Source organism: Megasphaera sp. MJR8396C (assembly GCF_001546855.1).
Classification (GTDB): Bacteria; Bacillota; Negativicutes; order Veillonellales; family Megasphaeraceae; genus Megasphaera.
Genome location: NZ_KQ958151.1, coordinates 1 through 57,671 on the forward strand (window position 1 = coordinate 1; position 57,671 = coordinate 57,671).

Genomic DNA, 57,671 nt, shown 5'->3' on the forward strand with positions numbered 1-57,671 from the left:
ACCACCAGTTAAACTGGTGGTTTTGATTTGAAGATGGTCGATGGTCATTCCTGTTTTATGACCATCAGAGAGCGTCGTATTTTTTGGAATAAAACTGTATTTTTGTTGATATATTTAACCCTATGAAATATGGATTATACATCATTTTTTTGACGTATAATCCAATTTTTTTTCTACTTATGATTTAAAAGACAGAATATGTCCTTATCCGTTGCTATAATGAGAGTAAAAGAATCGAAAGAGCTGTCAGTGAATCGCAGATGACCCTTTTATATCGTTTGTTTTTGACATAAAATAAATATTTTTATGATTATTAGCTTAAACTTATGTCATATATGGAACGGAAGCCGGCGCATGCTTTCATATGACGGACATAGGTTCAAAGGAGGAGAGCATAATGGCTAAATACTGTTATAAGTGCGGGGCTGAGATCAAGGATACGGCAAAATTTTGTCCTGCCTGTGGAGCAAACGTAGCGCAGGCGGCGGCTGCAGCGCCAATTCCAAAAGGCGCTTCAACGTCTTCTGCATATACGGAGGATCGAACCCTGGAAGAAATGTTTTTAAAGAAGGACGGACGCTTAAACCGCTTGCGGTACTTAAAGCGTATGCTGGCTGTTTTTGGGGCAAGACTTGCTACTATTGTGATCTTATGGATTATCTTATCCGATTCATGGGGGAATGTATCTGCCGGTGTAGAAGGCTTGATTACGATTGCATCGTTAGCTTATGTATATCCTGAATATTGCCTGACCTTGAGGCGGCTGAAAGACTTAAATATAAAAGATCTGAAAATGGCGCTATGGTTTGTTGGGATTGAAGCCATGTCTATTATTGCGGGAACGATGACCGTGTCGCGAAGATCTGAACGAAAAATGATGTTTTTAGGGATTGCCGCCATCATTATGTTTATTTATATGGTAGTCAAACAGGGGACGAAGGGAACCAATCAATACGGACCGGATCCCTTGGGACTGTCATAATAAAGCTTACCTATAAAGTATAAGGAGATGAACCATATGGGAAAATTTTGTGCAAAATGCGGAACCCCTATTTCAGAAAACGGCAGATTTTGTCCGAATTGTGGGGCCCCGGTTGAACAAGTTCAGGAAACTGCCGTTCAAAAGCCTGCTGCAGTGCCGGTGCAAAGTACACCTGAGCCGGTAAAAAAAGGCAGTATCCGGGAAGATTATTTTTCGATTAAAGGACGGCTCAGCCGCAAAACGTATGCTAAGCGGTTCCTCATTTTAATGGTGATTGGTTTTTGTTTTGCGATGTTAAATGTATTAGAAATAACGGCGCTCATGATCTTAACGGGGTGTGCCGCCATTGTTATTTCGGTGTCTAATCTGATGATGGCTGCGCGGCGGTTCCATGATATTGGTAAATCCGGATTTTATTGTCTTTTATTTCTCCTGCCCGTTGCCAATGTGATTGCTATCTATTACGTGTTTGGCAAAGAGGGGACGCCAGGGCCGAATCAATATGGATCTGTTTCGGTATAAAGTATCGCAGAAGGGAGTGACACCTTATGTATTGTCAGGGATGTGGAAAGGAAATTTCTGATACCGTTAAGTTTTGCCCTTATTGCGGCTTTGCTGCGACATCAGAGTCGGCTGCAGCAGCAGAACCGGCCGCGGCTGCTCCGCAGCCCGCCGCGACGGTAAAGAAAAGTAAATCGAAGAAGATTCGCAATGTCTTGGCGGTTATCGGTGCTTTCATCTTGCTGTTCGTCGGGTACAGCGTCGCCACCTATGATTCCGATGTTGCCATTGTAAAAACCGGTCATTTTACATTCAATCAAACGGTGACCGTTGGCGATGCGTTTGAAAACTTCTTCGCGGATACGGAATGGGAATCGTCGCAGCAGAATGGAGAGCATTTAGTTATTTTTAAAGGAAAATCGAGAAATACAGAAGATGGTGGGACGAATAATTTCCGAGCCGTATTTACCGTAAATCCAGACACGAAAACCTTTCAAGCTAAAAGTGTTTTCATTGATGGGAGAAAGGTCGACGGCATCGACTATTCGATTATGAAACAAATTTGTGATGGGCAGAAAGTCATCCATTATCGAGAAATTTAACATGAGTGAAAAGGGCCGTGATGAAGCCGTACGGCGCTTTTTATTACCGGAGTACCTGTCAGGAGGCGTTCTATATGAGGTTTTGTACAAATTGTGGATCCAAATTGGCTGAAGGGGATGTGTTCTGCACCCATTGCGGCAGTAAAGTTGAGGCATCGATGGGGGCGGCTAAACCGAAATCTCGTCCCACGCCGCCTGCACAGAAAGTGAGGCACTCAAGACCGGTATCAGCTCCGCAGACGGGGGCGGCGGTAACGGCGAAGGGGCCGGAACATACACCGCAGGAAGTCTCGGGCACGGCATCATCGGCTCAGGCTGAATTGCAGAAGGCACGAGACATTTTATTTCCTTCGGGCGCGATTCCCGATTATACGGCGGCGTTGGTGCACTTAATAGAGGCCAAAAAGATGGGGGCTGCGTCACCGGAATTGGATCAACTTATGTTGGCCAATCAATTGTATCGTACCTTGGACATGCTTCAAAAAACGCAGGTCCTGTCTCATCCCGAGTTACTGCAGTTTCCGGAGATGGCGAATATGGCCTCTCCCGATAGTCGTGGAGGCGCTCAACGAGCACAGTCAGATTATTCGCGGAATGCTAAAGACGGTTCAAGTAATCAAGCTGCAAACTATATGAAGGCTGCCGCTGTCGGTGCAGTAACGGGAGCCGTGGCTCAAGCGGCGACGCGGGCGATCATGGGGAATACGGCAGCGGCGTCATCTGGTGCACCGGCACATTATGTACCAGTTACTGATGCGGATATGCTCACCTTGATGAGTGATGGCGGGCTGGGAAGGGGAACTGCAGGTCCTATTACCGATGATTATTCTCCCATTCCAACGGTAGAAGCAGCGGACAATATGACCGATATGCCGTACACGGGTACCGATGCTACGTCGTATGTGACCAGGAACGATGACGATGATTCCGAATCCTATGATGATAGTGACTACGATGACGCTGACAGCAGTGACTATGATTCCGAAGGCGATTACGAAGACAGTGATGATGGCGACAGCAGTGACTATGATTCTGAAGGTGATTACGAAGATAGTGATGATTATGACGACAGCAGTGACGATATCTTCGATGATGATGACGAAAAGTCTTCTATCAGCTTTTTTGACGACGATGATGACGGTGGCAGCTTTTTTGACGATTTGTTCTAAGGATAAGGCGGTCGAACTTTATGGATAAGCTACAGCAACGGCGATTCTCGCGATTTCTGATTTATATTTGTCTGTCTTTGATGATGGTGGTTACGGCAATGGCCCTCGGAGGCTGTGCAGACTCATATGATAAACAGGTCCAAATGGTGCGGAATGGGACCATGGATTTAAATCCGAAGGTGCCCGTAGGGCCGGCTTTCGATCAATTTTTTACGAATGGCAAATGGGAATCCTTTGAGGCTGAGGATAAGTCCCAAGTCGTTGAATTTAATGGAAAGTGCACTTGGGAGGATGAACCGGCGAAGGCTAAAATTCAATTTATTTTACATAACAATAAGTCTTTTGAATTAGGTCACGTTGGAATCAACGGGGTTTCATTGAACCGTTTTGCCAGTTTAGCCGTTGTCGGAAAAGTATTAGACAGTTATCAGCCAAAAAAATGATACACGGAAAGTGTTATCATTTTGGCTTGATGTACTGGAAGGGACTCCCTAAGGTCAGATTTGAAAAAATCTGGCTTTAGGAAGCCTTTTTTATGGAGAAAAAGTCATTCATGGAAAATATAAATAGTCATTTATATACTTAACGTTTTTAAATATATGTGATAAAATTGTATTTAATAGAAGATAATCGTGTAATCATTCTCCAGGCTATGTAGTCTGGAAGAACGGCTGATTCTGGCGCGCCCTCACTTACTTGATATCTATTTTCAATCGGCGGCTCTTTCTCATCGCTGCCGGCGTTCGGATTCGGAGTAAAGGTCGGTTTATTCATGGTGAACTCTCGCTGTGCCGTCGTAGGTGCAGCTTATCTATACATATAGTAATACATTTATTAAAACGAGAGGAGGATCGTATTCGAAACAGGGCGAGTTGTCAACCTAAATGCAGTCATTTTGAAGGGCAGATGGTGTATATTCGTTTACATTGTTCTCGACCAGTCTGAATTCATCGTGTGTTTGGGAAATTCCGCTCCTTTTGAAACGTATGGGCAGGGCGCCTGTACAAAGCGTGATAAAGGGATGGTTTCTTGGTCAATTCGTCGTCTATTTATGCAAAACGCAGGATAACTTTTAATTCAGTTCATACCATTATGATGATATTCCGAACGGGACGGTCCAGCTCAGGATCGTTAGAAGCGAATTTCGGAGTTGTTATCGGCAGGTTGAAACGCTGGAAGCGACAGAAGAACTGATTTTCGACGCCATGCTTTTTGCTTTCTTTCTACAAGTGGGAAGATTTTCGACGATATATCGTCAACCTGATTTGAGCTAACGGTGTCCGTATTGCGAGGATCAATGGCAGGCTGCACGTAAACCTTCCCGTTTACATATAAAAAAATTTGTATAAGGAGCGTTTCAATACTTCGATGAAAAACGACCATGAAATAGCGGACAATATCGTTAAAACCTCCATGCATATCCATGGCTTAGATGGACTGCGGACCTTAGCTATTACGGGGGTCACCTTGTTCCATTTGATGCCGCAGCAGTTCGTCGGCGGATATCTTGGGGTTTCCCTGTTTTTTATACTGACCGGTTATTTGTCAGCCTATACGTGCCAGCGCAACCTGGACCAGAATCGATTCCATATAGCTGCATACTATTGGAAACGAATTAAGCGCCTGTACCCCTTGCTGCTGCTGGTGATCCTTGTCACCATTGGCACCTATTCTTTCTTTGCGCCCAAGGTCATTTCAGCCATTCGTACGGAAATTGTGTCCATCCTGTTGGGCTACAATAATTGGTGGCAAATTGCACAGAATGCAGACTATTTTACCCGCCTGACCAATCAATCGCCCTTTACCCACCTATGGTTTTTGGCCATTGAGCTGCAGTACTATTTGGTATGGCCCGTGTATTTTATTTTTTTTGTCGGGATTTCCCAGGTGTACGGAAAACGAGTCGGCATCGTTGTCACGGCCTTTTTGGGATTTGCGTCGGCCCTTCTCATGCCATTGATGTATCAGCCGGGAATGGATGTTACCCGTCTTTACTATGGAACCGATACCCGTATCTATGCCTTGCTGTTAGGCGCCGCCATGGGGCTGTACCACGATCATTTTAACTTTAACTTTCTCCGACAACCATGGGGAAAGGCCGTTAAATACGGCGTATTTTTCCTGTTGTTGGGCATCACCGTTGCCGGATATTTCCTGATGGATGGCCAATATCCCTTTACCTATCAGGGCGGCATGCTGTTGATGACACTGGTATTTTGCGTGATGCTGGCCTTAACTGTTGATCGGGATTTACAGATTGGGCGAGTCTTTGATAATCCTGTCTTCCGCTGGATTGGAAAGAAAAGCTACGGTATTTTCTTGTGGCAGTACCCGGTTATTTTTTTATTCCAATACATGAAGTGGAATACAGACACGACCTTTTGGGGCATGGAAATCCCTTATGCTGTCCCCATCGTTGAAGTCGCCGTCATTATCTTCCTGGCGGTATGGTCCGATAGTTTGGTGAGCTGCATCTCGACCTTGCCCAAACTGTCCCTGGTACCCCGACGGACGGTCATTTATGTGTTTTCCGTCTTTCTGCTGTCCCTGCCGGGATTCACTATGATGGGTTATGGCTGTAAGGGTATTTATGAATCGGCCGCCTATAAGGCGGCCGATTCCGGCGAATTGAAGGCCGTTTTAGAGAAGAATGCCGAGGCTTTGAATGAACAGCAGACCAGCCAAACGGTCCCTGTTGTTTCGGAGAAAGACATTGACTTACACGGCATTGCCTGCATTGGCGATTTGGTCATGTTGGGCTCGGCTATGGAACTGAAGAAAACCTTGCCGGACTGCTATATTGATGCCAAGGTATCGCGGTATGTCGGTGCCGGGGTCGAGATTGCTGAATCCATGGAGGCTGAAAATCGCCTGGGGAATGTCGTTTTAATCGCCTTAGGGACTAACGGCCCCCTTGACGGTCAGTATGAAGAGCAGACGGAAGCCTTGCTGGAGTACCTTGGCCCTAAACGCCATATTTTCTGGGTCAATGTATATTGTCCCAGCACGGGCTGGCAGGAGAGCAACAATGCTTATTTAAAGAAGATTCAGGCGAAGCACGCTAATGTCACCATTATTGATTGGTACAATTTGATTCAAAAGCATCCTGAGTGGCTGACCGATGATGAGATTCATCCGAATACGGAAGGCACAAAGGAATATGCAAAACTCATTCATCGTACGATAACGGAAACCTTGCAGGCTTCTGTTTGAAACCCGATGACGCAAACGAGGTGTCCCGTGAACCGGCATTCACGAGGCACCTCGTTTTTTATCGACGCCTGCCTTGGATGTGTCTCGTCGATGCTTTTTTGGACACCTTTGGATAGGCTACGCAAGGCGCTTGTTTTTTGGTACAATAAAGATGACAAATTATTACGAGGTGTATTGGAATGGATATAACCTATTACGATATTGGGCTTAATTTATTTACCCGGTCTTTTCCCAATCCGGAAAAGATCATTTCTGATGCCGAAGCCGACGGTATCTGCTGTATCCTGACCGGCTCCGAAGGCAGGGAAAACCGGCTGGTCGATGACTTTGTCCGGCAGCATGAGGTCTTTGGTACGGCCGGCATTCATCCCCACGTGGCCGATGCCGCGACGGACGATGATGTAGCCGAAATCCGGCGTATCGTCACGACCAACCCGAGAATCGTCGCCGTCGGTGAAACCGGGCTTGACTATGACCGCATGTATTCTAAAAAAGAAAACCAGATCTACTTTTTTAAGAAACTGATTGCCCTGGCGGAAGAGTTGGATAAACCGATGTTTCTTCATGAACGCGATGCCGGAGACGATTTTTTAGCCTGTTTTAAAGGCCATGAAGGGGTCTGTCCGAAGTCGGTCGTTCACTGCTATACCGGCGATAAGGAAACGCTGGCCCGCATGCTCGATATGGGCTTTTATATCGGTATTACCGGCTGGATCTGCGATGAACGGCGAGCCGAACCGCTGCGCGAGGCCGTGTCGATATTACCCCTGGATCGGGTTCTCCTTGAGACCGATGCTCCGTATTTGACGCCGCGGGGGTTTCACTTGCCGCGGACGAATGTCCCCAATAATATTACTTATGTTGTCAGTACACTGGCTCAGTATATGGATGTTTCCGTCGAAGCCTTGACGGCGCAGGCCAAGGCTAACACAGAAAAACTGTTTCGCCTGTAAGGCTTGGCCGTTATTTCTCCCTTGTAAGGAGGTATTTTTATGAATATTGTGCAATATACGAAGGCGGCGACCCTTGAAGAAGCGTGGGAACTCAATCAAGTCCGGGGCGCCGTCGTCCTCGGTGGCTGCTGCTGGCTTCGCCTGTCGCCCCAGCGACGCATTGCCCAGGCCATCGACTTGTCGGGTCTTGGTCTCGATACGATAGAAGAAGGGGATGACGCTTTTATCATCGGCGCTATGGTGACCCTTGGTGCCTTTGGCCGTCATGAGGGGCTCGTGACCTATACCCAGGGAGCGGTAAAAGAAGCGACGCGCCACATTGTAGGGACTCAGTTCCGCAACTTGGCGACCATTGGCGGCAGCGTCAGCGGCCGTTTCGGCTTTTCCGATATTTGGACCTTACTTTTAGCCCTCGATGCCGATGTTGAACTGTATAAGGGCGGCCGCATCAGCCTGTTTGATTTTGGCAAGAAGGGGCCGGGAAAAGACATCGTAAGTCATATTATCGTCCCTAAAAAGCGTGGAAACACGGCCTATGCATCCCTTCGCCTCAATGAAACGGATTTTCCCATCATCGCCGTAGCTGTCCACGCCGATGGAAAAGATGTGCGCTGTGCCATCGGTTCCCGTCCGGGAAGGGCGGAAGTCATGAGTATCCCCGTCGATGCGGTCAGGACCCTTGGCTATGAAAAGGCCGGTCAGGAACTTGCCGAAAAGGTAAAGTATGAAACGAATCTGCGCGGTTCTGCTGAATATCGCCATGACATGGCCGTCGTCTTATGCCGGCGCCTGTTGGCTCAAACGATGGGAGATGATGTCTAATGCTGATTACCTATTGGCTTAATGGAAAAAAAGCTTCGGCCGATATCGAACCGGGGATGATGCTGTATGATTTTCTCCGCAGCCAAGGCTGTTATAGTGTAAAATGCGGCTGTGAAACGACGAACTGCGGGCTCTGTACCGTTTGGGTCGATGATCTGCCGGTCTTGTCCTGCGCCGTATTGGCCGTCCGTATCGACGGCTGTCGGGTTACGACCCTCGAAGGCCTCCAAGAGGAAGCCAAAGAATTTGCCTTCTACATGGGCCAGCAAGGCGCCGATCAGTGCGGCTTCTGCAATCCGGGCTTCGTCATGAACGTCTTGTCCATGGTGCGCCGCTTCGACTCACCGACCGAAGACGAGATCAAGGAATTTTTATCGGGCAATCTCTGCCGCTGTACGGGATATATGAGCCATATGAGGGCCATCAAGAAATTTTTTAAAGCCAAGGGGAAGGAGGTCCGGTCCTGATGGAATTTAAATCGATCAATAAGGTCGTGGCCAAAAAGGATTCTCAGGCCTTGGTTACCGGGCAGCCAGTCTATACGGAAGACATCATGCCGAAAGACTGCCTCATCGTCAAAGTCCTGAGGAGTCCCCATGCCAGAGCTATCGTTAAAAAGGTCAATAAGAGTGCCGCTGAGAAGATTCCGGGCATCGTCTGTATCGCAACGGCCGATGACGTCCCCAAGTCTCGGTTTACCATTGCCGGCCAGACCTATCCCGAACCCAGTCCCTATGACCGGCTCATTTTGGATAAACAGATTCGCTTTGTCGGCGATGCCGTTGCCCTCGTAGCCGGAACGAATCAAGAGGCCGTAGATAAGGCCCTGCGGGCCATTCGCGTCGACTATGAGGTCCAGGAACCGCTCCTCGACTTTACGAAAGCCCTGGACAATGACATCGTCGTCCATCCTGAAGACGATTGGAAGCCTTTGGTCGACGTTGGCGGTGACCATAAGCGCAATCTCGTCGCCAAGGCCTGCGACCGCCACGGCGATATCGATGCCGTCCTGGCCTCGTCAGACGTCGTCATCGACCGGACCTATCACACGCGGCAGAACCAGCAGGCGGCCATGGAAACGTTCCGGGCCTATGCCTATAAAGATGCTTTCGGACGGCTGACCATCGTCAGCTCGACCCAGGTTCCCTTCCATGTACGCCGCGTCGTTTCCCATGCTCTTGAAATCCCGAAATCGAAGGTCCGGGTCATCAAACCTCGCATCGGCGGCGGCTTCGGTTCGAAACAGACCGTCGTCATGGAAGTCTATCCGGCTTTCATTGCCTGGCTGACCGGGAAGCCGGCCTATATGGTCTACAGTCGGGAAGAGTCATTGACGGTGTCGACGCCGCGTCATGAATCACAGATCCGGGTCATCCTCGGGGCCACGAAGGACGGCCACATTCGCGGTGTTTACCTCGATTCGCTGTGGAATGCCGGCGCTTATGGCGAACATACGCCGACGACGGTTACCTTGTCGGGCCATAAGTCGATCCCCTTGTATAATGCCGCTGAAGCCTTCCAATTCAGCTATACCTGTGTCTATACCAATACCATTGCTGCCGGCGCTTATCGCGGCTATGGGGCGACGCAGGGCCTCTTTGCTTTGGAGACGGCGGTCAACGAACTCGCTGAGGCCCTCCATATGAGCCCCGTTGCCCTGCGGTTTAAGAATATGGTCCGTCAAAATCAGGTTCTTCCGGCCTATTTTAATGAAACGGCTCTCAGTTGTACCCTCGATAAGTGTTTGGAACGGGTCGTATCCATGTCTGGCTGGGACGATGCGTCGCCGCGAAAAGTCCTGCCCAACGGCCATATTCAATCCGTCGGCATTGCCATTGCCATGCAAGGCTCCAGTGTTTCCAACGTCGACGTCGCCTCGGTTACGATCAAAGTCAATGATGACGGCTTTTATACGCTCCACATCGGGGCCACAGATATGGGGACCGGCTGCGATACGATCTTGGCGCAGATCGCGGCTGAATGCCTCATGTGTTCTGTCGATGACATCGTTACCGACGGCGTCGATACCGATACGTCGCCTTATGACAGCGGGTCCTATGCGTCGTCGACGACGTATTTGACGGGCAATGCCGTCGTCAAGACCTGTGAAAGCCTGATCCGACGGATGAAAGAACTGGCGGCTGTAAAACTGGGACTTTCTGATGCCAATCTGGATGATTTGGAATTTGACGGCAAGGCCATTACCAGCCTTGCGACCGGAAAATCGATTACCGTCCGCGACCTCGGCAACGGGGCCATGTTCATGAATGGCATTGCCCTTGAAGCTACGGAATCCTGTTATTCGCCGACCAGTCCGCCGCCGTATATGGCCGGCGCTGCGACGATTGATGTCGATCCGGAAACGGGGCACATTACCCTTTTGAAATACGACGCCGTCATCGACTGCGGTACGGTCATCAACCCCAGCCTGGCTCGCGTCCAGGCCGAAGGCGGCATCGTCCAGGCCATCGGCATGGCCCTTACAGAAAACGTTCAGTATACGCCGACGGGACGGCTGCAGAATAATTCTTTCATGCAGTACCGCCTGCCGACGCGTCTCGATGTGGGGCCGATCAACGTCGAATTCGAACCGAGCTATGAACCCAACGGTCCTTTCGGTGCCAAGTCCATCGGTGAACTGGTCATCGATTCGCCGTCACCGGCCATTGCCCACGCCGTCTACAATGCAACCGGCGTATGGGTCCGCGACCTTCCCATTACGGCAGAAAAACTCTATCAGGCCATGAAGCAGAAGATGGTCTAATCTTGAATATCCTGAAAGACAAAAAAGAGCGCCCTTCCATGAAGGTATCATGGAAAGGCGCTCTTTGTGATGCTGTAATGTTATTTTTCAAGGGAACTGTTGATGCGGACACCGCTCATGAACGGCATGACCGGTTTGGTGTCTTCCTGAACCGTTTCCCGAATGCCTTCAAAGGTCGTGGTCAACATTAATTTCAGACGGTTCGTCTGGTTGACCGAGCTGGCACTGGGGTCGTAGTCGATGGCGACGATATTCGTTTCCGGGAAGGCCGCTTTCAAGGTCTTGATCATGCCCTTGCCCGTAACGTGGTTGGGCAGGCAGGCCCAAGGCTGGAGGCAGACGATGTTCTTGGCGCCGCGGTGGATGAGGTCGATCATATCCCCCGTGAGGAACCAACCTTCGCCAGCTTCATGACCGAGGGACAAGAACTTCTTGGCTTCGTCGGCAATGTCGTAAATCGACGTGATGGGATCGAAGTGACGGCTCTTGGCCACAGCCTGTTCATAGGGCTTGCGGTACCATTCGAGGAGGCGGACGCCGGTCTTGCTGAACAAGGCGTCTTTCCAGCTTCCGGAGAGGTACTTATGGCGGAACTGGTCGTCGAGGAGGCCGTAGAGGAAGAAGTCGGCCAGGCCGGAGACGATGATTTCACCGCCTTCTTCTTCGATCATGCGGACGATGTGGTTGTTGGCAATGGGGTGGAACTTGACGTAGATTTCACCGACCAGGCCGATGCGCGGTTTCTTTTCTTCACTCATTTCGATGTTGTCGAATTCATGAATGAGGTCGCGAAGGTTGCGCTTAAAGGATGTAAAGTCGGCCTTATGGAGCTGTTCCGTGCATTTTTTCTGCCACTTGTTGAACAAGGCTTCGGCCGTACCTTTGACCTTTTCGTAAGGCCGCGTGCGGTATAAGACCTGTTGCAGGGCGTCGCCGTAAATCATGCCCATGATGAGGCGGTGCCAGAAGCCGAGTCCAGGCTGGAACCCGGGCTGCTTATTCATGCCCTTCATGTTGAGGGACAAGATGGCGACCTGGGACATATTGGCGTCGTTCAAGGCCTTGCGGATCATGCCGATATAGTTCGTGGCCCGGCAGCAGCCGCCGGTCTGGGAAATCATGACCGTCGTATGGTTTAAATCGTATTTGCCTGACTTGAGGGCCGTGAGAATCTGGCCCAGGCTCATGATGGCCGGATAGCAGGCATCGTTGTGGATGTAGGCCAGGCCGGTGTCGATGGCTTCCTGATTCTGATGGGGCAGGAGCTCGACGTGATAGCCTTCGTGTTCGAAGGCCGACATGAGCATGGGGAAGTGGATCGGCGTCATGGAAGGCGCCAGGATGACGTTCTTTTTGGCGTCTTCTTTGGTGAAGATCGTCTTTTCGTAGGAATACGGTTCGAGGGTGTAATCTTCTTTCGGCCGATGATTCATGACGAAGAGGAGCGAGCGCAGGCGGATGCGGATAGCACCGAGGTTCGAGCCTTCGTCGATCTTGAGCAGGGTGTGGATCTTGTGGCCGTGGGCCAGGATATCCTGTACCTGATCGGCGACGATGGCGTCGAGGCCGCAGCCGAAGGAATTGAGTTCTACCAGTTCTAGATTCGGATGCTGGGTGACGTACTGGGCAGCCCGGTAGAGGCGGGAGTGGTACGACCACTGATCGACGACGCGGAGGTTGCCGTCAAAGGTCGACAAGGAGGCAACGCCGTCTTCGGTAAGGACGGCCAGGCCCAGGCTGTTGATCAGTTCCGGGATGCCGTGATTGATTTCCGGGTCGACGTGGTACGGACGGCCGCAGAGGACAATGGCCCGCTGGTCGTTCTTTTTGAGGTCGTCTAAAATCTTTTGGGTCAGGCTGCTGATCTTCTGTTTGTACGCTTCTTCTTCGTCCCAAGCGGCCATGGCTGCCTTTTTGATGTCCCGGTCAGGGAGATTCCAAGCCTTTAATTCTTCGATGAGCCGTTTAGCGATGCGTTTCTTGTCATGGAGAGGCAGGAAGGGGCAGAGGTACGGCGTATTCGTTTCGGCCAGTCGTTCGCCCATGTTGTTGCGGATGACTTCCGGATAACTCATGACCATGGGGCAGTTGAAGGTGTTGTCCTTACTGCCTTCCTGAGGCCCGTTTTGGATGCAGGGATAGAAGATGCGGTCGACGCCCTTTTGAAGGAGGTTTTCGATGTGGCCGTGGACGAGTTTGGCCGGATAGCAGGCCGAATCGGACGGAATCGTGTCCATGGCTTTTTCAAAGAGTCCTTTCGAGGACGGATCGGACAGGACGACGGAGTAGCCGAGTTTGGTAAAGAAGGTAAACCAGAAGGGATAGTCTTCATACATATTGAGGACTCGGGGGATGCCGACGGTGCCGCGCGGTGCATCGACCAGGGGTTTATAGCCGAAGAGGAGATTGTATTTTATCTTATACATATTCGGCAACGGCTTCTTGCGGGCTGTCGTCGAACCGGCAGCGCCTCGTTCGCAGCGGTTGCCCGTAATGAAGGAACGGCCGTCGTTGAAGGTGTTGACCGTGAGCAGGCAGTTGTTGGTGCAGAGGCCGCAGTGGCGGATCGACGTCGTGATATTCAGTTCCTGCAGGGCTTTTTCGTCGACGATGGTCGATACGGTATGGTCCTGATGGTAAGCCGTACGGCAGATGATACCCATGCCAAAGGCGCCCATGAGTCCTGAAATTGAAGGACGGATGACCTGGCGGCCCAGGAGCTTTTCAAAAGCCCGGAGAACGGCGTCGTTGTAAAAAGTACCGCCTTGGACGACGATGTGCTTGCCAAGTTTTGCAGGGTCTTTAACTTTGATAACTTTATAAAGGGCATTTTTAATGACCGAGTAAGACAGGCCGGCAGAGATATCGGCTAAGGTAGCGCCTTCTTTTTGTGCTTGTTTGACTTTGGAATTCATGAACACCGTGCAGCGGGAGCCGAGGTCGATGGGGCTCTTGGCCAGAAGCGCTGCTTCAGAAAACTCCTGAATGGACATCTTCAGCGATTTGGCAAAGGTGTCGAGGAAGGAGCCGCAGCCCGATGAGCAGGCTTCATTGAGCAGGATGTCTTCGATGTGGCCGTCTTTGATGCGGCTGCACTTCATATCCTGACCGCCGATGTCGAGGAGAAAATCGACGTCCGGGCAAAAATGGGAAGCAGCCTGATAGTGGGCGATCGTTTCGACTTCACCGAGGTCGAGGTGCAGCGCTTCTTTGAGCAGGGCTTCGCCGTACCCGGTAATGCCGGCTTTGGCGATGAAGGCGCCCTTCGGAAGGCGGGCATAGACGTCGGCGACGATCTTTTTCGCAGCTGTCAAAGGACTTCCTTCGTTATTCTGATAGTGCGAATAGAGAATCTTCATGTCTTCGCTCAAGACGACGGCCTTGATCGTCGTCGAACCGGCATCGATGCCGAGATAGCAAGGGCCGCTGTAGCTGTTCATATCGCCGTGGGGAACCGTATGCTGACGGTGGCGGTCCTGGAATTCGTCCAGTTCTTCCTGGCTGTCAAAGAGGGGCGCTACCCGGTCCGACTTGGCCAGTGTCGATTCGTCGACGTTCTTCAGCTGGCCCATGAGGTTCATGAAGGATACAGGCTTGGTATCCATGCTTCCCAGGGCCGCGCCAATAGCGACGTAGACTTGGGCATTTTCCGGAGCAATGACCTTGTCCGGCGTCAAGTGAAGGGTCTTGGCGAACTGTTCGCGAAGCTGGGACAAGTAGGTCAAAGGACCGCCGAGGAAGCAAACCGTGCCCTTGATGGGGCGGCCGCAGGCCAGGCCGGTGATGGTCTGGAATACAATCGATTGGAACACCGAGGCGGCGACATTTTCTTTGCTGGCCCCTTCATTTAAGAGTGCCTGGATATCCGTTTTCGCAAAGACGCCGCAGCGGGCTGCAATAGGATAGATCGTATCGGACTTTTTGGCCAGTTCATTCAAGCCGCTGGCTTCGGTGTCGAGGAGGGTTGCCATCTGATCGATGAAGGCCCCCGTTCCGCCGGCGCAGTTGCCGTTCATGCGGTGCTCATTGCCACCGGTGAGGTAGGTGATTTTGGCATCTTCACCGCCCAGTTCGATGATGACATCGGACTGTGGGTAGTATGTTCGAACGGCTTTGGTGCCGGCGATGACTTCCTGCAGGAATGGGATGTGCAGATAGTCGGCCAGGGCAATACCGCCGGATCCGGTGATAGCCATGGTGATCTGACGGTCGCCAAAGATTTCGTAGGCGTTTTGGAGTAAATCCCAAACTTTTTGGCGTATATCCGTATAGTGGCGGACATAGCATGCGTGCAGGCATTGTTTGGCATGGTTGAGGACGGCTATTTTTACTGTCGTCGAACCGATGTCAATGCCGATGTGTAAGAGATTCTTCATGTTTTGTCACCCTATCGGTTTATAAACCGACTCTTTCTTTAAAAAATTTTATCTATAATGAAGACTATATATAAAAAGTCTACTTTATATTGTACCATAATCCCTTTATTCTGTAAGGGGGTGATATAAAGGATTTTTTATACTAAGAAGAAATAGATATCTTTTGGGAAGTGCAAAATGAACTGCGACAAATAATGTTAAATATGCTAAAATGAAGTCATTATCAGAATATAATAAGAACAGGCGATTATCAAGGAGTATACTATGAAAAAATTTATAACAGAACACCAGTCTTCGCACCTGGATCTGACGACGGAAGTCTCGGATATCCTGTATCGAGGCCATTCCGATTTTCAGGATATCGTCGTTGCCGATTCTAAGGAATTTGGCCGCATGCTGGTCTTGGATGGCGTCTTCCAGACGTCTATTAAAGATGAATTCATGTACCATGAAAGCATCGTCCATATCCCTATGTTCCTTCATCCCAATCCCAAACGGGTCCTCATCATCGGCGGCGGTGACGGCGGATCGGCCCGGGAAGCCGTCCGTCATCCTGAAGTCGAATCAGTGGCCATGGTCGATATCGATGGCAAAGTCATCGAATTATCGAAGCAATATTTCCCTGAAATTTCCAAGGCCATGCTGGAAGACAATCCGAAATTGACCGTCACTGTCGGCGACGGCATCGCCTTCATGCGGCAAGCCGAAAATTACTACGACGTCATCATCGTCGACTGCTCCGACCCGGTCGGTCCTGGAGAAGGCCTTTTCACCTACGACTTTTATAAAGACACCTTTAAGGCCTTGAAAGACGACGGGATTTTTGTCCAGCAGACGGAATCGCCCTTTATGCATGGCAAGTTGGTAAAAGACGTCTTCGACTGCGTGTCGGATATTTTCCCCATTGCCCGTCTGTATACGGCTTTCATTCCCCTCTATCCGTCGGGGATGCACTGCTTTACGATGGGGTCTAAAAAATACGATCCCCTGCAGTGGACGCCGAATCGCAAGCGTACCTTCCCGACGCGCTACTATAATGAAGGTATTCAGCAGAGCGCCTTTGTCCTGCCGAACTTCGTAAAGGATCTGCTGTACGGCAAGGCTGACCGCTAATCGGCTTTGTTCTCAGGCTATGCATTTCCGGTCTGCCATCTTTTGTGATTAAATGTAAAAAATACTTGACTTTGTCTTTGACTCATGGTAAGATTATCTACGTTGACGACGCTGATTCGGCGCCGTTACGGCAGATAATCTTATATGGCGGGTATGGTGAAGTGGTTAACACGGCGGATTGTGGCTCCGTTATGCTAGGGTTCGAATCCCTATACTCGCCCCATAGGGGTATAGCCAAGTGGTAAGGCACCGGACTTTGACTCCGCTATGCGCTGGTTCGAATCCAGCTACCCCTGCCAGCCATGATTCATTAGCTCAGCTGGTAGAGCACCTGACTTTTAATCAGGGTGTCCCGAGTTCGAATCTCGGATGGATCACCAAAAAAGGCGTCGCACATCGTGCGGCGCCTTTTGTTTGTCTGCGAGGCCGTTGACAGGATTCAAGAGATGCAAAAAGCAGGACTGCAGTAGCAGTCCTGCTTTTTTGTACTTCCGTTTCTTATAAGAAGAATACGAAGGTGTTGATGATGAATAACGGAATGAGGATGGCAATGGACCAGCCCATGTAGCCAAAGAAGCTCGGCATTTTAATCTTATTTTCTTCAGCAATGGATTTTACCATGAAGTTCGGGGCATTGCCGATGTAGGTATTGGCACCCATGAAAACGGCACCGGCCGAGATGGCTTCCAACATGATTTGAGAAACCGTGCCGACGGAGGTTACGATGCCTTCGGTAGCGCCGAGAGCGCCGGCTGTCTGCAGGAATACCAGGTACGTCGGCGTATTGTCCAGGAAGGACGACAGGGCGCCGGTAGCCCAGAACATCTGCCAGGGATCGTTCATTCCCAGTTCAGCCCCATGGGCTTTGAGCAGGATCAGGGCAGGAATCATGGTGACGAAGATACCGATAAAGAGTTTAGCGACTTCGATGATAGGAGCATACGTAAATTCGTTGAGGTCTCGCGTCGATTTTTTCGTCGTCTTAATGGAGAAGAAGGCAGCGGCTAAGATGATGATAATTTCAGCCAGGGTTGCGTAGGGGAATACGATTTCATCGTAAATATGGATGCCGGCACCGTTAGCAAAGAAGGGGTGCATTTCCGGAAGGAGACCGTTGGCCAGAACGCCGATGATGATCATGGCGATAAAGATCAGATTATGAGCCCCTTCGAGGCGGATCGGTTCTTTACTGCCGGCGGCCATCGCGTCATGAGGCGAGCGGCCTTCTTTTATTTCCTTATTATAAAAATGCTTGTCCATTACGGCGAAGATGGCGAACATGATGACCAGGTTCAGGAGCAGGATCGGCAGGAGATGGAAGGTCCACGTAAAGGGAACGCCGCGCTGGAAGCCCATGAACAGCGGAGGATCGCCCAGGGGTGTCAGGCAGCCGCCCATGTTGGCGACGAGGAAGATAAAGAAGACCATGAGGTGGACTTTATTCTTGCGCCAGGCGTTGGCACGGATCATGGGACGGATGAGCAGCATGGCAGCACCGGTCGTGCCGATCCAGCTGGCAAGGGCTGTACCGATGAATAACAGCAGACAGTTGACCTTCGTCGTTCCAGCCAGGGTGCCGCGGACGGCGATGCCGCCGGCGACGACGAACAGCCCCAGGAGGAGAACGATGAAGGGGATGTAGTCAAGGAGGACCGATTCCAAAAGGCGGAACCATGACTCACCGATGCCATAAGCAACTGCAAAGGGAATAAGGAATAATAAAGACCAGGCAAATGCCACGCCAAGCATGTGTTTTTCCCACCACTCCGGCCGGACGAGGGGGACGATGGCGATGGATAGGAGCATCCCGGCAAAAGGAATGATGCTCCATACGGGTAAGGTCGCGCTTACGAGTTCGTGTGTCATAAAAACCACCTTTCTTAATCGTTACAAAAAAGTAAATTTATGTATGCTATAATTAACATTATATCATAAGAAAATGAAAGTTTATACTCTATTTTTACATTTTACACTGTCATTTAGGCTGAATTATTACTGGACTTTTAAATGTAAAGCGTTTTTTTCTAAATAATTTTTTTGCCAGGCAGGAATCTGCCGAGGGAGTGACGAATATATACTTAACGACAAGGCATTATAAGGAGGGATTCATATGAAGCAATATAATAACATCATCGTTCCGACCGACGGTTCGGTCAACTCGAAACGAGCTTTGGAACATGCCGTCGTCATTGCATCATCTTTGGGCGCTATGATTACGCTGGTCTATGTTGCCAACATTGTCTCGGTCATCTCTAACTTTGACCAGATTCCTAACGCCAGCGGTTATGTAACCGAACAGGTAGCACTGGACATGGAAGAAGAAGGGAAGGGCATCCTCGATGAGTTTGCCAAGGCCATTCCTCAAAACATCGAAGTCAAGAGCGTCTTTGAAGTCGGCTCGCCGGGTCCTGCCGTTCTGTCCGTAGCTAAGAAGTACAATGCCGATTTGATCGTCATGGGCAGCCGCGGTCTCGGACCGCTGAAAGGCTTATTCATGGGTTCAGTTAGTAGTTATGTCGTCACTCATTCGGTCTGCCCCGTATTAATCGTAAAATAAACGGTGACGCAATGCCTTACTGGCCTTGTCTTGCCGCAGGCTGGCTAAAGGGCTTACTGGGATATTTTCTTATTCCGGGAGGCCCTTTTTTTCGTGTTTTCAGGCGGGTGACCGGCAGGCTGCCTGGAATTTCGGAGGGAATTTTATTCTTCTTGGAATATGTAAAAATTTGGTAGTTGCCATAGGGAAAAGAGTAAATTTGTGATATACTGAATAGACAGGTGTGCTTTTGGGCCTGCCTGGAATATCACATTACCAACGGTCCCGGAGTGCCTCGTTCCGGGATGGGCGCCTGGGAGGCAAGTATGAGACGAAATACCAATGAATGGCTGGACCACAAGGTCGCTGACTGGGTTTCTAAAGGATGGATCACGGAAGAAGCCCGTGAAAAAATACGAAAATCTTACGGCAGGGATGAACAAAGGACTTCTCTTTTGGCACCCCTGCCTTTATATGCGTTTTTATCGGCACTGGGATTTGCTGCCGTCGTCATGGCCGTCATCTGGGGACTTTCCCAATTATGGTACTATGTATCGGTTCCGGCACGCATGACCTTAGCCTGCGTGCTGCTGCTGGTGACTCAGGCCGGCGTAGGCCTGGCTATGTTCCAGAAAAGGCAGGGATCGGTGGCAGCCGAAGGGATTGCCCTCATCCATTGTCTGGGGATTTTTGTCGTCCTGGCTATGGCGGAACAGACGTTTTATATCGGCTGGGATGTGACGTCCTACGTCATTGCCTGTGCCATTCTTTGCCTGCCTGTCGTCTATTTTTTGTGCTCGGTGGCAGCCCTCGTCGTGTACGACTTGTCGCTCCTTTATTGGACGGCTTCCGGAGGTCCTTTGAATACCTTTGGGGGAACGGGCCTATTGTGGCTGCTCCTCCTTTTGGCCGTGCCTTTCTATAACACCTTGATTAACCTTCGGGATGAACGGCGGCTGGCTGTTTTTTCGTGGGTCATGACGGTCACCGTTTTCATTGCCTTCGGATTAGCCGCACGGACGACGGAATACATTCCCTTCCTGCTGCTCGGCAGCTTGGCCGTTACGATCATGATGGTCGGGTATTCCATTGACATCCACCAGTCTTGGGGCGTTCCCTTCCGCTGGTTCGGGAGATTTGCGGCAGTAGGCTCGCTCCTCATTTCCTGCCTGCCCTTTGCCTGGGATGGGATTGCCCAGGTCCAGAATTTCCATTGGACGACCGATTTGGTGACGGTCCTCCTCTTTATCCTTATGGCCGGCATGATGGCCAAAACGGTGAAGAAACGGTTGTGGGGCCCGGCCCTCTATCTGGTCATCCCCGTTATCCTGGCTTTTGAGACGATCCTCGTTCGATCGGCTCTTTATTCCTCGATTCCCTTGATTCTTTCGTCCCTGTATATCGTCGTCATCGGTGTCTATGAAACGGCACAGGGGTTTAAGCCTGATCACCAGGCTCATCTTAGATTTGGCATCGTCATTTTTATCAGCTTAGTCCTGGCCTTCGTGTTCGGCACGCATTTTTCGCCGCTGGCTCCGATTTTGGCCATTATCGTCTTGGCCTTGATCATCTTCCAGTTCCGGCGGATGCAGAAAGATAAAAAAACGGCAGCCCAGCGAGCTTCGCGACGGGCAAGACTTCATCATTCAACGGCCCGCGTCCGCAATGATGACGCCGTAGTCGCTGAAGAAAAGGCGCCTGAAGAAGAGCTGCCCGTTTGGTATTCACCGGAGGAAACGGAAAAGGACGAAATGGTGGAAGCTTGGATGAAAGACGTTCGTATTCCGTCGCTGGCTGAAATGGGGCTGGACGAATCGGGACTTTCGACGTCGTCTGAGGCTGATTCGGCTAAGTCCAGCTCCGTACCGACAGCAACCGCGGATTCACCGATGGTATTTACCCTGTCCGTCCCGGCTGATGATACGGGACATGACGCCGTGCCGCCGCGGCAGGTTGTCCGTGAAACGACGGAAGCCGTACCCCAACAGATGGCCCTTCCTCAGGAAAAGGCAAAAGAAAAGTCGCCGGCCGTCACGGAGTCGCCGTGGAGTCATATGAAACCGGAACCGAAACGCAAAAAACACTTTACCCAGTCACCATGGTCCCATCAAGGAGGCAAGTCGGAATGAAAATTTCACCGCCTTTGCAGGGCATACATCTTTCTTTTTCGCCGGAAGGCCGCCATCGCTGGATGGTCTTCGGGCTGGTCGTCTTGATTCAGTTTGCCGCCCTGGCCTATGTCGGCTGGCGCTGGCATAATATTTCTGTCGATGGGATTCCCTATCAGTGGCGTGCTGTGCCGCGGTTGGAAATTTCTACGTTTGGGACCGACTATGTTCGCGTCGTCTTCCCGGAAGATACGACGCAGTGGCTCGATGAAACGCCGCCTGAAGTCGGTCAACAGATTTATGTCGCCATCTCACGCGATGCATCGGGGCTCATGAAAGTGGAAGGGGCGTCGGCTTCTAAGCCCGATTCCGGCAGCGATTATATGCGGGCTGAGGTCGTCTCTTATGAAGATGGCCGCGTTCAGTTCCAGGTCGGATTTGACCGCTACCGCCTGTCGCCGGAAATGGCCGACGGCATCTACAGCCTTCGCACCGATGACAGTATTATCGCCAGCATCCGCATCAAGCGGGGAGAAGGCGTCATCGAAGGGATTTTTGTCAACGGCGTTCCCTTAGAACAGCTCAGCAATGCGGCTGTTATGGATAAAGCGCGGGCCGACAAGGCCGGACGCTCCCTGTTTGACAAGCCGCATCTCGTCGATTCCGGAATGGTACCGCCAAAAGAAGAATGACAGAAAGCGAGGAGTTTATGAGAGGGTATTCAAAGATTGCCAGACTAGCTATGAGCGTTATGCTGTTGGCTGCGTTCTTCCTTTTATCAGGGTTTCGGGCGCAGACCATCATTCATGACGATGGCAGTGAAACGCAGGACGTTTTGAAAGTATCGGCTACGGCAGAGGGGCAGCAGAGCCTGAAGGCCGATGCCGACGAGTTCCAAAAGCGCAATTATACCATTATGGATTATAGTAATGATAACGGCGAAGGCTTTCGGGCCATGAAGACCATTACCAATGATGGCGCTAGCCGCAGTTCCGTCGACCACATCGTCCATAAGACGCATGATGGTCTGTTTGCATCGACCTATTATATCAATTATAATTTCGATGCCAACAGCATTCAAAACCTTCGTCTGGGAGCGGCCATGCCGGAAAACGGCGTTGACCTAGAATACATGGTTTCTTTCCCGTCGGGAACGCAGGTCGTCAGCAACAGCACCAAGGCCGACGATCAGGCCAGTACCTATTTGTGGCAGCTGTCCGATTCGAATCCTTCGACGATAAGCCTGCAGGCGACGGTGTGGCATAAGCTCTTTATCTACATGGCCTTGTTCTTAATCGGACTGATCTTAATCATTGTCCTCATTATGGAACATCGCCGCAAAAGCGTCATCAGCTGGAAGCGGGCAGCCCAGATGCGCCGGTTTGAAATGATGCTCTTATGTGTCCCCATCGTCATCTTGGGATATATGGGCTATGAATATTATGTCGGTACCCACGTTACGACGGCGTCCCTCGATAAGGTGGCCGAACAGCAGCAGGAAGAACTGCTGGAAAATCGTGAAGAAGACCGCAAGATGCAGGAAGCCGACGCTCGGAAACAGCGCAGCGGGGAATTGGCAGCGGCCCGCATTCGCAGCAAGGCCAATGAGATCTCCAACGAACTTCGCAGCTTAAAACAGCAGTACCGCAACGGGGCTGTCAGCGGCAGTTCGGCTCGTTCGCAGGCCCAGAGCTTAGCTCAACAGGCGCGGGATATGCTCAGTGGCAATAACGATTTGTCCCAGGCTGAACGGGAAGTACTGGAACAACTTATCAATAGTGTCGTATCGGACGCCGAATCGATCGGTGACTCCGCACCGGCACCGAGTCGGAGTACGACGAGGGAACGGCAGCGCAGCGATGCGTCTGAATCGGAAACAAAGAGCCGCAGCGAATCCCAGCGCGATGAAAAAGAATCGGATAGTGATACTCGCTCCGATAGTTCGAAGAGCCGCACATCTTCTGGACGTGAATCGTCTTCTGACAGCGATGCTGCCCAGTCGTCGGATAGAACTAATAAAGAATAGATATCTTTTGGCAAGTTTTTTCATTTAAAGTGTTTCCTATTTATCGAAAAGATGGTATGATAGAAACGTGATAATTGACATTACAGCATAGCTGTGCTGCTACTATTTAAGGAGGTTATACATATATGCATTGTGTAGAAGAAATTAAAAACGGTATCTATTGGGTGGGATGCAACGATTTCCGGACGGAATTGTTTGAACGGATCTTCCCCCTTCCTCAGGGTGTTACTTATAATACCTATTTCTTCGATGATGAAAAGACGTGCCTCATCGATGCCATGGATAAATCGTGCCGTGACGAATTTCTTGAAGATGTAGAATACTTGCTCAAAGGCCGCAAACTGGACTACTTCGTTATCCAGCACATGGAACCGGATCATGCCAGCTCGGCCCTGGCCCTGCTTGAAAAATACCCGGAAGCCAAGATCGTCGGCCAGCCGTCTACCTTTAAGCTTTTTGAACAGTTCTTCCGCCATCCCATGCCGGATCGCTACATGACCGTTAATGAAGGCGATCAGCTGAAATTGGGCAAGCACACCCTGCAGTTCATCAAAGCCCCCATGGTTCACTGGCCGGAAGTCATCATGACCTATGATGTAACGGATCACGTCCTGTTCAGTGCCGATGCCTTTGGTCACTTCGGTACCGTCGGCAACGTCTTTGCCGATCAGGCTGATTTTGAAGAAAATTACCTTGATGAAGCTCGCCGCTACTATGTCAATATCGTCGGAAAATATGGCCCGCAGGTCATGAACGTCCTTAAAAAAGCGTCCAAGCTCCCCATCGATGTCATTTGCCCGCTCCACGGCTTTGTCTTCCGTACGCCGGAAACGATTAAATATATCGTCGACAAACACCTGCATTGGGCTCAGTATGTACCGGAAAAGAAAGGCGTCGTCATCGCATTTTCTTCCATTTACGGCAATACGGAACGAGCTGCCTGCGTCCTAGCTAATAAATTGAGCCGCCGCGGTGTCCGCGATATCCGCATGTACGACGTTGCCAAAGTCCATCCGTCGTTCGTTACGGCTAAGGCTTGGGAATACAGCCACTTGATCTTGGCTGCGCCGACGTACAACTTGAACCTCTTCCTGCCCATGGAAAACTTCCTCCACGACTTGAAGACCCTCATGTTCCAGAAGCGTACCATCGGAATCGTTGCCTGCCACAGCTGGGCTTCGGCTGCGTATAAGACCATGGCCGATTACGTAGAAAATGAATTTAAATGCTGCGAAATCCTCGAACCGACGATGGATCTGAAGTCGTCGCTTCGTGACGATCAGGAATGCCTGATGGATGAATTAGCCGATAAAATGGCAGAAAGCATCGAACAGTATCCCGATCCGAACACCTTGATCTAACGGTCGATACATGAACTGCCTTCATGAAACAACGCTTTTGAGTCGATGTTTGACTCAAGCAGCTGTCCTTTTCGTGGGGGCAGCTTTTTTTCTTTGTCGATGCGAACATTTTTTCGAAAAATGGCGTCATCCGCCTTTTAGGACGGCAGTCCGATGTGGTATAATGGAAAAAATACGATAGGAGGTGGTACGATGATCATTCGTGACGACAGTGCCAAGAGCGGCGACAAGCACGAACAGGACAAGGCCCGCAGCAATGGGGAAGAACTCAAGATTGATTTGGGCCGGGACTTAACCGAAGATGAACAGAAGATATTTGAAAAACTGCGAGAAGGTTTGAATTTATAAGGGACAAGGGACTGCTTGAGAAAGCCCAGGCTTTCGTCGGGCAGTCTCTTTTAAACCTATAAAGGCTTTGCGGCTGCATAGGGAGGCGATGGAATCGTGGATTGGGAACGAATCGAACAAAAATTACATATCTTGAGCGACGCGGCAAAATATGACGTGTCCTGTTCATCGAGCGGCAGCCGTCGGGCCAATACCACAGGCGGCATTGGAAATGCGGTGGCCTGCGGGATTTGTCATACCTGGTCAGCCGACGGACGGTGTGTATCCCTTTTAAAAATCCTCATGACCAATCACTGTATCTATAACTGTGCCTACTGCGTCAACGCCGTAAGCCGCGAAGTCAAACGAGCCATCTTGACGCCGGAAGAAATTGCCGACGTGACCATTGCTTTTTACCGGCGCAACTATATCGAAGGGCTGTTTCTAAGCTCCGGTGTCTATCGCTCGCCGGACTATACGACGGAACTTTTGATCCGGACGGCGCGGATTTTACGGGAAGAAAAGAAGTTTAACGGCTACATCCATATGAAGGGCATTCCCGGGACGAATGCCACCTTGATCCGCCAACTCGGCCGTTACGTCGACCGCCTGAGCGTCAATATCGAACTGCCGTCGTCGTCGAGCCTGAAACTCTTGGCACCGCAGAAGACCAAGGAGAACATCCTCGTGCCCATGGGCCATATCCGCGATGGCATCGATCAGTGGCATGATGAAAAGAAACGCTATAAGAAGGCACCTTCCTTTGTGCCGGCCGGACAGACGACACAGCTCATCGTCGGGGCGACGCCCGACAGTGACCGGACGATTTTGCGCCTTAGCCAGGCCCTTTATGACAAGGTCGATATGAAGCGCGTCTATTACTCGGCCTATGTGCCGGCCGTGACTGGATCGAACCTGCCGGCCATCGTAAAGCCGCCCCTCCTGCGAGAACACCGCCTGTATCAGGCCGACTGGCTGATGCGGTTTTACCAGTTTAACGTCGAAGAAATCCTGACTGATGACGTCCCGAATTTCGATTTGGACCTCGATCCCAAGGCCTGCTGGGCCCTGCGCCATCCTGAAGTTTTTCCCCTTGAAGTCAACCGGGCTTCGTATCACGACCTGCTGCGCGTCCCCGGCATCGGCGTCCTGTCAGCCCGCCGCATCTGCGCTGCCCGCCGTCAGGCCTTCCTGTCTTATGACAGCCTGAAAAGGCTCGGCGTCGTATTGAAAAGGGCCCGGTATTTCATTACCTGTAAGGGGAAATACTACGGCCTTTCGACGGATCCGGCCTATGTCCGGCGGATGCTCTTATCGGGGCAGAAGCAGCCTTCGGCCTATGAGCCTATGAGTTTATTTTAGAGGCAAAGCTATGATTTATACTTACGATGGAAGTTTTTTCGGATACCTGTCGGCCGTCTTTGACGCCTGGCATGATGGCCTCGGCCAGGTGGAAGATATCTGTTTAGAAAGGGATGCGGCATCGCTTTTTTCAGCGCCGCATTTCGTTGCGACCGACGACAGCAAGGCCCGGCGCATCCTCGATGCACTCCTCATGCAGTGTGGTCCGAAGGCCTGCCACTATTTTTACTACGCCTTTTTGTCGGAGCCGAAACGAGGCGGGCTTACCTTACTGGGGTATTTGAGAAAGGCCTTTTATTATAAGCTGGCCTTCCTCGACCACCGCAGCGAGGCCGATATTTGGACGGTATGCCAATGGGCGAGAAAGACCGGCAACGAGCGCCATAAATTGCTGGGCCTGGCCCGTTTTCAGGAACTGTCGGACGGCATGCTGTACTGCCGGCTGAAGCCGACGTGCTGCGTCGTGCCGGTCATGGTCCCGCACTTTGTCCGCCGCCTTCCCGGCGAACGCTGGGTCCTCCATGACATAAGGCGGGGCTTTGGCGTTTACTACGATCGGGAAAAACCGATCATGGTTACCATTCCCGACGTACAGGCTGGGCCGGAATTGTCGGCCGATGAGCTGGCTATTGAACGGGCCTGGCAGAATTATTACCGTACGATTGCCATCCCGTCGCGGAAAAATGAGGCCCTGCGCCGCAGTTTTATGCCTAAAAAATATTGGCCCACACTCATTGAAATGAAGTGAAAAAAAGTATTTCTTTTTCCCGGCACTTGTTATATAATAGTAACATTGGATTGGTGATAGGAAAGGTGGAATACATTGAAACCTGTCTTAGTAAGTGTACAGAGTATCCAACGCGACCCGGAAGGGCAAGAGCTGAAAATAGAGCTCGTTTCCGAAGGCAAGTATTACGTTAAAGACGGTACCCAGTATATCGTCTACGAAGAAAGCGAATTGACGGAAATGAAAGGCGTTACGACGGTCATTAAGGTCTTACCCGGAGGGTCCGTCTTATTGTTGTGTCTAGGGAAACTTCGCCAGCGTCAGGAATTTCATAAGGGAAAGGTAACCTATTCCCAGTATGAAACACCGGTTGGCACTTTTGACGTGAAGATGAAAACCTATGAGTGCCGTGCCGATCTTCAGGATGGAATCGGCACGATTTACTTGGGCTATGACGTCCATATTGAAGAAATCAGTTCCATGTATACTCAATTAACCATAACTGTGCAGGAGGATAAAGCGTAATGGAAATGAAGGATTTATTGAAGCAGGGGATTACGGAAGCCTTGAAGAAGGCTATGGATAAAGGGACGCTCCCGGCCGGTGACTATCCTGATGTCGCCTTAGAAGTGCCGCCGCAGAAAGAATTCGGCGATTTTGCCAGCAATATCGCCATGCAGTCGGCCCGCGTCGCCCATAAAGCCCCGAAACTCATTGCCCAGGCCATTGTCGATGAAATGGATTATCCCTGGCTGGAACGGGCTGAAATCGCCGGAGCCGGCTTCATAAACTTCTTTCTGAAGAACGACGTCATTTACGATACGCTGAAACAAATCCTGGCCGCCGGTGATGCCTATGGGAAGGCTCCGCTGCGCGAAGACGATTCGGTTCAGGTCGAGTATGTCAGTGCCAATCCGACGGGCCCGCTTCACGTCGGTCATGGCCGCGGCGCCGCCTACGGCAGCACCCTGGTCAATCTCCTGCGGGCCGCCGGCTATAACGTCCAGGCAGAATACTATATCAACGATGCCGGCAACCAGATGAATAATTTGGCGGCTTCGGTCAATGCTCGGTACTTGGAACTTTTGGGCCGGCCATCTGAAATTCCGGAAAACGGCTATCATGGCCACGACATCATCGAAACGGCTCAGGCCATCATCGATCAGGATGGCGATAAGTACCTTGACATGCCGGAAGAAGAACGGCTTACCCTGTTTAAAGATCGGGCCTATGTCGAAAAGCTGAAGGCCCTTAAACGGGATTTGGAACATTTTAATGTTTCTTATGACAACTGGTTCAGTGAACGGACTCTCCATCCGGACGCCATCAAGGCGGCCTGCGATGTCCTGCAGGGCCGGGGAAAGATCTATGAAAAAGACGGGGCCTTGTGGCTGAAATCGACGGATTACGGCGACGATAAGGACCGCGTCGTCATCCGCGATAACGGGGTTCCGACGTATTTGGCCGCCGATATTGCCTATCATAAGAATAAGTATGATCGGGGCTTTAAGACCATGATTAATATTTGGGGCGCCGATCATCACGGCTACGTAGCCCGCGTCAAGGCGGCTATGGCCGCCCTTGGCTATGACACGGCTCAGCTGGAAGTGTTGTTACTGCAGATGGTAAGCCTCTTCCGGGATGGACAGCAGGTCAAGATGAGCAAGCGTACCGGTCAGGCCATTACACTGAACGAACTCATCGAAGAAGTCGGCACCGATGCGGCCCGTTACTTCTTCATCATGCGGTCCCTCGATACGCAGCTCGATTTCGATTTGGATTTGGCTAAATCGCACAGCAACGAAAACCCTGTTTACTATATCCAGTATGCCCATGCCCGGATTTACAGCATCTATCGGCAGGCGAAAGAAGCCGGTGCCGATCTCGACAGTAACTGGTCCGACGTCAAATGGGATACCTTGACCAATGACTATGAATTGGAATTGATCAAGAAGATGGCTGCGTTCCCGGAAGAAATCCAGAATGCGGCTCGTGAACGGGCACCGCACCGCATCGCTCATTTCGTTCACGAACTGGCCAGCTTGTTCCATGCTTTCTATAATCATTGCCGTATCATTCAGGAAGACAAGGATTTGGAAAAAGCACGGCTGGCCCTGGTCACGGCTGTACGCATTACCATTGCCAACAGCCTGGCAATTTTAGGGGTTTCTGCTCCTGAAAAAATGTAATATAATTAAATGATAAGTTATGGAATAGATTTTGATTCGCAGTGGGCAGAAGCTCGATAGGGAGGAAATATGGCTAAATATATCTTTGTAACAGGCGGCGTCGTTTCTTCGTTAGGGAAAGGCATTACAGCGGCTTCCTTAGGCCGGTTGCTGAAGAACCGCGGCTACAAGGTTACAATCCAGAAGTTTGACCCTTATATCAACATTGACCCGGGCACGATGAGCCCTTATCAGCATGGTGAAGTTTTCGTCACCGACGACGGTACAGAAACGGACCTCGACCTCGGCCACTATGAACGCTTCATCGACATCAACCTCGGGAAGAACTCCAACGTTACGACCGGTAAAATTTACTGGTCGGTCCTTCAGAAAGAACGTCGCGGCGATTATCTGGGCCACACGGTACAGGTTATTCCGCACATTACGAATGAAATCAAGAATCGCGTCTATCGCGTCGGTGACGACGACAATGCCGATATCGTCATTACGGAAATCGGCGGTACCGTCGGCGACATTGAAAGCCTGCCTTTCTTGGAAGCTATCCGCCAGATCAAGAAAGAAGTCGGCCGCAACGACGTCTTGTACATTCACGTCACCCTCGTTCCGTATATCGGAGCTGCCGGTGAATTGAAGACCAAGCCGACCCAGCACAGCGTAAAAGAACTGCGCAGCATCGGTATCCAGCCGGATATCATCGTCTGCCGTACGGAACGGGCCCTGTCCGATGAAATGAAAGATAAGCTGGCCCTGTTCTGCGATATCGACAAAGATGCCGTCATCGAAAACAAGACCTTGAACAGCATCTATGAAGTTCCGCTGCTCTTGTCGGAAGAAGGCATGGACCGCATCGTTTTGGAAAAACTCGACCTCCCGAATCGTCCCTGCGACATGGAAGACTGGAAGAAGATGGTCGAATCGATTTACAACACCGAAAAGACCTTGGAAATTGCCTTGGTCGGTAAATACGTCGCCCTCCACGACGCTTACCTCAGCGTTGCCGAAGCCCTGAATCACGCCGGCATCGCCAATAAAGCCAAGGTCAATATCCACTGGATCGATTCGGAAACCTTGGAAGATCCCAACCTTACCATGGAAGAAGTTTTTAAGGGCATGGACGGTATCGTCGTTCCCGGCGGCTTCGGCAACCGCGGTATCGAAGGCAAGATCCGCGCTGTCCAGTATGCCCGTGAAAATAAGGTACCGTATCTCGGCTTATGCCTGGGGATGCAGTGCGCTGTCATGGAATTTGCCCGCAACGTCGTCGGCCTCGAAGGGGCAACGTCGTCGGAATTCCATGAAGACGCAAAATTCCCGGTCATCGACCTCATGCCGGACCAGGTTGATATCTCGGAAAAGGGCGGCACCATGCGCCTTGGCCTCTATCCCTGCAAGTTGGTCGACGGGACCAAGGCTCAGGCTGTCTACGATGCCAACCTCATCTATGAACGCCATCGCCATCGCTGGGAATTCAACAACAAGTATCGCACGGAAATGGTCAACGCCGGCCTGATCCTGTCCGGTACGTCGCCCGATGACCGCTTGGTCGAAATCATCGAAATCAAGGATCACCCCTGGTTCGTCGGCTGCCAGTTCCATCCGGAATTTAAATCCCGCCCGACCAAGGCCCATCCCTTGTTCAACGGCCTCATCAAAGCGGCCCTCGATTTGAAAAAATAATAAAGCGAAGCGCTTATCAATGTAAAAAAGGACGTCCCTTTTCGGGGCGTCCTTTTTACGTGCTGTATATTTTCGTGAATCTTGCAAATATCGTATAAATTCTGCGCGGCCATTCTAATTTCGGGATGCAAGGTATAAAGATACATTGGACATGGTGCATCATGTCATATCTGAATATAATATACATAATATATGTGCCTGGTGGAACATATATCAAAACGTTATTTTCTTTAAAAATGTGATAAATTCAGATATCTGAAAATGGGTTTGTAAACTATTTATTTGTTATTCCGTTTCCTTGAAAATCCCATAAAATGGCCATTTATACTATACAAAATAGGTGTCGTATGAAGAAATGTAAACCAAAATATCTTTTTAAATTCGGACGACGTTGGGCTTATTTTTCTTTCGCATTGCATATCATAAAAATAAGTTAAATGTGAAACTTTGCTCCGATTTTCACATTGAATAATACGCTACATAATGATATAATGTAAGCGATTGGAAGCATGATTCATGTTTTTATTATTTTTCATTATATAATAATGAGGTGATTTTTGATGTTGAATACCTTTAAACGAGGTGGGGTCCATCCTGACGATGGCAAGATCTATGCAAAAGACAAAGCCATAGAAACCCCGGCAGTACCGGCTCAAGTCGTCATTCCCATGAGCCAGCACTTTGGTGCCCCCTGTACACCGACCGTCAAAGTTGGCGATATGGTTAAAAAGGGACAGCTTATCGGGACCAGTGACGCATTCTTGCATGCCGACATTCATGCATCTACGTCCGGCAAAGTCATCAAAGTTGCGCCGATGCCGCACAACATGATGGTTCAGTGCATGGCTGTCGTCATCGAAGCAGATGGTAAGGATGAATGGGTTGAAGGACTTCCCGAAGCTCACGACTGGAAACAGCTCGACAGCAAAGAAATCCTGGAACTCATCAAAAAAGCTGGCGTCGTCGGCTGCGGCGGTGCTACCTTCCCGGCTCATGTCAAACTGGCTCCGAACAAACCGGTTGATACCTTCATCGTCAATGGCGCCGAATGCGAACCGTATCTGACCTGTGACTACCGTGCGATGGTAGAAAAGGAAACGACGGATAAACTCGTAACGGGCGTCCAGATCTGCATGAAAGTGCTCGGAATTAAAACTGCTTTCATCGGAATCGAAGACAACAAACCGGAAGCCATCCAGAACCTGACCGAAGCTTTCAAAGATATTCCCGAAGTTACGGTTGTTGCCTGCAAGACCAAGTATCCTCAGGGTGCTGAAAAAATGATGATCGAAGCCTGCACGGGCCGTCAGGTCGAACCGGGCGGACTCCCGATGAACGTCGGCTGCGTCGTCAGCAACGTCGGCACGGTCATCGCTATCACCGATGCTGTCTGTCAGGGTATTCCTTTCATCGAACGCCTCACGACCGTTACGGGTGACTGCATCAAAGAACCGAAAAACCTCCGTCTTCGCATTGGTACTACCTTCCAGGAAGTTATTGACTACTGTGGCGGCTTTACGGAAAAACCGGATCGCCTGATCGCCGGCGGCCCGATGATGGGGCTGGCCCAGTATCAGCTCGACGTACCTGTTACCAAAGGTGCTTCCGGTATCCTGGCTCTCTCTCCGGAAAAATGCCAGGCCGGCGAAGAATCTCCTTGCATCCGCTGCGGCCGCTGCGTAGAAGCATGTCCGATGGGCCTCGTTCCGAGTCAGCTCAGCATCTTCTCGTCCTGCCAGGCTTGGGATAAATGCATGGAATACGGCGTCATGAACTGTGTCGAATGCGGCAGCTGTGTCTATACCTGCCCGGCAAAACGCAATATTGTCCAGTATATCCGCAATGCAAAAGGTCAGTGCAAAGCTATTCAGCGCGAAGCGCAGGCGAAAGCAGAAGCACAGAAAGCCAATAACTAATTGGAAGAAGGGATATCATGAGTCCAGAAGCTAAAGGACAAACAAATGGAAAGGATGCTAAAGACATGCAGGAAATTAAACTTACCGTAGCATCTTCACCGCATGTTCGCTGTAACGAAACCATTCCTAAGATCATGTGGAATGTTGTTGCCGCTCTCGTACCGGCTGCTGCGTTCGGCGTTTACTATTTCGGTGTCAATGCTCTCGTCAATATCATCGTCGCAATTGTCTCGGCTGTTATCTTTGAATTCTTATGGGAAAAGGCGATGCACAAACGCATCACCATTACCGACGGCTCCGCTGTCATCACCGGCCTTCTGTTGGCTATGACCTGTCCTCCGAGCCTTCCTTGGTGGATGAGCATCGTCGGTTCCTTCCTGGCTATCGTCGTCTGTAAACAAGCGATGGGCGGCCTTGGCTACAATATCTTCAACCCGGCTCACGTCGGCCGTGCAGGCCTGATGGTTTCCTGGCCGGTCGCTATGACCACCTGGACCCAGCTCAACGGTACGGTCATCGACGGCGTCGCCGGTGCAACTCCTTTGAACGTTTTCAAACACGGCGGTTCCGATGCCCTGTTCCAGCTCTTCGGCACGAACGATTGGAGCAGCATCTATCAGAGCCTGTTCTTCGGATTCCGTAACGGTTCCCTCGGCGAAACCTCTACGGTACTCCTCATCCTCGGCGGTTTATGGCTGATCTACAAAGGCTATGTTAACTGGCAGGTCCCGGTCGTTATGATCGCAACGGTCGGTATCCTCACCGGTGCCGTATACGGCAGTGCAAACGTTGCCCTCTTCCAGATGATGGCAGGCGGCCTTATCATTGGTGCTTTCTTCATGGCAACCGATATGGTCACGGCTCCGATTACCGTTAAAGGTCAGGTCATCTTCGCATTAGGCTGCGGCCTCATTACGGTTTTGATCCGTGTACTCGGCGGTTATCCTGAAGGGGTTTGCTACTCCATCTTGCTCATGAATACCTTGACTCCGCTCATCGACCGTTTGGTAAAACCGACTGTCTTTGGTGCGGTAAAGACAAAGGGGGCTAAATAAAATGGCAGACAAAAACGAAAGCGGGATCTTTAAGGTCGCGATGAACCTTATCCTCACCTGCCTTGTTTCCGGTTGCATTATCGGTGTCGTTTTCTTCATCACCGGCCCGATCGCTACGGCAAAAGCAGAACAGATGAAACAGGATTCGATGAAGACCCTCGTTCCCGATGCTGACAAATTCGTTCCTGTACAGGGCGAAGAAGATACGTTTATTGCTGAAAAAGGCGGCCAGAAAGTCGCTTATATCATCCCGACGGCTCCGAAAGGTTACGGCGGCCCGATCAAATTGTTGACGGCTGTATCCATGGACGGCACGGTTATGGACTACACGGTCCTCGAAGCCAATGAAACGCCGGGCCTCGGTGATAAAGGCGCAAAATCTCCGTTTAAAGATCAGTTCAAAGGCAAGAAAATTGCCGGTCTTGAAGTCACAAAGGACAGAAGTGCAAAAGATAAGATCCAGGCATTGACTGGTGCAACGATTTCTTCCCGTGCCTTCACCTTGGGCGTTAAAGAGGCTGTTGAAAAAGCAGCACAGATGGGGGGTAAATAATAATGAATCTTTGGAAAATCTTTACTAGAGGCATTATTGAAGAAAACCCGTACTTCGTCTTGGCCTTGAGCCTGTGCCCGGGCCTTGCTGTAACGACGAGCATCGTCAACGGTTTGACCATGGGCTTTACGGTATGGTTCGTTATTACCGCCAACAACGTCGTCGTTTCGATCATTCACAAATTGATCAACAAAAAAGTACGTATTCCGGTTTATATTACATGTATCGCAACAATCGTAACCTGTGTACAGTTGTTCTTACAGGCTTATGCTCCTGATCTGTACAAAGCCCTCGGCGTATACCTCGACCTGGTCGTCGTATTTGCTATCATCCTGGCTCGTGCTGAATCGGTCGCATCGAAAAACGGCGTCGTCGTTTCCTTCCTCGATGGCATGGGCATGGGCATGGGCTTCACCATTGCTATGTTCATCATTTCCTGCATCCGTGAAGTCATCGGCAACGGCACCTTCTTTGGTCTCGAAGTATTCGGTCCGTCTTACCAGCCGGCTCTGATCATGGCACTGCCGCCCGGAGCTTTCATGCTGATCGGTTTCATCATGGCTGGATTCAAGATTTGGAATGAACGTGTTGAAAGACAGAGACAACTGAAAGGGAGTGAAGGATAATGGAATACTTTACGCTGTTTATCGGGGCTGTCTTGATTAACAACTTCGTATTGACCAAGTTCCTCGGCTTGTGTATCTTCTTCGGCGTTTCGAAAAACTTGAACGCTTCGGTCGGCATGGGTTTTGCTGTTACGGCCGTTATCACCTTGAGTACCATCTTAGCTTGGAGCCTGTACAACTGGGTCCTCGTTCCGCTTAACCTGACCTTCTTACGGACGATTTCCTTCGTTATCCTGATTGCAAGTTTCGTACAGCTGTTGGAAATCATCATCAAGAAACAGTCTCCGACACTGTATAACATGTGGGGGATTTACCTCATGCTGATCGCGACGAACTGTATCGTTCTGTCCGTTCCGGTCATCAGTGTTACCAGTGGCTATAATTTCCTCGAAAACATCATCTTTGCTGTCGGTGCCGGCATTGGTTTCGCCATTGCTCTTATCCTGATGGCAAGCTGCCGTGAAAAAATGGATTTTGCCGATATCCCGCATGCTATGAAGGGGACACCGATCGCCTTTGTCCTTGCAGGCATGATGTCCTTGGCATTCCTTGGCTTCTCCGGCATGATTTAAGGCAAAAGGAGTTGAAAACTGATTATGGATTACTCATTTATTGCGATCATGGCCGTCGTTGTCATGGTTTGTATCGGCCTTGTATTCGGTTTTATCCTTGCAAGTGCTGACAAGAAATTCGCTATGGAAGAAAATCCGCTCATCGGCGAAGTAAAAGAAGCACTGCCTCAGGGCCAGTGCGGTGCTTGTGGATTTGCCGGCTGTGCAAAATATGCGGAAGCTGTTGTACTTGACCCCGATGTTGCTCCGAACCTCTGTGTTCCCGGCAAGGCTGAAGTTGCTGAAATCGTTGCTAAATTGACCGGTAAGATTGCCGAAGCTACGGAACCGAAATTTGCTCATGTCAAATGCCGCGGCGGCAATGGCATCGCAAAATTGGCTTATGAATACAAAGGTGTTCATGACTGTGCTGCTGCAAAGATCATTCAGCAGGGTCCGAAATTCTGTAAGTTCGGTTGTTTAGGTTTTGGTAACTGCACCCGTTCCTGCCCCTTCGGTGCTATGCACATGGGCGAAGACGGACTGCCGGTTATCGACAAACGTCTCTGCACGGGCTGCGGCAAATGCGCTTCCATTTGCCCGAACCACGTCATCGAATTGCTTCCGATCAGTGCTAAAGTTGCCATCAGCTGCAGCTCCAAAGATTTTGGTGCCGCTGCTATGAAGAACTGCAAAGCAATGTGCATCGGCTGCGGTTCCTGCATGCGTAACTGCTCCCATCAGGAAGAAGGCGCTATCAAGATCGTCGACCATTTGGCCGTCGTCAATCAGGCTGTCTGCCACAACTGCGACAATGCTACCTGCATGACCAAGTGTCCGACAGGCGCTATCAATGAAATGATCAAAGGTTCTTTCAAGAAAGAAGAAAAAGTAGGTTAATAGATGGGTAAGAAACGGTATGTATGGGTTCTTCTCACCATGGCGTTCCTCATCGTATTAAGCAGCTCCGGATGCACCTTGCATCCGGAGTCTTCTTTTGATAGGAGCGGCGTCGCCATGGACACGTCGGTTTCTCTCCGGGCGACCGGGCAGGAAGCAAAAGAAGCCGTCGACGAAGGCTTTGAACGATTGGCCGTCTTAGATAAACTGGCCGGCCAAAATGAAGACAGCGATGTCAGTCGCATCAACGCCGCTGCCGGTAAGGACTATGTCAAGGTCGATCCGGCCATTTATGAAATGATTGAATACGCTAAAGACTACTCGGCGAAGAGCCAGGGCGAATGGGATATCACCATTGGGGTCATGACCAACTTGTGGCATATCGGCAATGCCGACCAGCATGTGCCGTCGCCGGAAGAGGTTTCCCAGGCCTTGATGAAAGTCAATTACAAGGATATCCTCCTGCGGCCGGAAGACCACAGTGTCATGTTGGCTAAACCGGGTATGGCCATCGATTTAGGCGGTGTCGCCAAGGGCTATGCCGTCGATGAAATCCGCAAGATTTACGAAAAGCACCACATTGAAAGCGGGCTCATCAACCTCGGCGCCAGCTCGATGTATGCCGTCGGTAAGACGACCAAGGGCAAACCTTGGAACATCGGGATCAAACATCCCCGATCGGACAATAACCAGGATTTCCTGGGCATCGTCTCCATTGAAAACCAGGCCTTGTCGACGTCCGGCGACTATGAACGCTACTTCATCCAAGACGGTGTCCGCTATCATCATATCTTTGACCCCCGCACGGGCTATCCGGCTCAGTCCGGCGTCATGAGCGACTCCGTCATCATCGATGGATCCGTGCCCCATGCCGGCATGCTCAGTGATATGCTGACGACCATCGTCTTTGTGTTAGGGCCGCAGAAAGGCCTCGATTTGGTTCACAGTATGGAAGGTGTGGACTGCGAAATTACGGGAACGGACAATGCTATTTACATGACGCCCGGTTTCCGTGACCGCTTCTCTGATCTAAATGCTGACTTTCATATTTCAGAATAAAATAACTTCCATAGAAGTAAAAAGTATAGTGAATAAATAATTAATAACTTTAAGTCTATTTACTTTTTGCGATCTTTGTAAGATAATATAGGTATAATAGATTTTAAAGCTATGGAGGGTAGTATTGGCAGATGGATCACATTGATGATAAGATTTTAATGATTTTGAAACGAAATGGGAAAGCTTCGGCAACGGAAATCAGTAAGGTTGTCGGCTTGTCCATTCCGGCTGTTGCCGAACGTATCCGCAAGATGGAACACAACGGCATCATCGAAGGCTATGGCGCGAAGATAAACCGCCGTAAGACGGGATACAACGTGACCGCCTTCATCATGGTCAACTTGGAACGGTCTGGCGATGACGAAGATTTTCGTGCGAAAATCGTTCAGTATTCTGAAGTGCTGGAATGCCATCACGTCGTCGGCGCCTTCGACTACTTATTAAAAGTGCTCGTAAAGACACCGGATGATTTGGAACATTTCCTCATGCAGGTATTGAATGAAATTCCGACGGTCGCTTCTTCGCAGACGTTCATGTGTTTATCCACACTGAAAGAAGAATGGAACGTATAACAAAAAAGATGCTGTCGCAGTTGCGGCAGCATCTTTTTATCTATGGATAAGAGGGTTGGTTAGGCCGTTATCTTTCCGTCGGGACGGATGACCCGGACCTGAAGGCTGAGAGATTTGCCGCTCTGGTCGAGGGCTTTTTTTACGGCCATTTCAAGGCCGCGGCAGCAGGGGACTTCCATGCGGACGATGGTGACGTCCTGAATGGCGTTCTGCCGGATGATTTCGGTCAGCTTTTCGGAATAGTCGATGTCATCGAGTTTGGGACAGCCGATGAGGGTGATATGGCCTTTGATGAAATCGTCGTGGAATCGGGCGTAGGCATAGGCCGTGCAGTCGGCGGCAATGAGCAGCCGGGCCCCGTTAAAATAGGGCGCATGCGGCGGGACGAGCTTGAGCTGGACCGGCCATTGACGGAGCTGTGAACCTTCTCCCTGAGGGGCTTCTTTCTTAGCTTCCGGCGTTACGACATGGGCTTCGTTTCCGGGACAGCGGCCTTTATAGACGCGACCCTGAGCGGCCATGTGCTTTTTGACGGCCTCTTCGTCGTAGTCAGCGGCTTCGCGTTCGACGAAGGTAATGGCCCCGGTCGGACAGTTGGGGAGGCAGTCGCCTAAGCCGTCGCAGTAATCGTCGCGCATGAGATGGGCCTTACCGTCCACCATGGCGATGGCTCCTTCATGGCAGGCGTCGACACAGGCACGGCAGCCATTGCATTTTTCTTGGTCAATTTGTATAATTTTACGTATCATAGTCATTTCCTCCATCGGCAGTTTCGTTGATGATGTTAGTATACGTTATTTTCACGGATCTTGCCGTTGTTTTTCCAACTATATTCAGCAGGAGGTGCTGCTTATGGAACAACATCTATCCCTTATCGAAAAATCCCCGCTCTTTCGCGGCGTCGCCAAGGGCGACGTCTTACCGCTGCTTCAGGATTTGAAAGTCCGTCAGAAAAACTATAAAAAAGGGGAGTTCCTCTTTTATTCCGGTGAACCGGTCACGTATATCGGCTTGGTCCTGGAAGGTTCAGTTCATATCATCCAGGAAGATTATTGGGGCAATCGGAATATCTTGTCGCAAATTCCTCAGGGATTCTTTTTCGGCGAGGCCTTCGCCTGTCTTCCCGAGGCTCCGGCGACGGTCGACGTCGTGGCCTCAGCCGATGCCGTCATTCTTCAGATTTATGTGCAGGGCGTCCTTCATGGCGGCCATATGTTGACGCCGGCCGAGGCCCAGTTTACCGGGAATATACTGGGGCTCATGGCCGAGAAGAATCGACTGCTTACCGAAAAAATGCGCTACCTGACCCAGCGCTCGACGCGGCAGAAGATCATGCTCTACTTGTCGAACCTGGCGCGGGATAAGGGGAAATCGACGTTTGCCCTGCCCTTTAACCGTCAGCAGATGGCGGATTTTTTATCCGTCGACCGCAGCGCCTTGTCGGCGGAACTGAGCAAAATGAAAAAAGACGGCCTTATCGACTATCATAAAGACCAATTTTCGCTGCTGTAAGCGAAGAAAAAACGGCAGGGATTGTTCCTTTCGACAATCCCTGCCGTTTTGATATACAACTCTTAGTGGAGATGGGGAAGGATGTGGCCCATCTTGTTTTTCTTGGTTTCTAAATAGAATTCATCGAATTTCTGCGGTTCCATTTCGATGGGGACCCGTTCGACGATTTCGACGCCAAAGCCTTCGAGGCCGTAGATTTTTTCCGGGTTATTGGTCAGGAGGCGGATTTCCTTGGCGCCCATATCCTGCAGCATTTGAGCCCCGATCCAATATTCGCGAAGGTCAGGGGCAAAGCCGAGTTTTTCATTGGCTTCGACCGTATCGTAGCCCTGTTCCTGGAGGACATAGGCTTTGAGTTTATTGATGAGGCCGATGCCGCGACCTTCTTGGCGCATGTAGAGCAAGATGCCGCGGCCTTCGGCGTTGATCTGGCTAAGGGCGGCTGCCAGCTGTTCCCCGCAGTCGCAGCGGCAAGAGCCAAAGACGTCGCCGGTCAGGCATTCGGAGTGAACGCGGCACAAGAGGTTCTTGCCGTCACCGATGTCGCCTTTGATGAGGGCGACGTGGTGTTCGCCGGTCAGGTCATTGATGTAGCCGTAGATTTTGAATTCGCCGTATTTGGTCGGCATCTTGGCGACGGCTTCGCGGATGACGTGTTTGTCATGGCGGCGGCAGTAGTTCTGTAAATCGTGGATGGTGATGAATTTCAGGTTGTACTTGTCGGCAATTTCCCAGAGGGACGGTGTACGCATCATGGTGCCGTCGTCGGCCATGATTTCGCAGCACAGGCCGACTTGTTTGAGTCCGGCCAGGCGCATGAGGTCGACCGTGGCTTCCGTATGACCGTTGCGGGTCAGGACGCCGCCTCGTTTAGCGATGAGGGGGAAGTTGTGGCCCGGGCGGCGGAAATCTTCAGGACGTGCCGATTCTTCAGCGCATTTGCGGGCTGTGAGGGCTCGTTCGACGGCCGAGATACCCGTCGTCGTATCGACGTGGTCGATGGAAACGGTGAAAGCCGTTTCATGGTTGTCTGTATTTTCGCTGACCATAGGGGGCAGTCCTAATTTATGGGCATATTCGATGCTCATGGGCATGCAGATGAGGCCCTTGCCGTGGCTGGCCATGAAGTTCATGTTTTCTGTCGTGCAGTACTGGGCTGCGCAGATGAAATCTCCTTCATTTTCACGGTCCGGATCGTCGGTGACGATGACGATATGACCGGCCTGCAGTTCTTCGATAGCTTCTTCAATGGTGTTGAATTTTCGTTTTTCTGTCGTCAAAATAAAGACCTCCTTATAACTAAAGCCCTGCGCCAATTATGGCTCAGGGCTTTTATATGCAATGTAAGGCAGGCTGCCAAAGCAGCACGCCACATCTTCTTCCATCCAGACTATACTGTCGGTTTTGGAGTTTCACCAAATCACGAGCCAATGGCTCCTACGCTGCTGCGTTCGCGGACTGTACCGCCGATCGGGAATTTCACCCTGCCCTGAAGATATACGTTTTATTTAGTTCTGTTTTGTATTATACACGGTAGTCATGATTTTTGCAAGTCATGGCTAAAGCGCGGATTCTCAGGCCTTTTCGTCGATGTCGAAGATCTTTCCGGGATTTAAGATGTTGTTCGGATCGAGGGCCTGCTTGATGTCCATCATCATTTCCAGTTCGCCGGGATCGGTAAATTCTTTCATCAAAGCCTTTCGTTTATAGCCGATGCCGTGTTCGCCGGACAGGCGGCCGCCGTGGGCGTAGATGAAGGCGTACAGTTCCTGCTGGTTGGCCTTGACCCGTTCATCCCAGGCTTCATAGGTGTCATCGTCGCCCTTTAAGATATTCAGGTGGATGTTGCCGTCGCCGGCGTGGCTGGCGATACGGGTGATCAAGTTGTACTTTTGGGACAGGCGTAGGATTTCATCGAGGAGCAGGGCTTCTTGGTCGACGGGAACGACGACGTCTTCCTTGCAGACGATGAGGCTTTCGGCGCGGACGGCTTCGGCAAAGGCTTTACGGGCCTGCCAGATCTTATTGTGATCGGCGACGAGGACCGACGATGCGCCGTTTTCGGTGCAGATTTCGTCGAGGATGACGGCTTTATCGTCGAGGTCGTCTTCGTTGGTCCCTTCGACTTCGACGATGATGTAGTTGCCGTTGTCACTGCCTTGAAGCGTTTCGTTGAGGTATTTTTCGACCGATTTGATGGTGATATTGTCCATGAATTCGACGCACGTCGGCGTAATGCCGGCCTTGATGAGCTTGGTGACGACGCCCATAGCCTTGCGGCGGTCGTCAAAGATGGCCAGGAGGTCGAGGGCATATTTCGGCTTGGGGACCAGTTTTAAGGTCGCCTTGGTAATGATGCCCAAGGTCCCTTCGGAACCGATGATGAGCTGTTCTAAGGAATAGCCCGTCGACTGTTTTTGAAGGCGGGCGCCTAAGGTTACGATGCGGCCCTTGGGATTTACGACTTCGACGCTGTATACCTGGTGGCGCGTCGTCCCGTATTTGACGGCCCGGTTGCCGCCGGCGTTGGTGGCGATGTTGCCGCCGATGAAGCACGAGTCGCCGCTGCAGGGATCGCCGGCATAAAAGAGGTCCTGCTGTTCGGCCGCATCCTGGAGGTCCGACGTGCGGACGCCCGGTTCGACGACGGCATAGAGGCCTTCGGTATTGATTTCAAGGATTTTATTCATCTTTTCTAAGGATAAGACGATGCCGCCGTATTCCGGGACGGCGCCGCAGGCAAGGCCGGTACCGGCACCGCGCGGGACGACGGGGAAGTGGAAGTCGTTGGCCAATTTCAAGACGGCACTGACTTCTTCTGCTGTTTCGGCAAAGACGACGGCTTCCGGCATCCGGTGGTAGGCCGGATCGGTCACTTCGTCATGGGAATAGGGCTGCATAGCGTCGGCGTCGGTGACGACGTTTTTCGGCCCGACGACCGCTTTCAGCTTTTCTATGATTTCCGGTGTGATTTTTTCGTATGGCATAATGGTTCCCCCTCGGATAAAGATACAAGATACGTGATTTTATTATATATAACCTGCCGATATTTTAAAAGGAAATTTACAAAAAAACTTTATCTTGTCCCCAAACCCATGTATACTATAGGATAAGATTTTTTCTTAGACTATCATTTTTTAGAAAGGGTGATTGGGTGGAAACCAAAGAGTATCGGCCGCCTGTGCGTCGGAAGAAGCGCCGCAAGCCTCGTCGAAAGCGTCGTCCCGGTCTGCTCAGCCGGATTCGGCAGATGATGAGCTTGTACAATCTGGTTATCCTGGCCATCATTATTGCCGGAGTCTATTTTATCGGGGGCCGACTCCACCGGGTTTGGGAAATCAGGGAAGACATGACTCAGACGCTGCAGCAAGAACAGCTCCTTCGGGATGAAAATACCCGGCTTAAAGCGCAGTACGATAAACTGAACGATCCCGATGAAATTTCGCGAGAAGCGCGGGAACAATTTGGTTTGGCAAAGCCCGACGAAATCCCTTATAAGCCGTAAAAGTTTGTCGAATCTTCCATTTTGGGAATTGAATTTTTGGGCGATTATGAGTATAATGACCATATACGTTTATCAGCTATGCTGAATATCACAAGGAGGAAATTGAAACAGCATGACAATTGAAGTAGGCAGTGTGATGGAAGGTACCGTTACGGGGATCACAAAATTTGGCGCATTCGTAGAACTTCCGGATAAGAAAGTAGGTCTTGTACATATTTCTGAAGTCGCTAATGAGTATGTCAAAGATGTAAATGATTTTTTGAAAGTTCGCGATAAGGTCAGCGTCAAAGTGTTGTCTGTCGACGATAAGGGGAAAATCGCCTTGTCTATTAAGCAGACTCAGGCGGCTCCGGAAAAGAAGGATTTCCGCCCGAAACGCGATATGCGGCAGAAACACGAATTCCGCCAGCATAACGGCTTTGATTCACGCCGCTCGTCAGGTTCGCTGTCGTTTGAAGACCGGCTCAGCAAATTCCTGAAGGAAAGCGATGAACGCCTGATGGATTTGAAGCGCAATACAGAATCGAAACGCGGCGGCCGCGGCGCTCGCCATGCTGATTGATAAGTATTGAATAGCGGAGTGCAGAAAGAGGCGCCGCACGTATCGTGCGACGGCCTCTTTTTGATTTGAAAGGAGACGTTATGGAGTATCAGAAATATGCCGTTATCGACATTGGCTCCAATTCCCTGCGCCTCATGACGGGTTGGCAGGAAGTTCCCGGGACGTGGACTTTTTCGCCGAAAGAATTGGCGACGACTCAGCTCGGGAAGGGCATCGACGAAACACGCCACTTGTCGGCTGACGGAATGGAAGCGTCTTTTGCTGCCATGGAAGGCTGGAAGAAGAAACTTTCCGGCGTACCGGTCTGTGCCGTGGCTACTAGTGCCGTTCGTGAAGCCGTTGACGGCCAGGCCTTTTTGGCCGAAGTGCGGGCCCGTTTCGGCTGGCACTGTCGGGCTATTTCAGGCCTTGAAGAGGCGTCCCTCTGTTTTACGGGAGCGACGAAATTCATCGATCCTGAAAAGACGGCAGCCATCCTCGATATCGGCGGCGGCAGCAGTGAAGTCGCCGTGGGCAAACGAGGCATTTTATGCTGGTCTCACAGTTATGCCATGGGGGCTGTCCGGTTTACGAAAAAGGCGGTTCTTCAGGAAGCGGACGTCCTTCACCTGGAAAACCGCTGCCATAAGATGTGGCTTCCCATCCCGATGAGTGAGACGCCGCAAGTACTGATCGGCGTCGGCGGTACGCTGACGACGCTGGCCGCCATGGATTTAAAACTCGACGTTTACGATGCTAAAAAGGTTGAAGGCCACGTCGTGACCTACGAATCCCTGTGTCAGCACATCGAGAAACTGCGGGTCATGACGCCGGAAGAACGGCGCCATGTACCAGGCCTTCAGCCAAAGCGCAGTGAAATCATCTTAGCCGGCTTGATCATTGCCAAGTCCTTCTTAAAGCGCTATGAAATCCCGGCCGTCATGGCCAGTGAACGGGATATCATGGAAGGTATTTTCTTTCGCCATTCCTTCCACGATGCGGCCTGGAATTCGAAGGAAGGCCGGTTATGAATCTTGTCGAGGACGTTGCCGACTATGCTCGGCAGCACGGCTTATGGCAGCCCGATAGTGCTATCGTCATCGCCTGTTCGGGCGGGCCCGATTCCATGGTCCTCCTCGACGTTTTGAGCCGCCTGGCCCCGTTATATCGCCTGCGCCTCGTAGCCTGCTACGTTCACCACGGCATCCGACCGGCGGCCGATGCCGAAGTCGATTTCGTCCGCCAGGAAGCCTTAAGGCGCCGTTGCGGGTTTACTTGGCAGTACGTCGATGTACCGACTCTCGCCCGGCGTGAAAAAATGTCGGAAGAAGCTGTCGGACGGCGGGAACGCTACCGAATTTTACGCACGATGAAGCGGGCCTGTGGGGCCACGACGATTGCCGTCGCCCATCACGGCGACGATCAGGCCGAAACGGTGCTGCTTCACCTCCTTCGCGGCAGCGGCCTTCAAGGCTTGTGCGGTATGGAACCGCGACGAGGCGACATCATACGGCCTTTGCTGGGCTTTACGAAAGCCGAACTTGCTGCGTATGCCAAAGCGCAGGGGATTCCCTCGTGTCACGACGAAACCAATGACAGTACCCGCTATCACCGCAATCGTATCCGCTTAGAGCTGCTGCCTTCTTTAATGCGATATAATCCGGCGATTACAGCCGACCTCAACCGCCTGGCCGATACGGTCCGTGCCGACGAAGCTTTTTTGAACGACTGTACGGAACATGTCTATCGGGAACTTGCCTGTCCGGGTTACGGCGTTCCGGCCCTGGACCGACGACGATTACTGTCTCAGCCGCTTTCCCTGCAGCGGCGATTGATACGAAGACTTTGGAAGAGTGCAACCGGGTCTTTACAAGACCTTCCCTTTCATTACGTTGAAACCATACGGGCTTTAGCTGCCAAAGAAACGGGGAAACAGTTTCAGTGCGGCAAAGCCTGTGCTTATACGACGCGGACCGCTCTCTGCATGGGTCCGGCCGTTCCCCGCCAAAAGCGGAAGCGGTAATTTAATTTTTTTTCGGAGGAATCAAGATGCATCAGGATATCAAAGAAATTTTACTTACAGAAGAACAGATTGCTGCCCGCGTTCGCGAATTAGGCGCTCAGATTACCAAGGACTATGCCGGAAAGACCATCCTCCTTTGCGGCATCTTGAAAGGGGCCGTCACCTTTTTTACCGATTTGGCCCGCGCCATCGACGGTCCGGTTTACTTCGATTTCATGAGCTGTTCCAGTTACGGCGCCTCGACGGAATCGTCGGGTGACATCGAAATCCGCAAAGACCTCGATAACGACGTCGAAGGGAAAGATGTCCTCATCGTCGAAGACATCATCGATACGGGCATTACCTTAAGCCACCTCGTTCCGATGTTGAAAGAACGGGGCGCCCGTTCGGTAAAATTGGCCACCCTCTTGAGCAAGCCGGCTCGGCGTCAAGTCGAAGTTCCCGTCGACTACAACGGCTTTGAAATTCCCGATGCCTTCGTCGTCGGCTACGGCCTCGACTATAATAGCTGCTACCGCAACCTGCCTTACATCGGCGTCTTGAAGGAAGAAGTATACTCCAAGTAAGGATGTCTACCTATTTTGTATAAAATAAGTTGTTGCTTTTGAAGAAGTGTGGTAATATAAAATTGTGTTGGTTAGAATAAAGAAAAAATTGTCATAAACTAGGTGAAAGGAGCAGTATTTTGAGTAAATTTGTGCGGAATGTAAGTTTATACTTACTCATCATCATCGTCGCCGTATCGATTATAGATGCCCTTACGAGCAATAAGACTGATAAATCGGAAATTTCTTACACGAATTTCATGAGTCAGGTCCAGCAGAAAAAAGTCGATGCCGTCCAGATTACCGCCGATCATGCCATCGTCGGTCAACTGAAAGACGGAACGTCCTTTACGTCGTATGCCCCGACGGATGCAGCGCTCTTACCGGCCCTGCGAGATGCTGATGTCAATGTTATTGCCAAGCCGCCTGAACAACCGTCGTGGTGGATGAATATGCTGACGGCAGTCCTGCCGATCCTGGTACTCATCGCCGTGTGGTTCTTCATTATGCAGCAGACCCAGGGAGGCGGCGGCCGGGTCATGAACTTCGGCAAAAGCCATGCTAAGATGCACGGCGAAGGAAAGATCAAAGTTACCTTTAAAGACGTTGCCGGCGAAGACGAAGCTAAGGAAGAATTGGCTGAAATCGTCGAATTCCTGCGCAACCCCAGCAAGTATAATGCCATTGGCGCTAAGATTCCGAAAGGGGTCCTCCTCTTCGGCCCTCCGGGGACCGGGAAAACCCTCTTGGCTCGTGCTGTAGCCGGGGAAGCCGGTGTACCTTTCTTCAGCATCAGTGGCTCCGACTTCGTCGAAATGTTCGTCGGTGTCGGTGCGTCCCGTGTCCGTGATTTGTTTACACAGGCTAAGAAGAATGCCCCCTGTATCGTATTCATCGACGAAATCGATGCCGTCGGCCGCCAGCGCGGTGCCGGTCTCGGAGGCGGTCATGATGAACGCGAACAGACGCTGAATCAGCTGTTGGTTGAAATGGATGGTTTCGGTTCCAATGAAGGCATCATCACCATTGCTGCGACGAACCGTCCGGATATCCTCGACCCGGCCCTCCTTCGTCCCGGCCGTTTTGACCGGCAGATTACCGTCGACCGTCCCGATTTGCGCGGCCGTCGGGCCATCCTCGAAGTCCATGCCAAAGGCAAGCCCTTAGGCAAAGACGTCGACCTCGATATCATCGCCAAGAAGACGCCGGGCTTTACCGGTGCCGACCTCGGCAACCTGCTCAATGAAGCGGCGCTCCTCGCTGCCAGAGCCAATAAGAAGATCATCAACATGCCGGAACTGGAAGAAGCCAGTGAAAAGGTAAGCTTCGGGCCGGAACGGCGCAGCCACGTCATCAGCGACAAGGAAAAACGCCTGACCGCTGTCCATGAATCGGGCCACGCCCTCATTGCTTACCTCTTGCCGGATGCTGACCCGGTACATAAGGTCACCATCATTCCTCGCGGTCGTGCCGGCGGTTATACGATGATGCTGCCGGAAGAAGACCGGTCGTATGAAACGAAATCCTACTACCTGGCACAGATCCGCGTCGCCCTCGGCGGCCGGGCTGCTGAAGAAATCGTCTTCAACGAAATCAGCAGCGGTGCATCGGGCGACCTCCAGAGCGTTACCCGCATTGCCCGCCAGATGATTACCCGCCTGGGCATGAGTCCTAAATTAGGTCCCATGGTCTTTGGTGAACAGCAGGACCAGGTATTCCTCGGCAAGAGCCTCGGCCACGAACGCAATTACGGCGACAGCGTTGCCGAACTGATCGACAAGGAAATGCACGATATCGTATCGGAAGCCTATGCCGACGTTCTCCATATGCTGCACGAACGCCTCGATACGCTGAATAAGATGGCCGACGCTTTGATCGAAGTCGAAACGATCAACCGTCAGCAAGTCGACAACTTGGTCAAATACGGGACGCTGGAAGCTCCTGAAGAAAAAAAGGCCGAAGCCGTTGATACGGAAGCTGCCGATACGGCTGTTCAGCCGGCAGAAACTGTCGAAACCAAAGCCGTCGATGCCGAACCTGTTGCAGAAGAACCGGTTTCAGCATCGGACAGTGAAACGTCTGCTGCCGAAGCGCCTCAGCAGGAACAGACGGAAGTCCAGATTAGTCCTTGGGGCAATCCCGTTCCTAAGGGAGGCCTGACGGAAGGCTTGACCCATCCGGACGATGAAAAGGACGACAAAGATACGAAGAAATAAGTTTATCATGGCTTAGTTCAAGGCCGTTTAGAGACTGCCGTATGAGCTTTATCCTCATGCGGCAGTCTCTTTGCGTAATGCCTTGACAGGCCTATGGGGTATGATACAATTTTTACATAAACGATGAGCATGTTACCGCCGCGATACGATACCCCACGGGCATGGACCAGAAAAGCGGCAGCAGGAGGGACGAATGAATATGCGGGAAGCTATTTTTAACTTTTTACGAAAACACCAAAATGAATTCGTATCGGGCCAGCAGATTTCTGAGCAGCTGGGAGTCTCTCGAACGGCGGTGTGGAAACATATACGGGCCTTGAAGCAGAAGGGATACGTCATCGAATCGTATACGAAAAAGGGCTACTGTCTGCGTGAAGCACCGGAACTCTTGTCCCCGGAAGGACTTGAAAAAGGCCTTTCTTCGTCCGAATTCGGCCGGCATATCGTCTACCGGGAACGGGTCGATTCGACGAATAACGTCGCCAAACAAATGGCGGATGACGGGGCTCCCGAGGGGACGGTCGTCATCGCCGAAGAACAGACTGGCGGCCGCGGCCGCTTGAGTCGTTCTTTCCATTCCCCCTTTGCCAAGGGCTTGTGGTTCTCGGTTATCCTGCGGCCGGCCATTCCTCCCATGGAAGTCTCTAAAATGACCTTGCTGGCGGCCGTGGCCCTGGCCCGGTCCCTGCGTGCCCACGGCCTTTCGGACTGCGGCATCAAGTGGCCCAATGACATTTTGCTTCACGGCCGTAAGCTGGTCGGCATCCTGACCGAATTGAACGGCTCTGCGGAAAAGGTCAACTACATCATCATGGGCATCGGCGTCAACACCGGCGTCACGGCCAGTGATCTTCCAGAAGAGTTACAGGATATCGTCACCAGTTTTGCCATGGAAGGGGTCAGCGTTCAGCGGCAGGAACTGCTGCAGACCATCTTGTTGGAATTGGAAAAGCTGTACCAGACGGTCTGTCAGGAAGGATTTGCGCCCATTTTAGTACAGTGGCGGGCTTTGTCCTGTATGCTCGGACAAAAAGTGGCCGTCAGTTCCATTGGCCGGACGTTTACTGGAACGGCCGCCGATATCGATGATGACGGCAATCTCATCGTCGAAACGGAAGGCGGGCTGGAAAAGGTCATGGCCGGCGATGTCCACGTTCGTCCCGTCTAATTGTGCGTAAAGACTATTCAAGACGGGCAAACTCTGTTATTATAATAGGCGTATTATCAACTTAGATTAAGCAGGAGATAAAGTTATGCTATTAGTCATTGATGTAGGGAATACGAATATCGTCCTCGGGATCTTTAAAGATCAGGAACTCGTGGACCACTGGCGCGTATCGACGGATCGGCTTCGCACGACGGATGAATACGGCGTCCTTATTCGCCATCTCTTTTATTTGAACGGCGTCAATTCAGAAGAAATCGATGCCATCATCATTTCCTCTGTCGTTCCGCCGGTCATGCCGACCCTCGAACGGATGTGCCAGCGCTATTTTGGCCTGACGCCTTTGGTCATTGGCCCGGGCGTCAAGACCGGCATGGATATCAAATATGACAATCCGCGTGAAGTCGGTGCTGACCGCATCGTCAATGCCGTCGCAGCTTATGAAAAGTTCGGCGGTCCGGTCATCATTATCGACTTCGGGACGGCGACGACCTTCTGTGCCGTCGATAAGAAGGGAACCTACCTCGGCGGGGCCATCTGCCCGGGCATCGGTATTTCGACGGATGCCCTGGTACAGCGGACGGCAAAGCTGCCACGTATCGAAGTCGTCCAGGCAGAAAAAGTCATTTGCCGCAATACCGTTGAAAGCATGCAGGCCGGTGTCTTTTACGGCTTCGTCGGCCAGGTCGACGGCATCGTGTCGCGGATGCGGAAGGAACTGGGCTGTAAGGCAAAGGTCGTCGCTACGGGAGGCCTTGCCGTCATCGTGGCTCCGGCGACAGATGCCATCGACGTCGTCGAACCGATGTTGACCTTGGAAGGGCTGAAAATCATTTATGACCGAAACAATTAAGCCTTTTGCCATCGGCAGCGTCGTCCTCGACGCGCCGATTATTCTGGCACCCATGGCCGGTGTCTGTGATGCGCCGTATCGGGTTATTGCTCACCGCTATGGCGCAGCTTTAGTCTGCGCCGAAATGGTAAGCTCTCAAGGGATTCGCTACAGCAATCAACATACGGAAGAATTGCTCCATATTGAAGAAGGGGAGCATCCTTTATCGATGCAGATTTTCGGTTCTGATCCGGAAGTCATGGCCCAGGCGGCTGCTGTCGTCGAAGAAGCCGGCGCCGATATCGTCGACATCAATATGGGCTGCCCGGTAAAGAAGGTCGTCAAAAATGGCGACGGTTCGGCGTTGATGAAGGATCTGCCCTTGGCCGAAAAAATTATACGCGCCGTCGTACAGGCCGTGTCCATTCCCGTCACCGTCAAGATGCGCACGGGCTGGGATGATACTGCCTTCGTGGCGCCGGAACTGGCAAAACGGGCTGAAGATGCCGGTGCCGCTGCCGTTGCCGTCCACGGCCGGACGCGGGATCAGTTTTACAGCGGCAAGGCCGATTGGCAGAAAATCAAGGCGGTTGTCGAGGCCGTATCGATTCCGGTCATCGGCAATGGGGACGTCGTCGACGGCCCGTCGGCGGCAGCTATGATGGCGGAAACGAGATGCCAGGCCGTCATGGTCGGCCGCGGCGCCCAGGGGAATCCTTGGATTTTCCCGCAGATACGCCATTATCTTGAAACGGGCGAAGTCCTGCCGCTGCCGACGCCTAAAGAGAAGTATACCCAGATGCTGGCTCACTTTGAAGCCCTTCTGGCGTATAAGGGGGAATACATCGGCATTCGGGAAATGCGTACTCATGCCGCCTGGTATACCCATGGCCTTCACGGGGCAGCGGCCCTTCGGGAACGGATCAACCGGACCCGGTCGGCTGAGGAATTTCGCGCTGTCGTCGAAGAGATGCTGGCCAAGCTGGGCTGACCGCGGGCAGGCTGTTTTGTTGACATGAAAGACAGATGTGAATATAATTAAAGATACGGTATAAATTAAGCTATAACAGTGACACGCGATTCTATCGCAGGAGGAATAGGAAGACAATGACCAATGAAACGCTGATTACCCAAGAAGGGTTGCAGAAATTAAAAGATGAATTAAATGAACTGAAATCAGTCCGCCGCATTAACGTTTCGCAGCGTATAAAAGAAGCTATCGCCCTCGGTGACTTGAGCGAAAACTCGGAATACGATGACGCCAAAAATGAACAGGCCTTTATCGAAGGCCGTATTGCCGAATTGGAAGGCAAAATCCGGACGGCAAAAATCATCCAGGAAACGGAAGACGGTGCTGCTAAAGTCCGCATCGGCTCTCACGTCATTTTGGAAGACGTCGAAACAGGAGACCGCTTCGACTATACCGTCGTCGGTACGGCTGAAGCCGATCCCTTCAACAACCGGATTTCTAACGAATCCCCGGTAGGTAAAGCGATTCTCGGTCAGAACATCAATCCATCCAATCCGGCAGTCGTTACCGTAAAGGCACCGGCTGGTGAACTCCAGTACCGGATCTTGCCGCCTGATGCAAAATAAACTGTAGGAGGAATATTCATGTCGGATACGAAAGAAAAAGAAATGCCCATGATGGAAGAAGAAAAATTAAATGACCAGATGCAGGTTCGCCGTGAAAAGATGCAGGAATTCATCGATGCCGGCGTCTATCCCTTCGGCCAGAAATATAATTGGGATCACCATGCCCAGGAAGTAAAGGACCAGGCAGAAACCTTAGAAAAAAATGAAACCGTCGTCAGTGTCGCCGGCCGCTTGATGGCCATTCGCCGCCACGGCAAGACGGCTTTCTGCGTCCTTCGTGATTTGAGCGGTGAAATCCAGCTCTATTTCCGTAAAGACGTCCTGGGAGAAGAATCGTACAACTTGTTTAAGCTCCTCGACCTCGGCGATATCGTCGGCGTCGGCGGTACGGTATTCGTTACCCATACCGGCGAAACGACGATCCGCGTTGAATCGTGGCAGCTCCTGTCCAAATCACTCCGTCCGCTGCCGGAAAAATTCCATGGCCTTACGGATAAGGAAACGCGCTATCGTCAGCGCTACCTCGACCTCATCGTCAATCCGGAAGTCACGGATACCTTCGTCAAGCGTTCGAAAATCATCAAAGGCATTCGTAAGTACCTCGATGACCGCAACTTCCTTGAAGTCGAAACGCCGATGCTCCATACCATTGCCGGCGGTGCTGCGGCCCGTCCTTTCAAGACCCATCACAATGCCCTCGATATGGATATCTTCCTGCGCATCGCTCCGGAACTCCACCTCAAACGCCTCCTCGTCGGCGGCTTGGAACGCGTTTTTGAAATGAACCGCTGCTTCCGTAATGAAGGCATCGATACCCGTCATAATCCTGAATTTACGACGGTCGAATTGTACCAGGCTTACGGTGATTTGGAAGATGTCATCAACATTACGGAAGACATGGTCTCTAAATTGGCCGACATGCTGTACGGCACGATGAAGCTGACCTATATCGATAAAGAAATCGATTTGACGCCGCCTTGGGACCGCATGACCATGATCGAAGCCGTTAAGAAATTCAGCGGTGCCGATTTTGAAAATGTCACCGACGTCGAAGTCGCCCGCAAGATGGCCGACGAACACCACGTTGAATACGGCCAGTATGACGGTGTCGGCAAGATCATCAATGCTTTCTTTGAAGCCTTTGTTGAAGAAAACCTCATCCAGCCGACGATTATTACGGGTCATCCCTTGGAAATCTCACCGCTTACCAAGCAGGACCAGGATAATCCGCTCTTGACCTATCGTTTTGAAGCCTTCATCTATGGCCGGGAACTGGCCAACGGCTTCTCGGAATTGAACGACCCTATCGACCAACGCAACCGCTTCATCGAACAGATGAAGGAACGCGAACACGGCGATGACGAAGCTCACCAGATGGATGAAGATTACTGCCGCGCTTTGGAATACGGCTTACCGCCGACAGGCGGCCTTGGGATCGGGATCGACCGCTTAGTCATGTTCTTGACCAACAGCCCGTCTATCCGCGACGTACTGCTCTTCCCCTTGAGCCGTCCGGAACAGCATAAATAATTGTTGCACCCTTTGCCCATGTCAATGGCAAGAAAAGGGCTGTCGTAGGACAGCCCTTTTTTATCACAGCCCATAAAAAGGAGGAACGCTATGAAACGTACCGCACTAGCTGCGTTGGTCTGCTCGGCTTGCCTGGCTTGGAGCTCGGCAGCCGGCGCCGTGCCGACTGAGAACTGGGAAAGCTCCCTGAATGATACGCCGACGGCCCTTGCGGCAGCGATTGGGGAAGAACTTCTTCTCGATAAAGCCGACGAAGCCGATAAAACGACGCCGCCTGCAAAGCCGTCGAAGTCTGCCGAACGTAAAGATTCCGCGAAAAAAGACGGATCTCAAAAGTCGGCAAAATCCGATAAGGCCCAGCCGTCTTCTGACGTGAAAGAGAAAACGCCATCGGATAAGAACGATGCTGCCGATGTTAAAAAAGATGACGCCAAAGACGGTAAAAAATCCGGCTATCACAACGCCGCTCCGGCCAGTGTCCACGCCCTGACGGCGGACGATCAGCGCATCTTCGATTCGCTGGATACGTTAAAGATTGCCCCCTTAGAAGCCAGTGATTTTTACATTGGCAGCATCCGCAGCGGTGACAGCCCGATGAAAGTAAAGCGGATTTTTGGCAATCCCAGCAAATATTCGACCAGCATGCACTATACGTCGATGCAGTATACGGGGAAAGACCTGAAGCTGCGTTTTGCCATCCGCAATAAATTGGCCGACAGCCTGCGCTCTAGCGGCGATTCGCGTAAGAGCGTCCGTCCCGGCGTAGAGTCTGTCTTTTTGACGACCGGGACCAATATCCTCATCGGCCGCGATATGCGCTTGAAGTATCCCATCGAAGTGCTTTTGCGCCAATTCGGCATTCCCGATTCGATGCTGCGCGATACCGATGCCAACGTCTATTACGTGACCTATGAAAGCCCGAAAAAAGACGCTATGTATGTCTTTGCCGTCGGCAATCGGCGCGTGGAAAGGGTAGCCCTCATGCCGGTCCGGCCGCCTTATATCACCAGCGAACCGGCCAAAGACCCGAAGAAATTGACCGAACGGGACTTTACCCTCATGGGCTTTGGACTGAACCAGCCTTTTGAAGCCAATAAGTACAATATGTGGAACAAGCTGGTCAAACGCAATAACAGTAGTTTTTGGCTCTACGGGGATTACGGTGTCGAAGTAGACCGACGCAATATGATTCAGAAAGTATTCCTCCTGACCAATAATGGCTATACCAGCCGCGGCGCGACCCTGGGGTATCACGTGTCGACCATTCTGGCACTGTATGGCCGTCCGGACCGCGTCGAATGGGGCCCGGATAAGGAAAAATCCGTCGATGCCTATTACTATGACAGCCCTTATCAAAAAGGCGTGTCTCTGGTCATCATCATGCGCCACAATGAGCCCTATGTCGACGATATTATCCTGACGTCGACGCCGATTAAGAATATCCAGGACCCGATGGAGCGTTACGGATTAAAGTGAGGATGCGTACCGTTTTTGCATATGTGTGAAGAAAATAGTGAAAATGCTTTACTTATATGATGAAAGTTGGGTATAATAAAATAAATAAATTAAATATCTTAAGAAAACGAAGGTGATTTTCATGGTTACAGATGCAGATGTTTTAAAACGATGGAAGTACATTGCCCAGGACGATGAAAAACTGTTGATTATCATTGGCAGTCCCGGTTCGGGTAAGAGCCAGCTCATCCGTGAACTGACGTATCAAGACGGTTGGAAGATTTGTGAAGCCCGTGAACTCTTTGATGACGAATTTTTGGAAATACCTCGTGCCGACCGTCCGGATAAAGCCATTACCCTTGTCTCCGCAGCGATTCATCGTCTCAATGCCCGTGTTGTTATGATTGATAACGTTGAATTTATGTTTGCGCCTATTTTGAATCTCGATCCTGTGGCAATGCTGAAGAAACTGAGCCGCGAATGCCCGATTATCGTCAGCTGGCGCGGTAGCTTGGAAGGCAATACCTTGTATTTTGAACACAATGGGGATCCTAAGTATGCCAAGTTTGTCATCGACAACCCCAATCATGTCATTTCTCTCGACGACTGAGAGAGTCCTGTAATTTAAAAAATAGTTACCTTTTCGCAATCGTTTTTTCATAAATACCCTTTAGAATAAAGGCTGTCCAAAAGGCTCGTTGCCTTCGCGGACAGCCTTTTTTTTTATCAGCCAGTGTGGTATACTCTTTTAGTATTGTAAGGTTTTTGGTAGGACGATCAAAGCGAAAAGGAGATAAAACAATGAGTGATTCTATTATTGCCATTATCTTGGGGATTGTCGAAGGCTTCACCGAGTATCTGCCGGTATCTTCGACGGGACATATGATCCTTGTCGGGGATATGTTGGGATTTACCGGTCCCCGGGCCAGCGTATTTGAGATTTTCATCCAGTTAGGTGCCATTCTGTCGGTGGTCATCATTTACAAAGAAAAATTTAACCGCATGCTCCATCAGTACCGCTGCTGGGACCTCCTGCAGCCGAAGAACTGGTTTCGCAACGATACGGGCCTGACCCTGGCTCATATCGCCGCCGGCATCGTCCCGGTCATGGGCATCGGCTATTTAGCGCATCATGCCATTAAGACCTATCTCTTCTCGGCCGGAACGGTCATCATCGGCCTCATCATCGGCGGTCTGTTCATGCTGCTGGCTGAAAAGCACGGTACGAAAACGGTCTGTGACGACGTCGAAAAAATGACCATTGCCCAGGCCTTTTTAACGGGGATCTTTCAGATCTTGGCCTTATGGCCCGGCTTCTCCCGGTCCGGATCGACCATCGCCGGCGGCCTGTTCTTAGGCCTTAGCCGAAAGGCGGCAGCAGACTTTTCCTTCATCATTGCCGTACCGGTCATGATCGTAGCCTGCTTCTACGACCTCTTGAAGAGCCTGAGCGACCTTAGCAGCAACGATTTGATCATGATCGTCATCGGTTTTATTACGGCTTTTATTGTCGCCTACGTCTCGGTCTTGTGGTTCCTTAAATTCATGAACAAGTCGACACTGGCCTCTTTTGCCTACTATCGATTCGTCGTGGCTGTCATTTCCTTCGTTTATTTCTTTATTCTTTCTTAATCGAAAAAAATACTGCCGCCTGGCGGTCTTATCTTGGATGATAAGCCGGCAGGGGCAGTATTTTTTTTACTTCTTTATAACGTTTAGGAGCCGCTGCTCGATAATTGTTCGAACTCGGCGATCAATTGGTTTAAGACGGGGACGATATTGTCGTCATCGATGTCGGCACGAAAGGCTTCCATCATATTAGGGAAGAAAATATAGAGTCCCTGCATGTAGATATAGTAATAATACTGCAGGTCGTCGTGACTCATGATGGTCGAGGATAAGGCGTCATTGACGGCAAAGTTCAGGTCATAAAAATCAAGAATTTCATTTTTGAAGCGGTCTACATCGAGTTCGCCTCGGGCGTAATCATCCATGAGGTGGCCGCCCATCTCGCTGAGGGCGTCGGCGACATCAGAAAGATTGTCCGGGACGGTAAGTCCTTCGTCTTCCATGATGTGCGTCAAGGTGTGAAGCGATGTAATCAGGGATTCGCAGAAAAAATTGAAGGTCAGGGCTCCTTCTGAGCCCTTCAGATTCGTAAAGACAGTAGATTCCATGAAAGCCTCCTTGAGGGTAATTTTTCTTATTATACCATATTTTAAGCGAAATGAATTGAATCATGCCCTTTAATATAGTACGATAGTAGGGAGAATCTCATGTAGGAGGTAGTGTTGGTGGCTCAAAAAAATAAAAAGATTCAACTAAAGAAACGTTCCCGCCAGTCGGCTCGGATCCACCGCGGCCTGGCCATGCCTGTCGGTCCCGGCAGTGAAAACAGTTTAGTCAGCTTTCGCGATTTTGCCGATCTGAAGGCTAAATATTTTCGCTTTACCGGCCGTATTCAGCGCCGTCCCTTTTTGGCACGGACGTTGATTTTGATGGTGGCCCAATTTATGTTTTCTCTGATCCTTTACAGCAAAATCATCGAGTCCATTTTGATTGGTCACGAAGATTATGCCATTATTTTCGGACTCATCTTTTTGGTATTGACGGTTCCTACGGTGTGGGCTCATCTATCCCTCGGTACCCGGCGTTTTCATGACCTCAATAAACCGGGTGCCTTGTTTGCCATTCCGTATATCGCCTATCTG

General features: G+C 51.0%; 53 protein-coding genes, 3 tRNA genes, 1 pseudogene and 1 riboswitch (1 of these 58 running past the window's edge). Of the genes and pseudogenes, 50 read left to right on the forward strand and 7 right to left on the reverse strand.

Going from position 1 to position 57,671, the window contains the following annotated elements; genetic code table 11:
- The first annotated feature begins 397 nt into the window (after positions 1-397).
- The 6 genes and pseudogenes from HMPREF3201_RS01530 to HMPREF3201_RS01550 all read left to right on the forward strand — a co-directional run bounded on the left by HMPREF3201_RS01530 (position 398) and on the right by HMPREF3201_RS01550 (position 3,697).
- Positions 398-982 carry a DUF805 domain-containing protein gene (locus HMPREF3201_RS01530; RefSeq protein ID WP_062411414.1) on the forward strand — a complete coding sequence of 195 codons (585 nt, stop codon included), beginning with the start codon at positions 398-400 and terminating at the stop codon, positions 980-982.
- Positions 983-1,018: 36 nt separating this feature from the next.
- Positions 1,019-1,504 carry a DUF805 domain-containing protein gene (locus HMPREF3201_RS01535; protein WP_062411415.1) on the forward strand — a complete coding sequence of 162 codons (486 nt, stop codon included), beginning with the start codon at positions 1,019-1,021 and terminating at the stop codon, positions 1,502-1,504.
- A gap of 26 nt (positions 1,505-1,530) precedes the next feature.
- Entirely contained in the window at positions 1,531-2,085 is a 555-nt protein-coding gene (locus HMPREF3201_RS01540) for a zinc-ribbon domain-containing protein (RefSeq protein WP_062411416.1), read from the forward strand.
- Between the two features lie 74 nt (positions 2,086-2,159).
- Positions 2,160-2,228, forward strand: a pseudogene (locus HMPREF3201_RS12100) (zinc-ribbon domain-containing protein); the annotation flags it as partial.
- 63 nt (positions 2,229-2,291) lie between these two features.
- Entirely contained in the window at positions 2,292-3,254 is a 963-nt protein-coding gene (locus HMPREF3201_RS01545; RefSeq protein ID WP_229020969.1) for a hypothetical protein, read from the forward strand.
- Between the two features lie 20 nt (positions 3,255-3,274).
- Positions 3,275-3,697, forward strand: coding sequence for a hypothetical protein (locus HMPREF3201_RS01550; RefSeq protein ID WP_062411418.1), 423 nt, complete (start codon positions 3,275-3,277; stop codon positions 3,695-3,697).
- A gap of 148 nt (positions 3,698-3,845) precedes the next feature.
- On the opposite strand, the gene HMPREF3201_RS11710 is transcribed toward HMPREF3201_RS01550, so the two are convergent.
- Positions 3,846-4,028: a hypothetical protein gene (locus tag HMPREF3201_RS11710; RefSeq protein WP_154254107.1), complete on the reverse strand. Its 183-nt coding sequence runs from the start codon at positions 4,026-4,028 to the stop codon at positions 3,846-3,848.
- Between the two features lie 594 nt (positions 4,029-4,622).
- On the opposite strand from HMPREF3201_RS11710, the gene HMPREF3201_RS01560 reads away from it, so the two are divergent.
- From HMPREF3201_RS01560 to HMPREF3201_RS01580, 5 genes are all read left to right on the forward strand, one after another.
- Complete coding sequence (locus tag HMPREF3201_RS01560; protein WP_154254104.1) at positions 4,623-6,467, forward strand: acyltransferase family protein; 1,845 nt, start codon at positions 4,623-4,625, stop codon at positions 6,465-6,467.
- Between the two features lie 179 nt (positions 6,468-6,646).
- The gene (locus HMPREF3201_RS01565) at positions 6,647-7,420 is read left to right on the forward strand and encodes a TatD family hydrolase (protein ID WP_062411420.1); all 774 of its coding nucleotides are present in this window, start codon (positions 6,647-6,649) and stop codon (positions 7,418-7,420) included.
- A 39-nt stretch (positions 7,421-7,459) separates the two neighbouring features.
- Positions 7,460-8,242, forward strand: a complete 783-nt coding sequence (locus HMPREF3201_RS01570; RefSeq protein WP_062411421.1) for an FAD binding domain-containing protein — start codon at positions 7,460-7,462, stop codon at positions 8,240-8,242.
- Positions 8,242-8,709, forward strand: coding sequence for a (2Fe-2S)-binding protein (locus tag HMPREF3201_RS01575; RefSeq protein ID WP_062411422.1), 468 nt, complete (start codon positions 8,242-8,244; stop codon positions 8,707-8,709). The genes HMPREF3201_RS01570 and HMPREF3201_RS01575 overlap by 1 nt, the downstream gene beginning before the upstream one ends.
- A complete protein-coding gene (locus HMPREF3201_RS01580) occupies positions 8,709-11,006 on the forward strand; it encodes a xanthine dehydrogenase family protein molybdopterin-binding subunit (protein WP_062411423.1) in 2,298 nt (765 codons plus the stop codon). The genes HMPREF3201_RS01575 and HMPREF3201_RS01580 overlap by 1 nt, the downstream gene beginning before the upstream one ends.
- A gap of 80 nt (positions 11,007-11,086) precedes the next feature.
- On the opposite strand, the gene HMPREF3201_RS01585 is transcribed toward HMPREF3201_RS01580, so the two are convergent.
- Complete coding sequence (locus tag HMPREF3201_RS01585; RefSeq protein ID WP_062411424.1) at positions 11,087-15,382, reverse strand: 2-hydroxyacyl-CoA dehydratase; 4,296 nt, start codon at positions 15,380-15,382, stop codon at positions 11,087-11,089.
- A gap of 264 nt (positions 15,383-15,646) precedes the next feature.
- On the opposite strand from HMPREF3201_RS01585, the gene speE reads away from it, so the two are divergent.
- The 4 genes from speE to HMPREF3201_RS01605 all read left to right on the forward strand — a co-directional run bounded on the left by speE (position 15,647) and on the right by HMPREF3201_RS01605 (position 16,875).
- Positions 15,647-16,495, forward strand: coding sequence for a polyamine aminopropyltransferase (gene speE, locus HMPREF3201_RS01590; RefSeq protein WP_062411425.1), 849 nt, complete (start codon positions 15,647-15,649; stop codon positions 16,493-16,495).
- Positions 16,496-16,642: 147 nt separating this feature from the next.
- Positions 16,643-16,718: transfer RNA gene (locus tag HMPREF3201_RS01595), tRNA-His, on the forward strand.
- A 1-nt stretch (position 16,719) separates the two neighbouring features.
- Positions 16,720-16,794: transfer RNA gene (locus tag HMPREF3201_RS01600), tRNA-Gln, on the forward strand.
- 5 nt (positions 16,795-16,799) lie between these two features.
- Positions 16,800-16,875 (forward strand) — tRNA-Lys (locus tag HMPREF3201_RS01605).
- A 118-nt stretch (positions 16,876-16,993) separates the two neighbouring features.
- Here the strand turns inward: HMPREF3201_RS01605 and HMPREF3201_RS01610 are convergent.
- Positions 16,994-18,361 (reverse strand): sodium:proton antiporter, encoded by a 1,368-nt coding sequence (locus tag HMPREF3201_RS01610; RefSeq protein WP_082709371.1) that lies wholly within the window; start codon positions 18,359-18,361, stop codon positions 16,994-16,996.
- Between the two features lie 244 nt (positions 18,362-18,605).
- On the opposite strand from HMPREF3201_RS01610, the gene HMPREF3201_RS01615 reads away from it, so the two are divergent.
- The 19 genes from HMPREF3201_RS01615 (at position 18,606) to HMPREF3201_RS01700 (ending at position 38,040) form a co-directional block, all read left to right on the forward strand.
- Complete coding sequence (locus HMPREF3201_RS01615) at positions 18,606-19,052, forward strand: universal stress protein (RefSeq protein ID WP_044504734.1); 447 nt, start codon at positions 18,606-18,608, stop codon at positions 19,050-19,052.
- Positions 19,053-19,357: 305 nt separating this feature from the next.
- Positions 19,358-21,160 (forward strand): DUF2157 domain-containing protein, encoded by a 1,803-nt coding sequence (locus HMPREF3201_RS01620; protein WP_062411426.1) that lies wholly within the window; start codon positions 19,358-19,360, stop codon positions 21,158-21,160.
- On the forward strand, positions 21,157-21,831 hold the full coding sequence (locus HMPREF3201_RS01625) for a hypothetical protein (protein ID WP_062411427.1): 675 nt from the start codon (positions 21,157-21,159) through the stop codon (positions 21,829-21,831). Before HMPREF3201_RS01620 ends, HMPREF3201_RS01625 begins: the two co-directional genes overlap by 4 nt.
- A gap of 17 nt (positions 21,832-21,848) precedes the next feature.
- A complete protein-coding gene (locus tag HMPREF3201_RS01630; RefSeq protein ID WP_172980535.1) occupies positions 21,849-23,165 on the forward strand; it encodes a hypothetical protein in 1,317 nt (438 codons plus the stop codon).
- Positions 23,166-23,290: 125 nt separating this feature from the next.
- Positions 23,291-24,526, forward strand: a complete 1,236-nt coding sequence (locus HMPREF3201_RS01635; protein ID WP_062411429.1) for an FprA family A-type flavoprotein — start codon at positions 23,291-23,293, stop codon at positions 24,524-24,526.
- Between the two features lie 192 nt (positions 24,527-24,718).
- Positions 24,719-24,874 carry a hypothetical protein gene (locus HMPREF3201_RS11835; RefSeq protein WP_172980534.1) on the forward strand — a complete coding sequence of 52 codons (156 nt, stop codon included), beginning with the start codon at positions 24,719-24,721 and terminating at the stop codon, positions 24,872-24,874.
- A 96-nt stretch (positions 24,875-24,970) separates the two neighbouring features.
- Complete coding sequence (locus HMPREF3201_RS01640; RefSeq protein WP_082709372.1) at positions 24,971-26,215, forward strand: putative DNA modification/repair radical SAM protein; 1,245 nt, start codon at positions 24,971-24,973, stop codon at positions 26,213-26,215.
- A 10-nt stretch (positions 26,216-26,225) separates the two neighbouring features.
- Entirely contained in the window at positions 26,226-26,963 is a 738-nt protein-coding gene (locus HMPREF3201_RS01645; RefSeq protein WP_062411430.1) for a TIGR03915 family putative DNA repair protein, read from the forward strand.
- 75 nt (positions 26,964-27,038) lie between these two features.
- The gene (locus HMPREF3201_RS01650; protein WP_197408247.1) at positions 27,039-27,467 is read left to right on the forward strand and encodes a YwiB family protein; all 429 of its coding nucleotides are present in this window, start codon (positions 27,039-27,041) and stop codon (positions 27,465-27,467) included.
- The gene (gene argS, locus HMPREF3201_RS01655) at positions 27,467-29,131 is read left to right on the forward strand and encodes an arginine--tRNA ligase (protein WP_062411431.1); all 1,665 of its coding nucleotides are present in this window, start codon (positions 27,467-27,469) and stop codon (positions 29,129-29,131) included. Before HMPREF3201_RS01650 ends, argS begins: the two co-directional genes overlap by 1 nt.
- A gap of 69 nt (positions 29,132-29,200) precedes the next feature.
- Positions 29,201-30,808 (forward strand): CTP synthase, encoded by a 1,608-nt coding sequence (locus HMPREF3201_RS01660; RefSeq protein ID WP_062411432.1) that lies wholly within the window; start codon positions 29,201-29,203, stop codon positions 30,806-30,808.
- A 560-nt stretch (positions 30,809-31,368) separates the two neighbouring features.
- Positions 31,369-32,724 (forward strand): electron transport complex subunit RsxC, encoded by a 1,356-nt coding sequence (gene rsxC / locus HMPREF3201_RS01665; RefSeq protein ID WP_062411433.1) that lies wholly within the window; start codon positions 31,369-31,371, stop codon positions 32,722-32,724.
- A 17-nt stretch (positions 32,725-32,741) separates the two neighbouring features.
- The gene (locus HMPREF3201_RS01670; protein WP_062411434.1) at positions 32,742-33,779 is read left to right on the forward strand and encodes an RnfABCDGE type electron transport complex subunit D; all 1,038 of its coding nucleotides are present in this window, start codon (positions 32,742-32,744) and stop codon (positions 33,777-33,779) included.
- A gap of 1 nt (position 33,780) precedes the next feature.
- A complete protein-coding gene (locus tag HMPREF3201_RS01675) occupies positions 33,781-34,332 on the forward strand; it encodes an RnfABCDGE type electron transport complex subunit G (protein ID WP_044504618.1) in 552 nt (183 codons plus the stop codon).
- Between the two features lie 2 nt (positions 34,333-34,334).
- On the forward strand, positions 34,335-34,958 hold the full coding sequence (rsxE, locus tag HMPREF3201_RS01680) for an electron transport complex subunit RsxE (protein ID WP_044504616.1): 624 nt from the start codon (positions 34,335-34,337) through the stop codon (positions 34,956-34,958).
- Complete coding sequence (locus HMPREF3201_RS01685; RefSeq protein WP_154254092.1) at positions 34,958-35,530, forward strand: electron transport complex protein RnfA; 573 nt, start codon at positions 34,958-34,960, stop codon at positions 35,528-35,530. The genes rsxE and HMPREF3201_RS01685 overlap by 1 nt, the downstream gene beginning before the upstream one ends.
- A 24-nt stretch (positions 35,531-35,554) precedes the next feature.
- Positions 35,555-36,409 (forward strand): RnfABCDGE type electron transport complex subunit B, encoded by an 855-nt coding sequence (rnfB, locus tag HMPREF3201_RS01690; protein WP_062411435.1) that lies wholly within the window; start codon positions 35,555-35,557, stop codon positions 36,407-36,409.
- Positions 36,410-36,526: 117 nt separating this feature from the next.
- Positions 36,527-37,468, forward strand: a complete 942-nt coding sequence (locus HMPREF3201_RS01695) for an FAD:protein FMN transferase (RefSeq protein ID WP_062411436.1) — start codon at positions 36,527-36,529, stop codon at positions 37,466-37,468.
- A gap of 131 nt (positions 37,469-37,599) precedes the next feature.
- On the forward strand, positions 37,600-38,040 hold the full coding sequence (locus HMPREF3201_RS01700) for an Lrp/AsnC family transcriptional regulator (protein WP_044504607.1): 441 nt from the start codon (positions 37,600-37,602) through the stop codon (positions 38,038-38,040).
- Positions 38,041-38,099: 59 nt separating this feature from the next.
- Here the strand turns inward: HMPREF3201_RS01700 and HMPREF3201_RS01705 are convergent, their stop codons facing one another.
- Positions 38,100-38,789: an ATP-binding protein gene (locus tag HMPREF3201_RS01705; RefSeq protein WP_062411437.1), complete on the reverse strand. Its 690-nt coding sequence runs from the start codon at positions 38,787-38,789 to the stop codon at positions 38,100-38,102.
- Positions 38,790-38,892: 103 nt separating this feature from the next.
- On the opposite strand from HMPREF3201_RS01705, the gene HMPREF3201_RS01710 reads away from it, so the two are divergent.
- Positions 38,893-39,552 (forward strand): Crp/Fnr family transcriptional regulator, encoded by a 660-nt coding sequence (locus tag HMPREF3201_RS01710; RefSeq protein ID WP_062411438.1) that lies wholly within the window; start codon positions 38,893-38,895, stop codon positions 39,550-39,552.
- Positions 39,553-39,614: 62 nt separating this feature from the next.
- Here the strand turns inward: HMPREF3201_RS01710 and HMPREF3201_RS01715 are convergent, their stop codons facing one another.
- Together HMPREF3201_RS01715 and HMPREF3201_RS01720 are read right to left on the reverse strand one after the other, a co-directional pair.
- The gene (locus tag HMPREF3201_RS01715) at positions 39,615-40,832 is read right to left on the reverse strand and encodes a bifunctional 3,4-dihydroxy-2-butanone-4-phosphate synthase/GTP cyclohydrolase II (RefSeq protein ID WP_062411439.1); all 1,218 of its coding nucleotides are present in this window, start codon (positions 40,830-40,832) and stop codon (positions 39,615-39,617) included.
- Between the two features lie 89 nt (positions 40,833-40,921).
- Positions 40,922-41,053: riboswitch (FMN riboswitch) on the reverse strand.
- Positions 41,054-41,126: 73 nt separating this feature from the next.
- Positions 41,127-42,539, reverse strand: a complete 1,413-nt coding sequence (locus HMPREF3201_RS01720; protein WP_062411440.1) for an FAD-binding oxidoreductase — start codon at positions 42,537-42,539, stop codon at positions 41,127-41,129.
- A 194-nt stretch (positions 42,540-42,733) separates the two neighbouring features.
- Between HMPREF3201_RS01720 and HMPREF3201_RS01725 the strand changes: the two genes are divergently transcribed.
- From HMPREF3201_RS01725 to HMPREF3201_RS01790, 14 genes are all read left to right on the forward strand, one after another.
- Complete coding sequence (locus HMPREF3201_RS01725) at positions 42,734-43,057, forward strand: FtsB family cell division protein (protein WP_227166391.1); 324 nt, start codon at positions 42,734-42,736, stop codon at positions 43,055-43,057.
- Positions 43,058-43,169: 112 nt separating this feature from the next.
- Entirely contained in the window at positions 43,170-43,619 is a 450-nt protein-coding gene (locus HMPREF3201_RS01730; RefSeq protein WP_062411442.1) for a S1 domain-containing RNA-binding protein, read from the forward strand.
- Positions 43,620-43,699: 80 nt separating this feature from the next.
- Positions 43,700-44,629, forward strand: coding sequence for a Ppx/GppA phosphatase family protein (locus HMPREF3201_RS01735; protein WP_062411443.1), 930 nt, complete (start codon positions 43,700-43,702; stop codon positions 44,627-44,629).
- Positions 44,626-45,621: a tRNA lysidine(34) synthetase TilS gene (tilS, locus tag HMPREF3201_RS01740; protein ID WP_062411444.1), complete on the forward strand. Its 996-nt coding sequence runs from the start codon at positions 44,626-44,628 to the stop codon at positions 45,619-45,621. The genes HMPREF3201_RS01735 and tilS overlap by 4 nt, the downstream gene beginning before the upstream one ends.
- Before the next feature lie 26 nt (positions 45,622-45,647).
- Positions 45,648-46,187 carry a hypoxanthine phosphoribosyltransferase gene (gene hpt / locus HMPREF3201_RS01745; RefSeq protein ID WP_062411445.1) on the forward strand — a complete coding sequence of 180 codons (540 nt, stop codon included), beginning with the start codon at positions 45,648-45,650 and terminating at the stop codon, positions 46,185-46,187.
- A 119-nt stretch (positions 46,188-46,306) separates the two neighbouring features.
- On the forward strand, positions 46,307-48,382 hold the full coding sequence (ftsH, locus tag HMPREF3201_RS01750; RefSeq protein WP_062411446.1) for an ATP-dependent zinc metalloprotease FtsH: 2,076 nt from the start codon (positions 46,307-46,309) through the stop codon (positions 48,380-48,382).
- 199 nt (positions 48,383-48,581) lie between these two features.
- Positions 48,582-49,550 (forward strand): biotin--[acetyl-CoA-carboxylase] ligase, encoded by a 969-nt coding sequence (locus HMPREF3201_RS01755; RefSeq protein ID WP_062411480.1) that lies wholly within the window; start codon positions 48,582-48,584, stop codon positions 49,548-49,550.
- A gap of 85 nt (positions 49,551-49,635) precedes the next feature.
- Entirely contained in the window at positions 49,636-50,400 is a 765-nt protein-coding gene (locus HMPREF3201_RS01760; protein WP_062411447.1) for a type III pantothenate kinase, read from the forward strand.
- Positions 50,384-51,370, forward strand: a complete 987-nt coding sequence (dusB, locus tag HMPREF3201_RS01765) for a tRNA dihydrouridine synthase DusB (RefSeq protein ID WP_062411448.1) — start codon at positions 50,384-50,386, stop codon at positions 51,368-51,370. The genes HMPREF3201_RS01760 and dusB overlap by 17 nt, the downstream gene beginning before the upstream one ends.
- A gap of 116 nt (positions 51,371-51,486) precedes the next feature.
- Positions 51,487-51,975: a transcription elongation factor GreA gene (gene greA / locus HMPREF3201_RS01770; protein WP_044504579.1), complete on the forward strand. Its 489-nt coding sequence runs from the start codon at positions 51,487-51,489 to the stop codon at positions 51,973-51,975.
- An 18-nt stretch (positions 51,976-51,993) separates the two neighbouring features.
- Entirely contained in the window at positions 51,994-53,505 is a 1,512-nt protein-coding gene (lysS, locus tag HMPREF3201_RS01775; RefSeq protein WP_062411449.1) for a lysine--tRNA ligase, read from the forward strand.
- 90 nt (positions 53,506-53,595) lie between these two features.
- The gene (locus tag HMPREF3201_RS01780) at positions 53,596-54,981 is read left to right on the forward strand and encodes a hypothetical protein (protein WP_062411450.1); all 1,386 of its coding nucleotides are present in this window, start codon (positions 53,596-53,598) and stop codon (positions 54,979-54,981) included.
- A gap of 121 nt (positions 54,982-55,102) precedes the next feature.
- On the forward strand, positions 55,103-55,570 hold the full coding sequence (gene brxF, locus HMPREF3201_RS01785; RefSeq protein ID WP_044504575.1) for a BREX-3 system P-loop-containing protein BrxF: 468 nt from the start codon (positions 55,103-55,105) through the stop codon (positions 55,568-55,570).
- 191 nt (positions 55,571-55,761) lie between these two features.
- Positions 55,762-56,592 carry an undecaprenyl-diphosphate phosphatase gene (locus HMPREF3201_RS01790; protein ID WP_062411451.1) on the forward strand — a complete coding sequence of 277 codons (831 nt, stop codon included), beginning with the start codon at positions 55,762-55,764 and terminating at the stop codon, positions 56,590-56,592.
- An 83-nt stretch (positions 56,593-56,675) separates the two neighbouring features.
- Here HMPREF3201_RS01790 and HMPREF3201_RS01795 read toward each other — a convergent pair whose 3' ends face one another.
- A complete protein-coding gene (locus tag HMPREF3201_RS01795; RefSeq protein ID WP_062411452.1) occupies positions 56,676-57,137 on the reverse strand; it encodes a hypothetical protein in 462 nt (153 codons plus the stop codon).
- Between the two features lie 117 nt (positions 57,138-57,254).
- Between HMPREF3201_RS01795 and HMPREF3201_RS01800 the strand changes: the two genes are divergently transcribed.
- On the forward strand, positions 57,255-57,671 hold the 5' portion of the coding sequence (locus HMPREF3201_RS01800; RefSeq protein WP_062411453.1) for a DUF805 domain-containing protein. 141 nt of this gene lie beyond the right edge of the window; only the first 417 of its 558 coding nucleotides appear in the window; the start codon lies at positions 57,255-57,257; its stop codon lies off the right edge, out of view.

Excerpts from the sequence above, each read along its gene's own strand:
- HMPREF3201_RS01710 (WP_062411438.1), top strand. The coding sequence starts at position 38,893 with ATGGAACAACATCTATCCCTTATCGAAAAATCCCCGCTCTTTCGCGGC.
- HMPREF3201_RS01635 (WP_062411429.1), top strand. The coding sequence starts at position 23,291 with ATGCATTGTGTAGAAGAAATTAAAAACGGTATCTATTGGGTGGGATGC.
- HMPREF3201_RS01540 (WP_062411416.1), top strand. The coding sequence starts at position 1,531 with ATGTATTGTCAGGGATGTGGAAAGGAAATTTCTGATACCGTTAAGTTT.
- HMPREF3201_RS01685 (WP_154254092.1), top strand. The coding sequence starts at position 34,958 with ATGGAATACTTTACGCTGTTTATCGGGGCTGTCTTGATTAACAACTTC.
- HMPREF3201_RS01630 (WP_172980535.1), top strand. The coding sequence starts at position 21,849 with ATGAGAGGGTATTCAAAGATTGCCAGACTAGCTATGAGCGTTATGCTG.
- HMPREF3201_RS01705 (WP_062411437.1), bottom strand. The coding sequence starts at position 38,789 with ATGATACGTAAAATTATACAAATTGACCAAGAAAAATGCAATGGCTGC.
- HMPREF3201_RS01565 (WP_062411420.1), top strand. The coding sequence starts at position 6,647 with ATGGATATAACCTATTACGATATTGGGCTTAATTTATTTACCCGGTCT.
- HMPREF3201_RS01735 (WP_062411443.1), top strand. The coding sequence starts at position 43,700 with ATGGAGTATCAGAAATATGCCGTTATCGACATTGGCTCCAATTCCCTG.
- rnfB (WP_062411435.1), top strand. The coding sequence starts at position 35,555 with ATGGATTACTCATTTATTGCGATCATGGCCGTCGTTGTCATGGTTTGT.
- HMPREF3201_RS01645 (WP_062411430.1), top strand. The coding sequence starts at position 26,226 with ATGATTTATACTTACGATGGAAGTTTTTTCGGATACCTGTCGGCCGTC.
- rsxC (WP_062411433.1), top strand. The coding sequence starts at position 31,369 with ATGTTGAATACCTTTAAACGAGGTGGGGTCCATCCTGACGATGGCAAG.
- HMPREF3201_RS01695 (WP_062411436.1), top strand. The coding sequence starts at position 36,527 with ATGGACACGTCGGTTTCTCTCCGGGCGACCGGGCAGGAAGCAAAAGAA.
- HMPREF3201_RS01620 (WP_062411426.1), top strand. The coding sequence starts at position 19,358 with ATGAGACGAAATACCAATGAATGGCTGGACCACAAGGTCGCTGACTGG.
- HMPREF3201_RS01560 (WP_154254104.1), top strand. The coding sequence starts at position 4,623 with ATGAAAAACGACCATGAAATAGCGGACAATATCGTTAAAACCTCCATG.
- HMPREF3201_RS01675 (WP_044504618.1), top strand. The coding sequence starts at position 33,781 with ATGGCAGACAAAAACGAAAGCGGGATCTTTAAGGTCGCGATGAACCTT.
- hpt (WP_062411445.1), top strand. The coding sequence starts at position 45,648 with ATGCATCAGGATATCAAAGAAATTTTACTTACAGAAGAACAGATTGCT.
- HMPREF3201_RS01670 (WP_062411434.1), top strand. The coding sequence starts at position 32,742 with ATGAGTCCAGAAGCTAAAGGACAAACAAATGGAAAGGATGCTAAAGAC.
- HMPREF3201_RS01575 (WP_062411422.1), top strand. The coding sequence starts at position 8,242 with ATGCTGATTACCTATTGGCTTAATGGAAAAAAAGCTTCGGCCGATATC.
- HMPREF3201_RS01625 (WP_062411427.1), top strand. The coding sequence starts at position 21,157 with ATGAAAATTTCACCGCCTTTGCAGGGCATACATCTTTCTTTTTCGCCG.
- argS (WP_062411431.1), top strand. The coding sequence starts at position 27,467 with ATGGAAATGAAGGATTTATTGAAGCAGGGGATTACGGAAGCCTTGAAG.
- HMPREF3201_RS01580 (WP_062411423.1), top strand. The coding sequence starts at position 8,709 with ATGGAATTTAAATCGATCAATAAGGTCGTGGCCAAAAAGGATTCTCAG.
- HMPREF3201_RS01535 (WP_062411415.1), top strand. The coding sequence starts at position 1,019 with ATGGGAAAATTTTGTGCAAAATGCGGAACCCCTATTTCAGAAAACGGC.
- brxF (WP_044504575.1), top strand. The coding sequence starts at position 55,103 with ATGGTTACAGATGCAGATGTTTTAAAACGATGGAAGTACATTGCCCAG.
- HMPREF3201_RS01720 (WP_062411440.1), bottom strand. The coding sequence starts at position 42,539 with ATGCCATACGAAAAAATCACACCGGAAATCATAGAAAAGCTGAAAGCG.
- speE (WP_062411425.1), top strand. The coding sequence starts at position 15,647 with ATGAAAAAATTTATAACAGAACACCAGTCTTCGCACCTGGATCTGACG.
- HMPREF3201_RS01610 (WP_082709371.1), bottom strand. The coding sequence starts at position 18,361 with ATGACACACGAACTCGTAAGCGCGACCTTACCCGTATGGAGCATCATT.
- tilS (WP_062411444.1), top strand. The coding sequence starts at position 44,626 with ATGAATCTTGTCGAGGACGTTGCCGACTATGCTCGGCAGCACGGCTTA.
- HMPREF3201_RS01730 (WP_062411442.1), top strand. The coding sequence starts at position 43,170 with ATGACAATTGAAGTAGGCAGTGTGATGGAAGGTACCGTTACGGGGATC.
- greA (WP_044504579.1), top strand. The coding sequence starts at position 51,487 with ATGACCAATGAAACGCTGATTACCCAAGAAGGGTTGCAGAAATTAAAA.
- HMPREF3201_RS01615 (WP_044504734.1), top strand. The coding sequence starts at position 18,606 with ATGAAGCAATATAATAACATCATCGTTCCGACCGACGGTTCGGTCAAC.
- HMPREF3201_RS11710 (WP_154254107.1), bottom strand. The coding sequence starts at position 4,028 with ATGAATAAACCGACCTTTACTCCGAATCCGAACGCCGGCAGCGATGAG.
- HMPREF3201_RS01780 (WP_062411450.1), top strand. The coding sequence starts at position 53,596 with ATGAAACGTACCGCACTAGCTGCGTTGGTCTGCTCGGCTTGCCTGGCT.
- HMPREF3201_RS01700 (WP_044504607.1), top strand. The coding sequence starts at position 37,600 with ATGGATCACATTGATGATAAGATTTTAATGATTTTGAAACGAAATGGG.
- HMPREF3201_RS01660 (WP_062411432.1), top strand. The coding sequence starts at position 29,201 with ATGGCTAAATATATCTTTGTAACAGGCGGCGTCGTTTCTTCGTTAGGG.
- HMPREF3201_RS01755 (WP_062411480.1), top strand. The coding sequence starts at position 48,582 with ATGCGGGAAGCTATTTTTAACTTTTTACGAAAACACCAAAATGAATTC.
- dusB (WP_062411448.1), top strand. The coding sequence starts at position 50,384 with ATGACCGAAACAATTAAGCCTTTTGCCATCGGCAGCGTCGTCCTCGAC.
- lysS (WP_062411449.1), top strand. The coding sequence starts at position 51,994 with ATGTCGGATACGAAAGAAAAAGAAATGCCCATGATGGAAGAAGAAAAA.
- HMPREF3201_RS11835 (WP_172980534.1), top strand. The coding sequence starts at position 24,719 with ATGATCATTCGTGACGACAGTGCCAAGAGCGGCGACAAGCACGAACAG.
- HMPREF3201_RS01585 (WP_062411424.1), bottom strand. The coding sequence starts at position 15,382 with ATGAAGAATCTCTTACACATCGGCATTGACATCGGTTCGACGACAGTA.
- HMPREF3201_RS01530 (WP_062411414.1), top strand. The coding sequence starts at position 398 with ATGGCTAAATACTGTTATAAGTGCGGGGCTGAGATCAAGGATACGGCA.
- HMPREF3201_RS01550 (WP_062411418.1), top strand. The coding sequence starts at position 3,275 with ATGGATAAGCTACAGCAACGGCGATTCTCGCGATTTCTGATTTATATT.
- HMPREF3201_RS01795 (WP_062411452.1), bottom strand. The coding sequence starts at position 57,137 with ATGGAATCTACTGTCTTTACGAATCTGAAGGGCTCAGAAGGAGCCCTG.
- HMPREF3201_RS01760 (WP_062411447.1), top strand. The coding sequence starts at position 49,636 with ATGCTATTAGTCATTGATGTAGGGAATACGAATATCGTCCTCGGGATC.
- rsxE (WP_044504616.1), top strand. The coding sequence starts at position 34,335 with ATGAATCTTTGGAAAATCTTTACTAGAGGCATTATTGAAGAAAACCCG.
- HMPREF3201_RS01790 (WP_062411451.1), top strand. The coding sequence starts at position 55,762 with ATGAGTGATTCTATTATTGCCATTATCTTGGGGATTGTCGAAGGCTTC.
- HMPREF3201_RS01570 (WP_062411421.1), top strand. The coding sequence starts at position 7,460 with ATGAATATTGTGCAATATACGAAGGCGGCGACCCTTGAAGAAGCGTGG.